Below are 57,671 nucleotides of genomic sequence, written 5' to 3' on the forward strand. Positions count from 1 at the left end.
CCAACCGGTTCAACGCGTCATAGCGGTAATCGGTCCCACCATCGGCGACCAACTCGTCGAACGCGTTGAACTCCACCAACGTCGACACACCACCGGCCGTGCGCGACGCCAACGTCCCCCGCGGCGTGTAGGAGTAGTCGGTCCCCGCCTTCGACAACAACCGGTTCCGCTCGTCGAACACCGCCGAAACCGGACCATCACGGGTCAGGTTCCCCGCCGCGTCCCACTCATAGGTGTGCACCGCATCGCCGTCGTCCCACGACACCAACCGACCCGCACGGTCATAGCCGTAAACGTTCTCCGCCGCACCAGCAAGGCCCTCGGTGTGCTTGACGACCAAATGGTCCTCGTCGTCCCACTCGTAAGTGATCGACGTGGTCTCCACGCCGTCAGGCCCCAGCACGGTGTCGGACGCAATGCGACCCAGCTCGTCGTATCCATACGTCCGCGTCGCGGCGCCGACGCCGTATCCGACGCCGGTAACGCGCCCGGCCTCGTCGTAGTCGTAGCCCAGCGTCGCGCCCGTGGCTGCGTCGAGGGCGGTGGCGAGCCTGCCCGCCGCGTCGTAGGAGAACGAACTCGTACCGGCCGACGTGGTGACACTGGTTGGCAGACCGTCGGCGTCGTAGGTGAAGCTCGACTCCCCCGACGGTCCCGAAGCCGTGACGAGGTTGCCGCGGTCGTCGTAGGTGAAGGTGTTCTCGCCGTTCCGCGCCGACGCCGACACCATCCGCCCCGCCGGGTCGTAGGTGAACACCCGGTCCTGCGTCACCACGCTCGCCCCGCTGCCGACCTGCTTGACGAGGTTGCCCTGCGGGTCGTAGCTGTGGGAGATCGTCACCCCGCCGGGCTTACGCAGCTCCGCCAGCCGCCCCGCCGCGTCGTAGCTCGCCGTGTAGGTGCGGTCGGCCGCCTCCGGGGTCTGCTCGGTGGCCGGTTCGATCGTCGACTCGGCCATGTTCCACGCGTTGACGGTGAACACCGTGGTGTTGCCGTTGCCGTCGGTGGCGCGGGTGATGTTGCCCGCCCGGTCGTAGCCGTAGCTCGTGGTGATCGACTCGTTGTCCGACACCGGACGCGTGATCGACGTGACCTGGTTCAGCGCGTCGTAGGTGTAGGTGGTGGCGGAACCCAGCGCGTCCGTCACCCGAGTCGCGTTGCCCGCCCGGTCGTAGGCGAACTCCCGAGTGCGCTCCACCGTGCCGTCAGGGCCGAGATCCGACACCGCCAGCTGACGTCCCGCTCGGTCGTAGTCGATCTCGCTGCCTCGTCCGGTGGCGTCCGTGCTCGACAACAGACGACCTGCGCCGTCGTAGGCGCTCCTGATGGTGTTGCCCAAGCCATCGGTGACGGTCAGTTCGTTGCCGAGATCGTCGTAGGTGGTCTCGACGACACGACCGCCCGGGCTGGTGACGGTGGCGACGTTGTCCAGCTCGTCGTAGGTGTAACGAGTGGTGAGGATGCGCGTCGGTTCCGGAACCTTCTCCACCACGGTGCTCGTGATCTGCCTGCCGAGCTTGTCGTAGGTGGCGTGGGTTTGCGTGCCTCGCGGATCGCTCGTGGACAGAACCTCGCCCAGCGGGTCGTACGTCGCGATCCACGTGCCGCCGGCCTGACCGTGCAGCGCGGGCGGATCGGTGACCCGCCGTTGGTTACCGAGCTCGTCGTAACCGTAGGTGGTGGTCTGTCCGAGTGCGTCCGTACTCGCGACCACACGTCCTGCCGCGTCGTAGTCCAGCGCGGACGTGGCAGTGATCGGTTCGTCCCCGCCGGGAGGCAGGTACTCCGGTTGGCGGAGCTCGATCGGTCGTCCGGCGCGGTCGTAGCTGGTGTGCGTGACGTTGCCACGCGGGTCCTTCAGCTCCGTTTCCTCGCCGAAGGCGTTGTAGCCCACCGTGGTGACGGGGGTGGCGGTCACCGCGTGGTTGCCGTGCGACTCCGCCTCCACCGGCGGCGCGACCTGGGTAACCTGCCTGCCGAATGCGTCGTAGGTGAAGCGGGTGGTGAACGCCTCCGGGTCTGCTCCGGTCGCCGTCCCACGCGGATCGACCACCGACCGTACGAGACCGGCCTCGTCGCGGTGGGTCAGGGTGAGCAGCGACTCGGACCCGGTGTGCACGGTGCGACCGGTCTCCCGGCCGAGTTCGTCGTGAGTGAACTCCACGTCGCTGTGCACGGAGCCGTCCGCGTCGCGGCCGATGACGCGCGTGACGTTGTCGGCGTCGTCGTAGGTGGTCTCCTCCTCACGCAGCACGTCGTCGCCTTCGCGGTCGGTGCGTCGCACCGGCCGGTCGGCGTTGTCGTAGACGGTGGTGGAGGAGAACCGGCCCTCGCCGTGAGCGTGGGTGTCGACCTGTCCCGTACCGGTGTAGGTGTACGTGGAGAGTTCGACGTCGCGTGTCTCGCCCGTGCTCGGATCGGTGTAGTCGAGCAGTGTCTCCGAGGCGAGCAGGTCGTCGTCGTAGTACGTGTACGCGGTGGTGCGGCCCATCGCGTCGGTGACGCTGGCCAGCCGGCCCGCCGGGTCGTAGGCGCGGGACTCCAGAACCACGTCCCGCGCTGGCTGTCCGTCGCCGGTGAAGCCCTTCACCGTGCGAGTCGCCAACTGGTGACGAGCCTTGGTGTAGGTGGTGAGGAACTCGGTACCCACCGGGTCCACGGTCCGCACCACCGCACCGAAGTCGTCGTACTCCGTGGTGGTCACACCGCCCTCGGGGTCGGTGACGGTGTGCACGCGGCCGTGCTCGTCGTAGGTGTAGGTGGTGGTGCGGGCGGGATCGTGGCCGGCCACGTCGGACAGCGTCGTGGACGCCAGCGTGCCGTCCGGGTTGTAGACGTTCGTGGTGCGCTGCTGGTGTTCGGCTCCGGTCACGGCGTTGGTGGTGGCCGGGTCGGTCTGCTCCACGAGTCGTGAGGCGCCGTCGTAGCGGTAGGTGGTGGTCGCCGAGCCCTCCGGCAACGCGGCCGAGTTGACGGTCTCCGAGATCACCCTGCCGAGGCCGTCATGGGCGTACTCGGTGACCATGCCCGCAGGGTCGGTGAGGCGCGCGAGGTCACCGGCGCTGGTGTAGGCGTAGCGGGTGACGTTGCCCGCCGGGTCGGTGGTGGTTTCGAGCAACCACGCCGGCTGTGTTCCGCCGCCGACGGCGGGTTCGGATCCATCGGTGTAGGTGTGGGAGGTCGTGCGCTGCAGACCGCCCGTGGCACCTGGTTGCAGGACCGACGAGACGAGCCCGTTGCCGTGCAGGACGTAACGGGTGGCGTACCGGTCGTCCGAGTCCGACGTGGACCGGGCGTCCCGCGCGAACGTGACGCTGTCGTTTCGCGGGTCCAGCGGGTCGTCGGGGTTGACGAAGTACTCCCGGTAGTTGGTGTAGCAGGCTTCGCTGCTCTCGTCCCGGCACCGGGTCGTGGACAGCCGGTTGCCGCGCTCGTCGTTGACGTAGGTGACCGCGTGGCCGTTCTCGTCCACGATTCGGCGGACGAAGCCGCCCTTGTCGTACTCGTACAGCGTCGTGCCCGCGCCCTGGAGCGTCACCGACATGACACGACCGCCGCGCGTGGGGTCGTAGCTGTAGACCGTTTCCTGGCCGGCCGGATCGGTGGTCAGCACCTTGGTGGAGGCAGTGCTGGCCGAGTAATGCGCGGCGATGCTCGCCGAATCCAGCGGCCGCTGGTAGACAGCCACTTCGCCGATCGACCCGTCGAAGTAGGCCCAGTCGCGCTCCCCGATGTTGGGCCAGGGGAGGTTGGCTGTCCATCCGGTACCGACGAACGCGTGTGCCCGGTAGTTCAGGATCTCGCCGTCCTGGTGATCGACCAGGTTGCCGTCGAGGTAAAGCCACTGGCGTGTGCGGTCGGCCGAGAGCACGGCATGGTGCCATTCGCCGTCGTTGACCGACTCGGTGGAGACGATTCCCTTGACCGAGTTGTTCCAGAAGTGTCCGTAGAGTTTGCCGTCCGTGCCCACATAGAGGACCGGCATGGAGCCGCCGGACGTCGCCGCCCCGGGTCGGTGATCAGCGATCGAGAAGAGCACACCACCGTCGGCCGACGTCGTCTTGAACCACAACTCCACCGCGAGACGTTGCCGACCGTGGATTTCGTTGTCAGGCAGGCTCAGATAGCTCGAGATTCCGTCGAAGTCTGCGGCGTGCCCGCCGCGCATCACCGGGTCGGCGCCGAGCGACACGTTGTGATAGGTGCCGACCATCGTCGCCGCATCGGCTTCGGCATGCCGGGCTGTGTCGCCGTCTTCCAGTCCCCATCGGCTGTGTGGCCGACTGGCGCGCACAGCATCGACGTAGGTGGCGCGGTCAGCTTGTGCGGAGTGGTGAGCAGCGACCCGCTCGGGGTCCATCGCGTGGTGGTACACCGCCACCTGGGCGATCGACCCGTCGAAATGAGCCCAATCGCGGCTGCCGATCGCAGGCCAGGAGTGGTTCGGTGTCCAACCGGTGCCGACGAAGGTATGCGTCCGATGGTTCGAGATCGTTCCGGAGAGCGAACCGATCGGGCTCCCGTCGAGATAGAGCGTCTGGGTGTCAACGTTGCCGGTGAGCACCGCATGGTGCCACTCGCCGTCGTTGACGGTGTCCGTGCTCTCGATTCCAGCGACGCTTCCCTGCCAGAAGTGCCCGTGGAGCTTGCCGTCCGTGCCCACGTACAGCACCGGCATCGACCCACCCGACGACGGTTCACCGGGCTGGTGATCCGCGATGGAGAGCAACACCCCGCCGTTGTCCGAGGTCGTCTTGAACCACAACTCCACCGAGAGCCGACGAGCGCCATGAAGGGTGTCGTCGGGCAGCTGCACATAGCTGTCGGTCCCGTCGAATGTCCGTGAGAAGCTGTTCGGGAAGGGGCCAGCACCTCGCCCACCACTGCCTCGGTGGTAGGCGCCCCGTCGCATGTTCGAATTCGACCGTGCGTCACTGCCTTCGGTCTCGGACATCCGCCAGTAACTGGCGGGCGTTGAATCCCGCACTGCCGAGGCGTACCGGAAACCGTCGCCTTCGACGGTGGGCGTGCCGTAGGTCCGGGTGCCGCCATTGTCGTCGACGTAGGTGGTGACGCGGTCGGCGATCTCGTGGTACGTCAGTTCAGCCTCGACCGCGCCGGAAGGGCGGGTGGTCTTCGTGAGGCGATCGGAGGCGGTGTCGGCGGCGTAGTGCTCGGCCACCACGACGGGATCGAGCGGGTGTTGGTAGAACGCCGCTTCTGCGATGACTCCGTCGAAGTAACTCCACGGCCCTGATGGCTTGGCGGGCCAAGCGCGGTCGTCGACCGCCCCCACACCGAGGAAGTTGTGCGGGTCCATGTTGACGAGCTCGCCGGCCAGCGAACCGACCGCCGTGCCGTCGAGATAGAGGGTCTGGGTGTCGAAGGCACCCGTGAGCACGACGTGGTGCCACAGACCGTCGTTCACCGCACCGGCACTGACCATGCCTTCGGTCTGGTCGTTCCAGAAATGACCGTGCAGCTTGCCGTCGGTACCCACGTACAGAACCGGCATCGACCCCTTCGGGTCGACCTCGTCCGGCGTGTTGTGGCTCGTCGAGAACAGCACACCACCCGTGGTAGAGGTCGTCTTGAACCACAGCTCCACCGAGGCGTAGGCGGAGTTGCGCACCAGATCGTCCGGAAGCTGAACGTAGCTGGTGGATCCGTCGAACACCGCTGCTGTCGCCGAGGTACCGGCCAACGGCCCGGTCTCCTGGCCCAATCCGACTTCCCTGGCAGTGCCGTCGAGGCTTCCCCAGAACCCGGGAACCTCGCTGGCAAGGGTGGGGCCCTCGGTTTCGGTCAGGCGCCAGTAGGCGTGCGGGTTCGCGTCCTGGACCACTGTCGGATAGTGCGAACCGCTGCCGTAGTCGTAACGCGTGCAGGCGTCCGTGGGGTCGCACACGGACACGAGACGATCGCCGTCGTAGGTGTACGTCCACGTCGACGAGGAGTCCGGCTCGGTCCGCACCTCGACCACATGACCATCGGCCCAAGTGAAGTGCAGTGCGCGACCTGACGCGACGTCGGTGGCCCTTTCCAGGGTGCCATCTGTCCTGTAGGTCGTCTCCTGGACGTGCCCGGCCGCATCGGTGATCGAGACGATCCTGCCGTCCGCGTCGAAGGAGTACCTGTCCCCGTTCTTGAACCGGAGCAGCCAACCGTCCTCCTCGGACACGAGGCTGAGGCCCTGCCCCGGTGGCGCGGCGTAGCTTCCGTCCGAGTTCCGACCGAACCGTGCCTGCCTCCCGTCGGGGTAGGTGAGCAGCACGACGTCCGTGCCCTCCTCGGACCGCACCCGCGTGTCCCAACGGGTCGCCCATCCCGACCCGAACGCGAGCTCTTCCCTCGGATCCAGGCTGTTATAGGTTCGCGTCACCGACAGTTCCGGCCCGGGCACCGACAGGACGGCATCCGTGACCTGGGTCGAATAGTTGCCCACACCAGGATCGACACCGTTGGTCGAGGCGAGATGGCTGGTGATCGCGGGCTGCGGGACGCGCGTCGACAGGTAGGTCGGAAGCGTCCACGGGCTCGGCTCCTCGGTGTCGCTGATCTGACCGTGCCAGACGTAGGTCTCGCTCCACTCCAGTGTGCCTTCCGGCACCGTCCAACGCGGCGTGCTCTGCCAACCCGACTCCGTGCAGTCGGCACCGGAGTCGGTACAGATCTTGAAGTTGTACCGGAGGTCCTTACCGGGATGGTTGTCACGATCCCGACCCTTCACAGCCAAGGTCGGTGTGAGGGTGGTCGCGTTGAAGTTGCTCGGAGGTGACGCCGACTCGATCATCGGAGTCTGGTTGGGTACGGAGAAGACGACGCGCTTCGACATCGGCACGTCGTGCCAGGAGAAGCGTGTCTTTCCCCGAAGTCCCATGTCCCAGTGCACCGAGTACGTGCCCGGCGGTAGCGCCTTGACGCGCGCATCGACGGTGACAGACTGGCCCGGGGCCACGTTGCGGGGCATGGTGGTCCACCGCCCACTCGTTGTACGGCAGTTCGTTGCCCTCGGCGTCCCAGATGCGGTAACCGAGCTCGTAACCGTTCGTGGGTGTCCACGTGTCCTTGCCCGCGTTCTTCACAGTCACGCGCATGATGCCGTCGTCTGTGGTGCTCACCGGCGAGATCAGGTCTCCCACCTGGTACGTCGCCCAATACGGGGTGGAGGTCACCTCCAGGTAAGGCGCATTGGCGGAAGCGACGCTCGCGAACTTCTTCCACGCCTTCGAATCCGTGGTGGAAGCGCGGACGGCGAGACCATGGTTCGGCTTCCCGTGCGTCCACCCGTGCAGCAGATCGCGGCCCTTCTCACCGAGATCGATCGTGACCCACCGAGAGGAGCAGGCGGAACTGTGGCCATACGCGAAGGACTTCTCGGCGATCGAGGAACCGTACGAGGGCCCGGGATACGACTTCTTACCGCTGACCGACCAGGACTGTGTGACCGGATGAACCGTCACCTTGCGAGCGTCAAGTCACACGAGTACGACCAGGCCGAGTACATACGCAGTTTCGCGCCCAGCACGTAGTGCCCTGACAGCTGCGAGGAGATGGAGTCGAACTTGAGGTAGGCCGCCGCGACGTTTCCACCGCCGTTGTACGTCCCCACGCTCAGAAGCGGATCGCCCGAATAGTCGGCATCGAAGCCCGACATCACGTAGGTGGAACCGTTCGCGTTCTTCGACACAGTCGGATCCACCACGACCGGGAAAACCCGTTCGGGGTCCGCCAACCAATCCTCGTCGACTCGGACGCGCAGAATCGTCCCGTCCGCATCTTCCACGAGTTCGTAGGAGACGTCTCGTGATCGAGCGCCCTCGCCGATGTTCGGATCGACGTTCGCGTCCTCCATGAAGCCCGGCGGGATCACACCCTGCACGGTGCCGTCCGCGGCTCGCAACACCACGGCCCCGTCGTCGATTTCAGCGTTCAAGCCATCGAGGTGCAGAGGGAAGTCCCAGACCGTGGGGGCGTCCGGTGATTTGAGGACGATGGCTTCCTTCGCTCCTGCCGGAGTCGCCTCGACGTGGAGGTCCGCATCCGGTCGGATCTCGGCATACACGACCTCACTGCCCTCGACCTCGCCGCGGACCGGGTCGGCGTCCGCGACCCCGAATCCGAACGAATGCCCGTCGAGTTCCACGGTCGCGAGCGCATCGGCTCCCGCGGAGGCGGCGAAACGCTTCACGTCCGAGTCGGCACGGGTGCGCCAGCCGCTCTCGTCCGAGACAAGGGTGGTGTCGATTTTGGTCCAGCCGCCCGTAGTGCGGTAGAACTGCCTTCCCTCATAGGCGCGAAGCGTTCGGGTACCGTCGGCGTTCGCGAAGACCTGCAGGTCGGGCTTACTTTCCTCGACCAGCAGTCGGCTCGTGGCCGGATCGAAGCCTTCGGGATCTCCCGGCACATCGGCTTCGCGCACCTCCACAGTGGTTTCGCGAAGCGGCGCGGCGGTGAGGCCGTGTTCTGGGTCCCGTTGATCGGGGGCTACGCCGTCGGCAGGTTGTGATGCGTGCTCACCGACCTCGACGGTCGACCTTGTGGACTCGGCGGACACCGCGTGGCTGTGTCCCTCCGCCGATCCCCATTCCTGCTCGGGAAGTTGCCCCTCAGCCGCCCCGATCCCGTTACTCCACGGCAACGCGACGACCAGCCCGGCCGCGACCACGATGACCACGAACACGGTCAACAAGCGCAGCGCAGCGGACACCGATCGGCGAACCATGCGAAACCCCCTGACAGCAACGAGCGCAGGGGACCGCCAGGCTTGGTTTCCCGCCGACGTGATCACCCGGTGCCCGACAAACGAGCCAAAACGCTCGGAAAAGTAATCACGGCATCTACCGCACACAAGAGACGGTGATCACGATGCACTGAAGCGTCACGGCACCGATGCGCAGTCGAGATAGAACGCGACGGAGAGCAACACCGCGCGAAGGACAAGACTCCGGACGAGGGACAGAGAACCTCCGACCCAGACACACAAGCGACTCCACGTGATCATCGCCTTCGCGGGAGGAGCGCGAGGTGACGCAACGTTCTCAATCCCGCTTACTCACCCGCGCGATTCTTCGCTCGTGGTCGGTATCTGCGACCAGCGCGGGCACCGAGCACACGGATCCCCCTCCGGGTTGGCCGTCGGCACTGCCCACGCCCGCCAGCGGCGCTGTGCTTTCCCTGCAGCCAGGCCACGACCGAATTGGGGAGCGCCATGGTGGCCGACAATGCCGTTGGCACCGAGCCGGTCGACGACATCGTCCTGTCCCGGCAGGGCTTCGGCACGACCCTGTCCCTCGATTTCACCGTCACCACCGGCGTCGCGTGACACGTGGACGGTCCGCCGTGGCTGGTCGCCATGCTGAATGCTCACGTCCGCCGTGCTGCTGCTGGTCAGGCCGAACACCAGTGGGTCGTTCAGCACGTCCGACCTCCAAGCCCACCTCGATCCGGGGACTGCGTGAGCGGAGTCCGCACGGCTGTCCACGACCGCCTTCCCAGCTCGTGCTAGCGCGCGAGCCGAACACCGTTCGTTCGCAGGGGGGACGGTGTCCTGATCGAGAATCGCGCCCGGGTAGGGCAGCCGCCTCGGCGGCACGCCCCCGGGCCGGTGCTCGAAATGCCACCACTCGTTGTCGTAGGTGCGGTAGAGGTCGTAGCGGGCACCGTGTTCTTCCAGCCATCGCGCCCCCTGTTTCGGCCGGACGTCGAGCGCGACGCCCTTGACGTGACTGGATTCCCCTGGTGGGAGGACGAGCAGCCGCGCCGACGCGGCTGAGCCGGACCTGCGCACCTCCTCGTCGAACAGCCTCTGCTGAACGGACGGCTCGCGGTGCCCGGAGGTGAGGCCGAGGAGTCGACCGTGACGCCACAGCGCATCGGTGCGGGCGGAGTCGAACGCCGCCCTGGCGCCGGGAGTCAGGCCGGTCAGATCCTCCGCCGGGAACCGCAGACGCAGGGCCCAGGCGCACGCCAGCTCGCGGGCACGTCCTGGGCGGGACAGGAACGCCACCGGCAACAGCAGCACCGCGAGGGAAACGGTGACCATCGCGAACACCCGGTCTCGGCAGCGCCGCATCCGTGATTCGTTCATGACACCCACCGTCGGCGGCGGATGTTCGCGTGTTGCCCTCCGCGTGTCACAACTGTGCGACAAGGCGAGCCCCGGCCGCGGTCGTGACACGACCATGACACAGTCCGGACGCAGCCGGGACATCGCCTGATCATGCTGGCTCAGGTGGTGATGCAGAGCCCGCCGCGGCATCGACTGGGCGGAATCGTCCGATGTCCGAAGCGATCGTCGATCTCGACGCCATCGCGCACAACGCCGAATTGATCGCCCACCGCAGCGGTCCGGCCGCCGTCATGGCTGTGGTGAAGGCCGACGCGTTCGGACACGGCATGATCGAGGTCGCCCGGACGGTGCTCGCGCACGGGGCGAGCTGGCTCGGCGTCGCGACCGCGCAGGAGGCCCTCCGACTCAGCTGCCGGTATCACGGCGCCGGTGTTGAGCTGGTTGCACGGCGTGGGTACGGACTTCCGCAGCCCCATCCGCGCGGACGTCGATCTGTCGGTGTCGTCGGTCGCGCACGTGAACGCGATCGCCGCCTGCGCCGCCGATCTCGGCCGGACCGCGAGCGTCCATTTGAAACTCGACACCGGCCTGAGCAGGGGTGGCGCCCCGGAGCGGCAGTGGCCCGCGCTGGTGCGGGCCGCGAGGAACCTGGAACGGCACGGGCTGGTGCGGGTGCGCGGTGTCTGGTCCCACCTGATCAGCGCCGACGATCCCGACTCCGCCCACACGTCCGCGCAGCTCGCACGCTTCGATCACGCGGTGGCGTTCGCGCGCGAGGCCGGTCTCGACCCCGAGCTGCGCCATGTGGCGAACTCCGCGGCCGCGCTGAACTCGCCCCGATCGGCCTACGAGCTCGTCCGTCCCGGCATCGGGCTCTACGGCGTGGAGCCCGTGGCCGGGCGGAGGTTCGGACTGCGGGCGGCGTTGACGCTGCGCGGGCACATCCTGCTGGTCAAGGACGTGCCCGCGGGCACCGGCGTGTCCTACGGGCACGACTACGCCACGCCGCGCGACGGCCGTCTCGCCCTCGTTCCGCTCGGCTACGCGGACGGCGTGCCACGGTTGGCCGGCGGTCGGGCACAGGTGCGTATCGGAGGCCGGCGCCGTCCCATCGCCGGGCGGATCGCGATGGACCAGTTCGTCGTCGACCTCGGTGCGCTCGCCGCGCAGCCGGGTGACGACGTGGTGCTGCTCGCTCCGGAACAGCACGGAGGACCGACCGTGGACGAGTGGGCGCAGTGGGCGCGCACGCTGCCCCACGAGATCTTCACGGGCATCGGCGATCGGGTGCCGCGCCGCTACCTCGGCGGAGCAGCAGCCCACACCAGCACTGAGGGGAACACCGTTGTCTGACAGAGGGAAAGTTCGCGTCGCCGTCGTGTTCGGTGGCAGGAACAGCGAGCACGACGTGTCCTGCGCGTCCGCGGCGAGCATCCTGTCTCATCTCGACCGCACCCGCTACGAGGTGGTGCCTGTCAAGATCGAGACCGACGGGACCTGGATCGTGGGCGTCGACGCTCCCGAAGCACTCCGCACCGACGGTGCGCGTGCGCTCGCCGACTTCAGCGAGACGTTCGGCTCCGCGAAGGTGGCCGCCCTCCACGGCATCCCTCAGGCGTTCGACCGGCTCGCCGACGTCGACGTCGTCTTCCCCGCGCTTCACGGCAGGTACGGCGAGGACGGAAGTCTGCAATCACTGCTGGAGTTCTTCGGCCTGCCGTTCGTCGGCAACGGCATCCTGCCCAGTGCCATCGGGGTGACTCCACCCACCGCTAAAGCGGCGGGCTTCCTCCGGTGCTGCTCAAGCAGCGTCGGAGAGGGCCAGCCCGGCCCTGGTTGCGATGTTGATCGCCGCGTTGACGTCGGCGTTCGCTGCGTGCCCGCAGCGTCCGCAGACGAACTCGGCTTGACTAACGCGGTTCTCCTTGGCGACGTGCCCGCATTCGGCACACGTGCGGGAGGTGTTGCGGGCGTCTACCCGGATCACGTGGCGACCGGCGCTTTCAGCCTTGCCTGCCAGGATCCCGAGGAACTGCCCCCAACCCGCGTCGAGGATCGACCGATTCAGACCGGACTTAGCCGTCGCCCCGTTGGGCAGGAACACACCGGGCTGATCCGAATCTGCTTTCGGTTTCGCAGCGGCGGTCATGCCGCTGATGTTGAGGTCTTCGTGCGCGATCACGTCGTGGGCGCGTACGAGCGCGAGTGCGGTCTTGTGGTGGTGGTCCAACCGCTGGCGGCGGACCTTGGCGTGCAGCTTGCCGACCCTGCGCGCGGACTGTCTGTGCTTCTTGGTGCGCAGCGACTTCCGGACACGTTTCGGGAACGCGTCCAGCGCGCGCTGCGCTTCGGCGAGTTCGTCAGCAGCGCGTCGGGCGTGCCGGGGGTTGGCGAAGCGCTCGCCGTCGCTGGTGGTCGCGAAGTGTTCGACACCCATGTCGATGCCGACGGCCCGGCCGGTTGCGGGAAGCGGCTCAGCGGGCACGTCGTCGCAGGACAGGACGACGAACCACCGGTTCGCCTCGCGCTTGACGCTGACCGTCTTCACCCGACCCTGCACCGGACGATGCTGGTGCACGCGGACGTGGCCGACGCCTTGCAGGCGCACGCGGACCTGGGTGTCGTGCGGGGTGGAGTTCCACCGGCACCCGTCGCCGTCTTTCGGGAAGTCGACGGTGTCAAAGTGCCCTTTGCCCTTGAACCTTGGGTATCCGGGTTCGTCGCCGTTGCGGATGCGGCGGAAGAACGCCTCGAACGCCTTATTCAACCGGCGCAGAGTCGCCTGCTGCGACGAGAACGACCACCGGCCTTGTCCGTCAGGGTCTGCGGTTCGGATGTCTTTGAGCTGTGCGGACTGGTCGCCGTAGCGAACGCTGGTCTTCGACGGGTGCGCGTAGGCGTCGCGGCGTTCCTGCAACGCGGCGTTGTACAGGTCGCAGTGGTCGGCCAGCATCGCCCGCATCGCCTGCTGCTGCTTGCTGGTCGGGCGGAGAAGGAACTTGTACGAGCGACGCACGGCTACACCCGCTCCCACTGGGTATCTATGTACCGCCGCACGGTCTCGGCGCTGACCGAGCCGACCGAAGCGGCGAAGTACGACGACGACCACAACGTCGGAAGCCGCGACTTGAGGTGCGGGAACTCCTCACGCAGCACCCGTGAAGTAAACCCCTTGAACTGGTTCGCCACGTACGAGGCAGACGACTTCGGGTCGTGCTTGACGAACAAATGCACGTGGTCGGGCATGACCTCCAGGGCCACGACTGTCCAGCCGCGCTCGTTGGCTTTCTCCCGGATCAGCTCGTCCAGACGTTCCGCAACCCGGCCACCGAGGACCCGGCGGCGGTACTTCGGGCACCACACCACGTGCAGCCCGAGGTCGTACACGCCACCGGAGAACCGGCGGACTTTCCTGGTCGCAGACACAGCCTAATTATACACACGACGCAGGTATAACCATCGAAGGGAGGGTGCGAGGGACACTCGGTGCAGGTTGACAACGGAAGGCGCGAAACGTAGCGCCGATTCACCCCGCAGCTAAAGCAGCGGGTCCCCTCGCCGAAAGACTGATGGACAAGGAGTACACGAAGAAGCTGCTCGCCGGCGCGGGATTGGCGGTGGCGGACGGTGTCGTCCTGCGAACCGGGCGAACCCTCCTGTCGGAGAACGAGCGGACCCGCCTCGGGCTTCCGGTGTTCGTGAAGCCCGCGAGGTCCGGATCCAGTGTCGGTGTGTCGCGTGTGGACTCGTGGGAGTCGTTGCCCGCGGCGATCGCGTCGGCCCGTGCCGACGACTGCAAGGTGCTCGTCGAACAGACCCTGCACGGCCGGGAGATCGACGTGGGAGTGCTGGAGCTACCGGACGGACGGATCGAGGCGGGCCCGCCATTGGAGATTCGGCTGGCACCGCACCAGTCGGTGTTCGACTACCAGGCCAAGTACACCGACGGTGGTGCCGTTTTCGACATACCGGCCCGCCTGGATGCCGAAACCACCGCGACGCTGCGGGCCACGGCACTGCGGGTGTTCGAACTGTTGGGCTGCGCGGGCCTGCTGCGAGTCGACTTCTTCCTGTCGCCGGACGGAACCCCGGTGGTCAACGAGGTCAACACCTTCCCCGGGTTCACCGTGAACTCGCAGTTTCCGCAGATGTGGGCCGAAGCCGGTCTGGGCTACGCGGACCTGCTCGACATCCTCATCGAGACCGCACTCAGGCGCGAGGAGCGCCGTGACGCCCCAGCCCGCTGAGGCCGCTGCTCGACGGATTTCTGCCCGGTCAATGCCTTCTGGATTCTTCCACGAGATCCGGTCGAGCGGTGGCGTCGGCCGCGACGGGCGCCGGAAAGGCGAAACGACGATCACTATGCTCAGGCCCGCCATGTCGCGAATTCTGTTGATCGAGGACGATCCCGCAGTCCGGGAAGGTCTTGAACTGGCCCTGTCCCGGCAGGGGCACACCGTGGACGCGGTGGAGTCCGGTGAGCAGGGCTTGGACCGGCTCCGGACGATGCCTCCCGATGTCGTCGTGCTCGACCTCATGCTCCCCGGCATGGACGGGTTCGAGGTCTGCCGCCGAGCCGGTGCCACGACGGACGTGCCGATCATCATGCTCACCGCCCGGGGTGACGACATGGACGTCGTGGCCGGCTTGGAGGCCGGCGCCGACGACTACGTCGTGAAGCCCGTACAGCCGCGGGTGCTCGAAGCGCGCATCCGAGCGGTGCTCCGCCGCATCGGCCGGGAACAGTCCGACCTGGAACGTCACGGGGAGCTGGGCATCGACCGGGCCGGGTTGATGATCACCAAGCGCGGCGAGCCCCTCACGCTGACGCCGACGGAACTGCGTCTGCTGCTCGTCCTGTCGGCCACCCCCGGCCGCGTGCACAGCCGCAGACAGTTGCTGGAGTCGGTATGGGACTACGGATATCTCGGTGACTCGCGCATCGTGGACGCGTGCGTGCAGCGGTTGCGGGCCAAGCTCGAAGACGACGCGTCGTCGCCCGTCTACGTGCAGACGGTGCGTGGATTCGGCTACCGGTTCGGCCCGCTGTGATCCGTTGGCGCGGACGTCTCCGCCGCGCTCTCGGGCTGCGCGCGCGGTTGCTGCTCGCGTTCGTCCTCCTGTCCACACTGACGACGGCGGGCGTCGCCGGTGGGATCTACGTCCAGGCCCGCAACGACATCCTGCAGCGGACTCAGGATGCGAGCGTGCGGACCCTGACCGACCGACTGTCCGCGGTCTACCCGCTGGCCCGTGGCACTCCCCACCGCAGCCAACTCCAGTACATCGCCGACGTGGTCACGGATCAGGACAGCGCCACGGTCGCGATGTACAAGGATCTGACGTCGTCGAGCAGCGTGCCCCGAGAGGCGTTGCCCCGGGCTCTGCGGCAGGCGGTCGCCGAAGGGGACGTGGCCTGGCAACGCGTGGTACGGCACGGCGAACCCCTGCTGATCATCGGTACGCCGCTGCGGATCATCCACCCCGACGGAGCGGCCTGGCCCTCCGGTATCGAGGTCTACTCCATCCGCAGCTTGGCACCCGAGCAACGCAGCATCGACCAGCTCGCCGCCACCGCGTGGGCCATCGGCGGAGCCGCTGTGGCGCTGGCGATCGTGCTGGCGTTGCTGGCCGCCCGCAGCGTGCTGCGCCCGGCGCGGGAGCTCGGTCACGCGGCGCAGCGGCTGGGTGCCGGTGACCTGCGCACCAGGATCACGGTCCGGGGTTCCGACGAACTCTCCGACGTCGCGCGCACGTTCAACGACACCGCCGCGGAACTCGAACGGCACGTGGAACGGCTCCGGGCGCTGGAAGCCGACGCTCGCCGGTTCGCGGCCGACGTGTCTCACGAGCTCCGCACCCCACTGGCGGCCATGACGGCCGTCACGGACGTGCTCGACGAGGAAGCGGTCCACCTGCCCGCCCACACCGGTCAAGCCGCCCGGCTGGTCAGCCGGGAAACACACGCCCTGTCCCGGCTGGTCGACGATCTGCTCGAAATCAGCAGGTTCGACTCCGGCGCCGCCGTGCTCACTCTGGACGAGATCGACGTGTCCGCGCTGGTACAGGCGACGTTACGGGCCCGCGGCTGGACGGGACGGGTGGACACCGACCTTCCGCCCACGACGGCCCGGCTCGACCCTCGCCGCGTCGACGTCGTCGTCGCCAACCTCGTAGGCAACGCACTCCGCCACGGCGAGCCGCCTGTGTCGCTGCGACTGCGCGCCGACGCCGAGCTGATCACCGTCGAGGTCCGCGACCACGGGCCGGGCGTGAACCCTTCGGTGCTGCCCCACATCTTCGATCGCTTCTACAAGGCGGACGCGGCCAGGACCCGATCCGACGGCAGCGGTCTCGGACTCGCCATCGCGCGCGAGAACGCGCGGTTGCACCGCAGCGACACGCATCGCGGCGACCTCACGGCCACCAACGCCCCGGACGGCGGAGCCGTGTTCAGGCTGTTTCTGCCCCGGTGGACGGACCGGTCCGACGAGGAGGAATCGTGAGGCGTCCCCAGCACGACAGCTCGGCCGGAGCATTCACGGCGTTGCTCCTCACGCTGCTCCTCACCGCGTGCGGGGTGCAGCCGAGCGGCGTCATCCGAGGCGCGTCGCCGCCGAGCGGCGCTGCCGAACAGGACGACATGATCGTCCTGTTCCTGGTGCAGGACGGCAAGCTCGAACTCGTTCACCGTCCCAGCAGTCCCCTGCCGCCCGGAGAACTACTCGCACTCCTCGCTACAGGTCCGACCCGCGACGAAAGCGCGCGTGGCCTCAGCAGCGACGTTCCACCTGACGCCGCCCCGTTCACGGTGTTCACCGACCCAGGCGGAAGGACAGTGGTGGACACGGCTCTCCCGCCCGAGGTGCTGTCGACCACGGCCCTCGACCAGATCGTCTGCACACTCGCCGTACCGCGCGAACGCATCATTGTGCTCGGTCACGGCCGAGCGCGCGCCTGCCCCACGCACACGTGACGCCCCACAGCACGTTCGACGGGGCGAACGCTTCAGCTCAGCAGGTGTTCGCGGCCGAACATGACGGCGGCAGCACGGGCGGTCGGTGTGCCCGCGTCGAGATCCGCGCCCGCCTCGCGGAGCACGGCGACGACCTCGTCCTCGCCCTTGAACAGCGCGCCCGCGATCGGCGACTGGTCACGCGCGTTGCGGCGGTCCGGATCGGCTCCACGGTCCAGTAGCGCTCGCACCGTGGCCGCGTGCCCGTGGTAGGCGGCGAGCATCAGCAGGGTGTTGCCCGACGGATCGGTGACGTCGACGGGCAGCCCGTGGTCGAGGAACTCCAGCAACTGTGCCGTGTCGCCCTCTCGCGCCAGGTCCATGGCAATCGCCACGACCCGCTCCACCTGCTCCGGGGTCAGCCTCATTCTTGCCTCTCTCCTCAACGAGAAACACCGCCCCGCATGGCGAACCACACGGGGCGGTGTCTATACGACAGCGACACCGTCAACGTCGACGACGTCGACGGCCTCGATCAGAGCTGACCGGCCGCCAGCGCCTCGATCGCCTTGCGGACGCCCTCGCCGTAAGCGGGGTCGGCCTTGGTGCAGTTGGCGATGTGACGCTCGATGGTCGCCTCGGACGCACCGTTGATGGCCCGGGCGGTGTTCTCGAACAGCGCCTGCTGCTGCTCCGGCGTCATGTTGCGGAACAGGATGCCGGGCTGCTCGTAGTAGTTGTCGTCGTCCTCGCGGTAGTTGAACCGGTCGGCCACCGACCCCACGGCCAGGCTCGGCTCGCGGTAGGCGGGCTGCTCCTGCCAACGGCCGTAGGAGTTCGGCTCGATACCCGGGGTGGCACCCTGGTTGCCGTCGACGCGCATGGCGCCGTCGCGGTGGTAGGAGTTCACCGGGCACCGCGGCTGGTTCACCGGGATCTGGTGGTGGTTCACACCGAGGCGGTAACGCTGGGCGTCACCGTACGAGAAGAGGCGACCCTGCAGCATCTTGTCGGGCGAGAAGCCGATGCCCGGCACGATGTTGGCCGGGGTGAAGGCGGCCTGCTCGACCTCGGCGAAGTAGTTCTCCGGGTTGCGGTTCAGCTCCCACTCACCGACCTCGATCAGCGGGTAGTCCTTCTTGGACCACACCTTCGTCAGGTCGAACGGGTGGTAGCGGTAGGTCTCGGCCTCCGCCTCCGGCATGATCTGCACGTACAGCTTCCACTTCGGGAAGTCGCCGCGCTCGATGGCCTCGTAGAGGTCACGCTGGTGCGACTCGCGGTCCTTCCCGATCAGGGCCTCGGCCTCGGCGTCGGTGAGGTTCTTGATGCCCTGCTGGGTGCGGTGGTGGAACTTGACCCAGAACCGCTCGCCCTTGTCGTTGATGAAGCTGTAGGTGTGCGAGCCGAAGCCGTGCATGTGCCGGTACGACGCCGGGATGCCGCGGTCGGACATCACGATCGTCACCTGGTGCAGCGCCTCGGGCAGGTTGGTCCAGAAGTCCCAGTTGTTCTCGGGATCACGCAGGTTGGTGCGCGGGTCGCGCTTCACCGCGTGGTTGAGGTCCGGGAACTTCAGCGGGTCGCGGAAGAAGAAGACCGGGGTGTTGTTGCCGACGAGGTCCCAGTTGCCCTCCTCGGTGTAGAACTTCACGGCGAAACCGCGGATGTCGCGCTCGGCGTCGGCGGCACCGCGCTCACCGGCCACCGTGGAGAAGCGGACGAACAGGTCCGTCTTCTTGCCGACCTCCGAGAAGATCTTCGCGCAGGTGTACTGGGTGATGTCGTTGGTGACCGTGAACGTCCCGTACGCACCGGAGCCCTTCGCGTGCATCCGACGCTCGGGGATGACCTCACGGTCGAAGTGGGCGAGCTTCTCCAGGAACCACACGTCCTGCAGCAGCATCGGACCGCGAGGACCCGCGGTGAGCGAGTTCTGGTTGTCGGCGACCGGCGCACCGGCCGCCGTCGTCAGCGGTTTCTGGTTGTTCTCGGGCAAGACGCGCTCCTCGTCGGATACTTCGTCGATACGGGTTTTCAATCGTCCTGTGCCTGGCAGGAGGGGCAGGTCCCCCAGAAGGTGACCTCTGCCTCGTCGACCGCGAATCCCTCGGGATCCTCGACGTGGAGGCAGGGCGCCTCGCCCACCGCACAGTTGACGTCTGTGATGGAGCCGCAGTGGCGGCACACCAGGTGGTGATGGTTGTCGCCCACCCGCGTCTCGAAACGGGCAGGAGACCCTGCCGGCTCGATCCGGCGGACGAGACCGGCGTCGGTCAGTGCCCGCAGGACGTCGTAGACCGCCTGCGTCGACACCGATCCGAGCTCGCGGCGGACGGCCGTCGCGATGGTGTCCGTGTCCGAGTGGGGGTTGGCCGCGACCATCGTCAGCACGGCAACCCGCGGGCGGGTCACCCGCAGTGCTGCCCCACGCAAAAGCGCGGGGGCGTCGATGATTGCCACGGCGGGAAGCCAAGCAGCTTTTCTGGAACAAGTCAACTTTGGCCCCGGCGTGCCGCACGCGCGAGAGAGGACGATCACCCGAGCGGCCCGGACGGGTCTCCACGGTGGACTCGACGAGCACACCGCCACGCCCCGACGTCCGCTCCCGTCAGGTTCGCAGCCTCGCCCCCGATGAGGTTCACACCGGTCGTTCGGTGAGCCGCCGCGTCACGCCGTCGGAGGCTTCGGCGCGGCTTCCGCGGCGCGGCCGTCGTCGGTGAGCACGCTGATCATCCCGTTCGGTTCGAGATAGGCGACGCGCACACCGGCGATGTCCTCGATGCCGTGCAACCGCAGTTGACTACGCACCTCGTCGGCCGTCATGAATTCCCGCCTGAGCACACGCCGGTTCAACCGCCCGTTCTCGATCAACAACCGCGGCCGAGCCTTGAGCAGCGACGCGAGGCGCGGGAAACGGTACGTCGCGGCGTCCACGGCGACGCTGCACGACAGGATGGTCGTGGCGAGCACCGCCGCGTCGGCGAGACTCTCGGAGTCACCGGCCAGGCCCCCGCCGACGGACTGCGCGATGAGCACGACGATCAACACGTCGGTGAGGCCGAGACCGCCCGCCTCCCGCTGCCCGGCGACCCGCAGCAGCACGAGCAGGAGCAGGTAGACGAACACTCCGCGGAGCACGAGTTCGAGCGCCGGGGTGTCCAGGGTGAACATGCCGGTCCAGTCAGCCATGTCCTCGACTACCCCGTACGAGGCATGGGCGACCAGAGCCCTGGCGTATAGGGCGTTATACATCGAGCTCGTCGTGGCGAGCCGTCGCTCGGCGATCGGTTCGCCGGTCCGTGCCCACTCGGCGTCCTCGGCCGAGTAGTCTCCGCTCACCTGGAACGATCACCGAGCGAGGAGCCCGGATGAGCACCGTGGGCAATGGTTCGTCAGCCGGTTCGCCCCCCGGCCCGACACCGGCGGCGGACGCGCGTCAACGTCGACGCGAACAATGGGGCTGGTACTTCTACGACTGGGCGAACTCGACGTTCTACACGTCGGTGATCACCGTCTTCGGCGCGCTCTACATGAGCTCGGTGGCCGCCCTGGACGCGAAGTCGCACCCGGAACGCAACGGCCCCACCCCATGCGTGGACGAGAACGGGGTCGACAACAACCTCGTCAACTGCGACATCAGCCTGCTCGGGCTCACCTTCCCCGCCGGCTCGCTCTGGGGTTACCTCCTCGCGGCGTCCACGGTGATCCAGGTACTCATCCTGCCGATCACGGGCGCGATCGCCGACCGCAGCCAGAACAAGAAGCGCATGCTGGGCTTCTTCTCGTTCCTCGGCGCCACAGCCTCGGCGCTGTTGTTCTTCATGTCCGAGGACCGGTGGGAACTCGGCGTCGCCCTCTACATGCTGGGCAACATCGGGTACGGCGCGTCGATCGTCACCTACTACTCGTTCCTGCCCGACATCGCCACGCCCGACGAACGGGACGACGTCTCCTCACGGGGGTGGGCGTTCGGCTACCTCGGCGGCGGCGTCGCGCTGGCCATCCAACTCGCCTTCTACCTCAGTCACGAAGCGCTGGGCATCAGCGAGTCGCTGGCCGTCCGCATCTGCTACCTCACCTCGGGACTGTGGTGGGCGGCGTTCACGATCATCCCGCTGCGCCGCCTCACCGAACGACAAGCGCCCCACGGGCCGGAACACGGCGCGTCGGTGCTCAAGGCCGGATTCGTGGAGCTACGCGACACCCTGCGCGCAGCGAAGGCGTTCCCCCTGACGTTGGCGTTCCTCGGCGCCTACCTCGTCTTCACCGACGGAATCTCCACAGTGGTCTCCGTGTCCGCCCAGTACGGCTCGGAGGAACTCAAGTTCGGCAACGAGGTGCTGATCGCCACCATCCTCGTGATCCAGTTCGTCGCCTACGTCGGAGGCATGCTGCACGGGCTCGTGGCCCGCCGCTGGGGCGCGAAGAAGACCATCCTGGCGAGCCTGGTCGTGTGGATGGTCGTCATCGCCAGCGCGTACTTCATCGAGGCGGGGCAACAGTTCCAGTTCTACGCCGTCGCGGCGGGCATCGGCCTGGTCCTGGGCGGCACGAACGCGCTCTCACGCTCGCTGTACAGCCAGATGATCCCGGCGGGCAAGGAGGCCCAGTACTACTCGCTCTACGAGATCGGTGAGCGCGGCACGTCGTGGCTCGGTCCGCTGCTGTTCGCCGGGGTCGGCCAGGCCACCGGCTCGTTCCGGTACGCGATCATCGCGCTGCTCGTGTTCTTCGTCGTCGGGTTCGTGCTGGTCGCCCTGATCCCCGTGCGGAAGGCGATCGCACAGGCGGGCAACCCCGAGCCGACGGTGTTGTAGTCGTCGACGCGAGTGTCCGCGAGCGCCACGCGGCGTACGGATAGGGTGCTTCGTCGTGACCGTTCTGCATGACGACGACAGCGATCCCACCGACGCGCTCTCCCCCGTCCCGGCTGCCGCGTGGCGTCGGGACCTGCCGGTGACGGGCAAGGTCAAGTTCTGCTACGGCCCGATGGACTGCGGCAAGTCGACCTTGGCATTGCAGATCGACCACAACCTCGCCCGGCAGGGGCGGCAGGGGCTGCTGCTGGTGCGCCACGACCGGTCCGGCACGGCGCAGATCAGCAGTCGCATCGGCATCACCCGCAGTGCGATCGAGGTCGAGACCGACACCGACGTGCGCGCGCTGGTCCGCCAGGCCTGGGAGCGCGGCAAGCACGTCGACTACCTGATCGTCGACGAGGCGCAGTTCCTGTCCTCCGAGCAGGTCGAGCAACTGACCGATCTCGCCGACGAGGCGTGCATCGACGTGTACTGCTTCGGGATCGCGACCGACTTCCGCAGCGAGCTGTTCGCCGGTGCGCGGCGGCTGTTCGAGCTGGCGGACGAACTTCAACCCGTTCAGGTGGAAGTGCTCTGCTGGTGCGGCCGTCCGGGACGGTTCAACGCCCGGGTGCGCGACGGCGTCGTGCTGCGGACCGGCGACACGGTCTTCGTCGCGGACACCTCGACGAGTACACCCGGACCGGGGACGACCGGTGAGGTGAACTCGGACACGACACGCTCGTCGACGGAGACGGCTACCGTCCGTTACCAGGTACTTTGTCGACGGCACTTCCGTCTCGGAGAGGTGGGGCCGGACGCGTCCGGACCGGGGCAACTCCAGTTGGCCTGACCGGCCTATCCGTCCTCGCCCGAATGGAGGATGTGGCAGGAGGGATGTCGCTGTCGCGTCACAACATCGCGTCCGGCGTCTCCCTCTGAAGAAAGCAGTTTTGACACGGGTGATGTAGTTCATCGCGCGTAACGACGGGGTTGTTGGGAATTCAACCGATGGCCTCTGTCGTTGCACAGGGTGAGCGAAACCCTGGCTCTCCTTCGGGAGCCGACCGAAAGGACCCATCATGGCCGACCGTGTTCTTCGTGGAAGCCGGTTGGGTGCGGTCAGTTACGAGACCGACCGCAATCACGACCTGGCCCCACGACGTACCGTGCGCTACAGGTGCCCGAAGGACCACGAGTTCGAGGTACCGTTCTCCGACGACGCGGAGGTTCCCTCCGTGTGGGAGTGCAGGCTGCACGGCAGCGAGTCCGAGATCGTCAACGGCGGTGCGCCCGAGCCCAAGGAGTCGAAGCCGCCCCGGACGCACTGGGACATGCTCTTGGAACGGCGGTCGATTCCGGAGCTGGAGGAGCTGCTCAACGAGCGGCTCGCCGAGCTCAAGAACCGCCGGGGTCGCACGGCGTAGCCCGCACACCCGCCCGTTTCGACACGACGAAGGCCACTCTCCTCCGCGGGGGAGAGTGGCCTTCGTCGTGTCGAGGGAGCGCGCGGGTCAGGCCCGGGCGCGCTCGCGCCAGGCCCGAACCTGGTCGGCGCGCCGCTTCAACCCCCACTGCGCGACCTTGACCAGGGCCTCACCGATGATCGATCCGCTCATCTTCGACTGCCCCACCTCGCGTTCGGTGAACGTGATGGGCACTTCGAGAATGCGGAAACCCTCGTCGGCGGTCCGCCACGTGAGATCGATCTGGAAGCAGTAGCCCTGCGAGGCGATGCCGCCCAGCGGCAGCCGTTCCAGCACGCGGCGGCGATAGGCCCGGAACCCCGCCGTGATGTCCGAGACCGGAACCCCCAGCGCGAGGCGCGAGTACAGGTTGGCCGCCCGCGAGAGCAGTTGCCGGTGGGGCGGCCAGTTCACGAGCGCCCCACCCGGTACGTAGCGCGAGCCGATGACGAGGTCGGCGTCGGACAGGGCGTCCAGCAGCCGGGGCAGGTCCTCGGGGGCGTGTGAGCCGTCGGCGTCCATCTCGACGACGGTGGCGTAGCCCCGTTCGAGCGCCCAGCGGAAGCCCGCGATGTACGCGGCGCCGAGACCGGCCTTCTCCGTGCGGTGGAGGACGTGCACGCGGTCGTCCTCGTTGGCGAGCTTGTCGGCGACCTCACCGGTGCCGTCCGGGCTCCCGTCGTCCACCACCAACACGTGCACCTGCGGCAGCACCGTGTGGAGCCGACCCACCAGTGGCGGAAGGTTCTCCCGCTCGTTGTAGGTCGGGATGATCACCAGCACCGGGTCGATCTCATCCGTGTGCTGCGTGCCCTCCGCCATGCTGCTCCCCTTCTGTCGCATCTGCGCGCGATGTGGTCCGTTTCGAGTGCGACCGGAGCACGAACCCCACGACCACTGCGGCGAGCGCGGCCCCGACCAGCGTGTACTCGGTCCACGCACCGAGTCGATCCGACAGCGTAGTCTGCTGGCGCAGGGGCACGTCGGCGACCATTGAGGTGGCCGTGTAAAGGCTGGTCGAGCGCGACACGCTGCCGTCCGGGGCGACGATCGCGCTGATACCGCTGGTGGCAGCCACCACGACCGCCCGACCGTGCTCGACCGCGCGGACCCGCGACATGGCGAGTTGCTGCTGGCTCATCTCGCCGGGCCCGAACCACGCGTTGTTGGTGGGGGTGACCAGCAGCTCGGCCCCGGCCAGCACGTTCTCCCTCGCCACGTAGTCGTAGGCGACCTCGTAGCAGATCACCGTTCCGACCCGGGTGCCCGCGACGTCGAGGGCGACGCCCTCGTCCCCCCAGCGCATGTCGCGGGTGTCCTCGACGAACGGGGTGAACCAGCGGGCGATGTCGCGCAGCGGGACGTACTCGGCGAACGGCACGAGCTCCCGCTTGGTGTACTGCCCGGTGATGCCCGTCCCGGGCTCCCAGACGAGGGTGGCGTTCGCCGTGAGGGTGCTGCCGTCGTCGCGGTGCAGTGCACCCACCAGCATGGGCACGCCGAACGCGTCGGCCAGGGCGTCGAGCTGCGGGTCGCCGCCGCGCACGTCCGTCGCCGTCTCCGGCCACACCACGACGTCCGGGCGGGCGACCGCCCCGGTGCGGACGTCCTCCAGCAGGCGGGCGCTCTCGGCGAAGTGGTTCGTGCGGATGGTGTCGCGGTGCCCCAGCAGCCCGATTCCGACGTCGGGGGCGTTGCCCTGCACCACCGCGACCGTCCGCGTGCCCGTCTCCGGCTCCGTCGTGATCGTGGGCCAGACGGCCGCGCCCGCCACCACGGGGAGCACGACGGCCAGGGTCGGCGCGAGCAACCGGCGGCTCGGTCTCGGCCCGCCCTCGATCACCCGCACCACGAGCTGTGCCAAGCCGAACCCGGTGACGAGCACGGCGAAACCCAGCAACGGGGCACCGCCGAGCGACGCCAGCGAGAGATAGACGCCCTCGGCCTGGCTGAACCCGACGCGTCCCCAGGGAAAGCCGTTGAACGGCCAACGCAGCAGCACGGCCTCCTGCAGCAGGAACACCAGGGCCTGCCACACGGGCGCGCCAGGGAGTGTCGACACGACCGGGAACAGCGCGCAGGCCGCCGCCGCGAACACGGCCAGCACCGCGGTCAACGCCAGCCACGGCGCCGGTCCGAACTCCTCACCGAGGAAGTCCTGGATCCAGACGAGGTGCACCAGGTTGAAGGCGACCCCGAACACCAGGCCGTAACCCGCCGCACCCCACGTCCGACGGCCGTGCAGGACGACACCGAGCACGGCGAACGCCACCGGCGCGAGCCACCACCACGAGCGTGGTGCGAAGGCGAGGTGGAACAACAGGCCCGCGCCCGCGGCGAGCACGAGCCGCACCGCGACCGGCCAGGCGCGGCTCAGCAGGGCGGGACGCGGTGGCCGGTCGGCGTCCGTGTCATCGCCCACCGGGGAAGCCGGGGCTGTCACGCGCACAGCCTAGGCCCGGTCGAGGGCGGTCGAGCCGTCCGTCGCACCCGCCTCGTGGACGACCTCGCCCGCCCGCACGGTGCGCAGGCACGTCGGCAGCGTCGCGCCGGGCTCCAGCGGGGGCAGGCCCGGCACGCGCGAGCGCGGGTCGGTGGACCAGCGCTGCACCCGGCTGTCGGGGGTGGCGACGACCAGCTCGTCGGCCTCCCAGACGGCGTAGTGAGCGGGCGCGCCGGGCACGAGACTTCCCGTGACACCGTCGTTCACCCCGCTCGCCCGGTGACCGCCCCGGGTGTGAGCGTTGAAGGCCGCGCGTGCGGAGATTCCGGAGCCGGGCGTGCGGTGGTGCACGGCGGCGCGCACGCCGCTCCACGGGTCGAGCGGGGTCACGGGGGCATCGGACCCCAGCGCGAGCGAGACGCCCTCGGCGGCGAGCGTGGAGAACGGGTTGAGTCCCGCCGCGCGCTCGGCCCCGAGCCGGGTCGCGTACATCCCGTCCTTCCCGCCCCACAGCGCGTCGAACGCGGGCTGGACGGACGCGGTGACGTTCCAGCGCGCGAGCGCGCTCGCCTGCTCGCGGGTGATCATCTCGACGTGGTCGAGGCGGTGCCCCGCACTCGCGAGGGCACGCTGCCCCACGGCCTGCTCGGCCAGCGTGAACGCCTCGACGACCTCGGCGACGGCGGCGTCACCGATGACGTGGAACCCGGCCTGCAACCCGGCTTCGGTGCAGGCGATCACGTGGTCGGCGATCGTGCGGGCGTCGAGGTAGCGGGCCCCCGAGGTGTCGGGGCGGTCGGCATAGGGCGCGCTCAGCGCGGCGGTGTGGGAGCCGAGGGCGCCGTCGACGAACAGGTCACCCGCGAGCCCCCGGAGGCCGAGCTCCCGCGCGAGGTCGAGAGCCGCGTCGTCGGCGAGGGAGCCCCAGTAGGGCACGACCTCGATCTGTCCCGGCTCCGCGGCGATGCGGAGCAGGCTGCGCAGGTCGTCCTCGCCGCAGATGTCGGGGCCCGCACACTCGTGGACGCTGACGATCCCGGCCGCGGCGGCGGCGCGGAGGAAGGCGCGTTGGGCGCGCTCACGCTGCTCGGCCGTGATCGCGGCGTAGGCCGCCCTGCGGACGGCGTGGTGCGCGGCGCGCGTCAGCGGGCCGTCGGGCGAGTAGCCCTCCGCGGTCGCCGCCTCCGGCACGAGGTCGAGCAGCGCGCTCGACGCCAGTGCCGAGTGGACGTCGACCCGGCTCAGATAGACGGGCACGCCGCGGGCGACGTCGTCCAGCTCGGCACGACTCGGCAGTCGCGGGCTCGTCCAGGTCGTCTCGTCCCAGCCGTGGGCGAGCAGCACCTCACCGGGGGTGACGGCGGCGCGCACGGCCGCCAGGAGCTCGCCCGCGTCCCGCACTCCGGTCAGGTCGAGTCCGGTCAGATGCAGGCCGGTGTTGGTGGCGTGCACGTGCGCGTCGACGAAGGCGGGTGCGACGAACGCGCCGTCGAGGTCGACCACCTCCGCGTCGGGGTGCAGCGCACGGCCGGGGCCGTCCTGCCCGACCCAGACGACGGTGCCGTCGGTGACGGCCATGGCGGTGGCATCGGGCGTGCTCGGCGTGTGGACGCGTCCGCCCACCAGAAGCGTCGTGTTGCTGCTACTCACCCCCGTGAGTCTGCCACCCTCGCCTTTGCGGGAGATTTTACGTTCGCAGGCTTCTATGACAGGATATTTTCCACGAGTTGTCGAGACCGAGGAGCAGAAGTGACTGCTACCCAGGAATCTGCTGACGCGTCGATCGGACTCGCGGAACAGCCCTACACCTACCGTCGCGTGGAGTTGGTGGAACCCGACTGGCGACGTTTCCCGGGCTGGCGCGACGTCACGGAGGCCGAGTGGCGGGACGCGCAGTGGCAGCGTGTCCACTGCGTGCGCAACGTCAAGCAGCTCCGTGCCGTCATGGGTGACCTGCTGGAGGAACGGTTCTACGAGGACCTCGTCGCCGACCAGCAGGAGATGGCGACGATGTCGATGCTGCTGCCGCCGCAGATGCTCAACACGATGGCGCCGCACGCGGGCACCGACCCCGCCAAGGTCACCGAGGCGTTCTACGCCGACCCCATCCGCCGGTACATGATGCCGGTGCGGGGCGACCGGGACCCCGACTGGCCGAGCCACCCGCACTCGCAGCGCGACTCGCTGCACGAGGCGGAGATGTGGGTGGTGGAGGGTCTCACCCACCGCTACCCCACCAAGGTGCTGGCCGAGCTGCTGTCGACGTGTCCGCAGTACTGCGGCCACTGCACGCGCATGGACCTCGTCGGGAACTCGACCCCCCTGATCGACAAGCACAAGCTGTCGCTCAAGCCGGTCGACCGGCAGGACGCGATGATCGACTACCTGAAGCGCACCCCGGGTGTGCGCGACGTGGTGGTCTCCGGTGGTGACGTGGCCAACGTGCCGTGGCACCAGTTGGAGGCGTTCCTGATGCGCCTGCTCGACATCGAGACCGTGCGCGACATCCGACTGGCCACCAAGGCACTCGCCGGGCTGCCGCAGCACTGGCTGCAGCCGAAGGTCGTCGAAGGTCTCGCGCGGGTCGCCGGAACGGCCCGGCGTCGTGGTGTGAACCTCGCGATCCACACCCACGTCAACCACGCGCAGTCGGTCACGCCGCTGGTGGCCGAGGCCGCGCGGGCTGCCCTGGAGGTCGGCGTCCGGGACGTCCGCAACCAGGGCGTGCTCATGCGGGGCGTCAACGCGACCCCGGCGGACCTGCTCGACCTGTGCTTCGCGCTGCAGGGCGAGGCGAACATCCTGCCGTACTACTTCTACATGTGCGACATGATCCCCAACGCCGAGCACTGGCGGCTGGCGGTGTGGGAGGCGCAGGAGCTCCAGCACGCGATCATGGGCTACCTGCCCGGCTACGCCACACCGCGAATCGTGTGCGACGTGCCCTACGTCGGCAAGCGGTGGGTGCACCAGATCGCGGAGTACGACCGCGAGCGCGGCATCTCGTACTGGACGAAGAACTACCGCACCGGTATCGAACACGACGATCCGGAGGCGTTGCAGCGTCGCTACCCGTACTACGACCCGGTGTCGACGCTGCCGGAGTCCGGTCGCCAGTGGTGGCGGGAGAACGGCTGACGACCGTCCTTCCACAAGGAAGGTTGCGGTGACCGGGGACAGCGCTAGCATGCGGCATGCCTCTTTGGCGGAGATCATCTTCTCGCCCGCTGCCCCGGTTGCCGTGGACCACGGCTCCCCGCGCGGCGCTGTCGAGTCCACTCACCCTCGTGGCGGCGACCGTGACCGCGTTGCTGTCCTGCTTCCTCGGGATGGGTGCCGTGCTCCACGCGTCGGCCTCGGGCGGTTCGACGCTCGACTACCAGGCGACGACGGTGTGCCCCGACGCCTACGGTCCGGCGATCACCAAACCGAGGATCGCGCCCGAGGAGGTCGGGCCCGTCACCGAGATCGTGGAACGCCACGCCGCCGCCCACGGCTTCGGCGCGCCCACCGTGAGTCTGTTCAGCGGCCTCGTGCCGGGTGCGGACTTCGGCACCGGTGACAGCTACACCGTCCGGCTCGCCTATCGCGACGGTGGTACGGACCACCTCTCCCTGGTACGCGGTGATGACGCACCGGGACTGTGGGTGGGTCGGGACCTGGCCGATTTCGCCGGGATCGACCCGGGCAGCAAGGTCGTCAACGCCGACTGGCCCGCCGTCACGGGGGTCTACGCCGACCTCCACGACCCCGCACCCCGCTGGTGGTGCTCGGTCCAGGACCTCGCCGTGCAGAACCGGCTGGTCGACCACATCCCGACCGGCGCGGTGGTCTTCGCCACCGACCGCTCCGGCTTCGACGAGGCCACCCGGGACCACGACACGCTCGAACGGCTCACCATCACGTTCTCGACGCCCCCGCCACACACGCTGGCCGAGGCCGAGGACAACCGGCGGCGTGGCGAGGCGATGCTGGCCGACGTCCGCGAGGACCTGCGAGCGCAGGGGCTCGGCGACGCGTTGCTGTCACTGCCCTTCTCCCGCTCCACCGATCTCGCCGAACGAGCACAGACGACGGTCGCGTGGTCGGTGCTGCCGTTGACGGCGCTCGGCATGGGAGTCGGTCTCGCGGGAGCGGCCACGGTCGGACTCCAGTGGTACCACCGGCGACACGCCTTGGTCCGTTTGCAGTCCGCGCGCGGCCACGGGCCCGTCGCCGTGGGACTGCTGGCGGTGGCCGAACTCGGGATTCCGGTCACGCTGGGCGGTGTGCTCGGTGCGGTCCTGGCGCGGCTGACCCTGCCGCTGTACGCGCCGCCGGGGGCCTTCAGCGCGGACGCGGAACTCACCGGCGCCGTCGTGGCCGCCGGCATCCTCGTGCTCGCGCTGGTGCTGCTGGTGACCGTGGTGGCCGTGCGCGCACACCGGGAGTTCGGACTCGGTGTCACCGCGCCCCGGCGGTCACGGCGCGGCCTGGCCTACGTGCCGTGGGAGATCTTCACGGCGGCGGTGGCAGTGCTGGGCTGGTCGCGGCTGCCGCGCTACGGCGACGTCGTCTCCACCGGCCCCGTGCCCGAGACCGACCCGCTCGCCCTCATCTTCCCCGTGGCGGTGGTGCTGACGGTCGGACTCGTGGCCGCCCGGCTCGCCTGGTGGGGACTCGCGTCCTCCCACCGCCTGCGGTGGTGGTCGCGGCCCGCGATCCAGTGGGCGGTTCGGCGACTCGCCCACGCCCGCGTGCCGGTGGTCGGTGTGCTCGTCGTCGCGGTGCTCGCGGTCGGCACCCTGGCCGTCGGCTCCTCCATCGCCGCCGGTCAACAGCAGGCTCTGGCGGTGAAGTCGGGGGTGTTCGTCGGGGCGGAGTCGCGCACCGACGTGGAGAACGCGGTGGGTCGCGGCGACCTCGCCCTGCCGGAGTCCGTCGCGCGGTCGAGCACGCTCTTCGGCACCTTCGACACCGGTCACGTGGGCACCGTCCTCGTGATCGACCCGGCGACGTTCGCCGACGCCGCCTACGTCGAGCATCTCCCCCGCGAGGACCTCGACCGCATGCTCGCCGCCCTCTCCGCCCCCGCGAAGGGCACAGTGCCCGCGATCCGGGTCGGCGGTGCACCCGAGTCCGCGAGTACCGCGCTGGGACGGCTCAGCGCCGTCGGCGCCGTCGACGTGGCCCCGGTGCTGGGTGCTCGGCCCGGCTATCTCGTCTCCCGCACGGCACTCGACGCGGCTCGGATCGACCAGGTGCCGCAGTGGGCCGTGCTGTCGACCTGGTCCGTCGAGGATGTCGGGGCCGCCCTGCGTTCCGCGGGCATCGTCCACATGAACTCGGTGGACCGCGACACCGCGCTCGACGCCCTGCCGTTCTACGTCGTCGAGTGGACGTTCTCGTTCGTGAGCCTGCTCGGACTGGTTCTCGGGATCGCCGCCATTCTGTCGCTGATGATCGCGGTCGAGGTGCGACGACGGCAGAACACCCTCGCCGGAGCGCTGGCGATGCGCATGGGCTTGCGCAGTCGCGCGCTCTGGCTCAGCCATGCCACCGAACTCGGTGTGGTGGCGTTCGCGGCCGTCGCCGTCGGGTTGACCTGCGGTCTGAGTGTGGCGGCGGGGTCGATCCGACGGTTCGATCCCGCGCGCTGGCTACCACCGGCGTCCGGCCTACCCGACCTCGTCCCGTTCGTCGCGACGATCGCCGCGTGCGGGGCGGTGGTGACGGCCGTGGGGTGCTGGATCGCGGTGCGTTCGGTGCGCACCGCCCGAGTCGCGGAGCTGCTGCGTGACTGAGTCGCCGATCTACGAGCTGGAGGCGGTGGACGTGGAGTACGCCGTGCCCTCCACCAGCGAGCGGGTGACCGGGCTCCACGACGTCACCCTGACGATCCCGTCCTCCGGGTTGACCGTCCTCGCCGGACCGTCGGGCTCGGGCAAGTCCACGCTGCTGCGCGTGTTGTCGTTGTTCCAGCCGCCCACCCGCGGGACGGTGAAGTTCCGAGGCGCGGTGGTCTCCTCGTCCGCCCGACGACGGAGAGCCTTGCGTCGCGAGGCGATCGGCCTGGTCTTCCAGACGCCGCTGGACAACCTGGTGCCGCATCTGTCGGTGTCGGACAACCTGCATGCCGCCGCCCAGTCGACGCGACACCGCTGCGACCCCGACGCCCTGCTCGACCGGTTGGGCCTCGGGGGCACCGGCGCGTCGCGGGTGGCGGCGCTCTCCGGCGGACAGCAGCAGCGGCTGGCGTTCGCGTGCACCCTCGCCCGGCGCACCCCGGTGGTGCTGGCCGACGAACCGACCTCCCAGCTCGACGACGGCTCCGCGGGCCACGTCCTCGACGCCATCGAGGTGCTGAGAGCCGAGGGCGTGGCCGTGGTCGTCGCCTCGCACGACGAACGACTGATCGAACGGGGTTCCCGCGTGATACGCATCCGCTCCGGTCGGGTCGTGGCCGAGCACAGTGGACGAGAGGAACGACGATGACGATCGAACGAGTCCAACCCGAGGCCCCGCCGTCCCCGGAACGCTCCCCCGCTCTGGTGGCGCGCGGACTCCGCCGTCGCTTCGGTCGAGGCACCACGGAGACCGAGATCCTGCGCGGTGTCGACCTTCACGCCGAGGCGGGCGAGATCGTCACCATCACGGGACGCTCGGGGTCGGGCAAGACCACTCTGCTCGCGGTGCTGTCGGGATTCGACACCCCGGACGAGGGCAGCGTGACCTTCCACGGGGTCCCGGCGGAGGCGGTGCCGTGGTCGGTGTGCGCGGTGCTGCCGCAGGCGCTCGGGCTCGCCGAGGAACTCACGTGCGCCGAGAACGTCGCGTTGCCCTTGCGGCTGGGGCCCCGCCCCACCCGCGCGGTGGACGTCGTGGTCTCGACCGTGCTCGCCGAACTCGGCCTCGCCGCGCTGGCCGACCGCTACCCCGCCGAGCTGTCGTTCGGCCAGCAGCAGCGCGTGGCGCTCGCCCGCGCCGTCGCCCCGCGTCCCACCGTGTTGCTGGTGGACGAGCCGACGGCGCATCTGGACGCCGACTCCACCGAGGCCGTGCTGGCCGTGCTGCGGCGCGTGGCCGACGAGGGAACGGCGGTCGTGGCGGTGACGCACGATCCGGCCGTGCGCGAGGTCGCCGATCGCCGCCTGGAACTCGACGGCGGCGTCCTGCTGCCGGTGTGAGGACGGGCCGGAGCGACGGACGTCCTACGGCAGCGGTTCGGCGGGACATCGGGTGCCCGGCTCCGGCAGCGTGCCGTCGAGCAGGTAATCCGTGACGACGGACCGCATGCACTGACCTCGGAACGCCGCGCCGTGGCCGAGCCCGTCGTAGCTCACCAGGCGGGCGTCACCGAGCTGCTCGGCCACGCGCCGCGCGTTCTCGTGCGGTGTCCGGTCGTCGTAGCGGGCGGCGGTCACCAGGATCGGCGGCGCACCCTCGACCGCGAGGTCGTGCTGGGGATTGCTCGTCTCGAACGGCGGATTGAGACACACCGACGGCGGGCCGTGCCGACCCGTCTTCACGTCCGGTGCGACCTCGGCCGCCCGTTCGGCGATGCGACGCAGCTCGGCATACGAACGCACGTCGTGCCGGTGGTCGGCGCAGTACAGGTAGGCGGGCAGCGCCGACGGATCGAGCTGCCGCGACGCCGCGGAAACCGACGGGACGAACCACGAGCCGTCGGCGCCGGTGAGCGCCTCGATACGCTCCCCGACCTCGACGACGGCGGCGTCGGCGAGTGGTGTGAGGAGGTACCGGGCCAGACCGCGTCGGTCGAGAACCGCACCGGTGTCGGGGTCGGTCAGCTCGCCCGCGTCGGCCTGAGCGACGAGCGACGCGACGAGTGCCCGCACGTCCTCGCCGTGCACCGCACAGGCCGTGCTCCCGGCACACCAGTCGACGAACACGTCGAACGCCTCCTGTGCGGCCCGCGCCCCGACGACCTCGGCCTGCTCGGTGTCGGCACCGTGGTCGACCACCGCGTCGAGCACCATCGCCCGGAGCCGGTGAGGGAACTGCTCGGCGTACATCTGTCCGAGCACGGTGCCGTAGGAGTGCGCGTAGACCGTCAGCCGGTCCTCTCCCAAGGTCTCCCGCAGGGCGTCGAGATCGTGAGCTGCCGCGACGCTGTCCAGGTGGTCGATCACCGGCCCGGTGCGTTCCCGACAGCTTCGGCCCAGCTCCGCCTGCGCCGCCAGCACACTTTCGAACTCGGCCTGGTTCCGCGGTGCCGGGCTGTCGAGCGCGGCGAACAGCGACTCATCGCAACGCACCGGGCTGCTCGCGCCCACCCCTCGCGGGTCGAAGCTCACGATGTCGAAGTGTTGCCGCACCTCGTCCGGAAACGTCCGCTCGAACACGGTGTCGTCGGTGAGGGTGGCCACGCCCGAACTGCCCGGTCCGCCCGGGACGTGGACCAGCGTGCCCACCCGCCACTCGGGGTGGGCGGTCGTCCGGCGCGCCACCGCGATCTCGATCGCGTCGCCGTCCGGCTCCGCCCAGTCGACCGGCACCGAGACCCTCACGCACTCCACAGCCGCGTTGTCGTCGCACGCCGCCCAGGTCTGCGAGTCCACCGGCGGTGTACAGCCGACGAGCAGGCCGAGACCGAGCAGGACAGCGACACGGCTCCTCGACGTCGCCACGCAGGGACCTCCCTTCGGGGACGGCACTCGCGCGTCCGGGAGACCACGATGCCACGCGCGGTCACGGCACCTGCGCCGAGTGCGACCCCGCGCCGCGCCGTCAGAAGTGGTCGAGCAGGCGACCGAACCGCTCCACCGTGACCAGCCGGTCGGCACCGAAGTCGAGTTCCGCGTGCTCCAACGCCCACGTGTTGTCGTTGGGCACGTACACCGCGCCCAGCCCCGCGGCCAACGCGGGCAGGACGTCCGAACTCGGCGAGTTGCCCACCATCCAGGTCGTGGCGGGGTCCAGCGCGTGCCGTCGGACGAGCGAGACGTAGGTCGTGGTGTCCTTCTCCGGCACCACGTGCACCGCCTCGAAGTGCTTGCGTAGTCCGGAGTGGTCGAGCTTGCGCCACTGGTCCGCGGCGTCACCCTTCGTCACCAGCACGAGCGGGTAGCGTCGGCCGAGCGCCTCCAAGGTCTCGGCGACCTCGGGAATCAGTTCGATGCGGCACTCCAGGACGGCCGCCGCGAGCCGCCGCAGGTGGTCCTGCTCCTCCGGCGTCGGGGCACGCCCCGTGAGTTGCTCCAGACAGTCCCCGAGGCTGCGCAGGAACACCGTCGCCCCGTAGCCGTGCCGGGCCGAGTTGACGCGCTCGATGTCCCCGAGCATCCGGCGGATCGCCGTCGCGTCGAGGCCGGGCCGCTGCTGCCACCCACAGAAGTCGTCGATCGCCCTCTCGAACACGACGTTGCATTCCCACAGCGTGTCGTCGGCGTCGAATAAGAGCGTGGAGCAGGGCAGGGACACCTGGGCCTCCGGAGGGTGACGAGCACGACGCGGGCATGCTCGCACACGGCGGCCGGAGAACGGGAGCGCTTTTCGCGTAGGATGCTCCACCGTGCGCAGGTCTCGGTGGGTGCTCGGCGCGTTGGCGCTCGCTGCCGTCGCTGTTCTGGTCGCCGTCGTCGTGCTCACCGGTCCGGGCTCGGACACCGACGACCGCCCAGGCCCACCCGGAACCGGTCCCCTCACCGTCGTGTCGCTCGGCGACAGCACGATCTCCGGGGAAGGCGCGGGTGACTACACGCGCGACACCGACGGCAAGGGCGGCAACTGGTGCCACCGGTCCCCTCACGCCCTGGTGCACCAGATCGAGCTGACCGGCGTGGTCGAGTCGGTGAACCTGGCCTGTTCCGGTGCACCGTCGGGACACGTCGGGCTCGGCGACGTCAAGCAGTACACCGAACCGTCCCAGGCCGAGCAGCTCCGTGACCTGCTCGACGACCATCGGGTGGCCGCGGTGGTCGTGGCCGTCGGCGCCAACGACGAACCCCACTTCTCCCGACTGATCTCCCAGTGCTTCACGTCGTGGTTCCTGCAGCAGGACTCCCCGTGCAGTGCCCAGATCAAGCAGGACTGGCAGCAGCGGCTCGACGCGATGGTGCCGAAGGTCGTGGCCGCGCTGGAGGACGTCAAGCAGGTGTTGAAGGAGGCGGGCTACGAACGATCGGACTACGAGATCGTCCTGCAGTCCTACGCCTCCCCGATCGGCCCCGAAATCCCCGAGGACTGGCGGAATCTCAACGGGTGCCCGTTCCGCACCGACGACCTGACGTGGGTCGCCGAGACCGGTGCGATCGAGCTGTCCGAGGCATTGCGGGGGGCGGCACGGCAGGCCGACGTCCGCTTCCTCGATCTCTCCCGCGCCGGGGCCGGTCACGAGGCGTGCAGCGGAGGCGACGACGCCTCGCAGGAATGGTTCACCCGCTTCACGGTGCGCTGGGACGACCTCAAGGACGTGGATCGCGCCAATCACGCCATCCAGGAGTCGTTCCACCCGAACGCAGCCGGGCACAAGCAGGTGGCGGGCTGTCTCAGCGAGTTCCTCGCCACCAACGACCGGGAGGCCGCGTGCCTGGAAGGGGCGGACGGGCGACTCCACGCCGCGCCCTCGCCCCGGTCACTCGAAGGTCATTGACGGCCCGCTCACAGGTCCAAGGCGGCTCGCAACGCGCCGTCGATCTGCTCCTGGACCTCACCGTCGATCTCGGCCACGCACTCCCGCAGCCAGGGCCGGTACAGCCGCGTCACGTTCACCGTGGAAACCCAGTAGTGGCCGTCGACCGCCACCGCGAGGATGTCGTCGGGGTCCCGATCGAGCAGCTCCGTGCCGATGAGCCAGGGTCGTTCGGACTCGTTGACGCCGTCGGACGACAGCAACAACATCCGGCGAGCGCGAGCCTGTTCGGAGGGCGGGTGATAGGTCCAGACCTCACCCCTGCGCACGCAGGTCCTCCACCGCGGCCACCAGCTCGGTCTCGTCGCGCAGCGCCTCCTGCTCGGCTGCCTGGCGATACCCGACCGGGTCGCTCACGCGGAAACCCGTCCGCACGACCTCACGACGTGCCGCCTTGGACAGCCAGGCGGACAACGAGACACCGTGGGCCTTCGCCGCCTGCTCGGCGAAGGCCAGCACACCGTCGTCGAGCGACACCGTCACCTTCCGCGTTGCCATGCCGACATGGTAGCGCGCGCCACCCGGTCGGGGGAGGCTCACAACGTGGGCGAACGCCCCTCGAACGGTGTGGACAACACGACCGTGGTGCGGGTGGACACCTTCGCCGACTCCCGGATGCGCCGCAGCAGGTCCTCCAGGGCCAGCGGCGACGCCACCCGCACCAGCAACACGTACGACTCGTCCCCGGCCACCGAGTAGCAGGACTCGATCTCCGGGATGTGTTCGAGCCGCTGCGGGTAGTCGTCGGGCGCGGCCGGATCGTTCGGCGTGAGCGAGATCAGCGCGGTCAACGGCAGCCCGATCTGCTCGCCGTCGAGCCGGGCGGTGTAGCCGCGGATGACGCCGCGTTGCTCCAACCTCCGGACGCGCTGGTGCACCGCCGACACCGACAACCCGACCCGCTCGGCGAGGTCGGTGAAGCTGCGGCGGCCGTCGGCCGCCAGCTCCCGCACGATCGCCCGATCGAGCGGCTCCAGTCCTGCGGCGGTCATGCCGGCAGCACGACCAGCTCGTGCGGACGCCGGTTGAGCGGCTCGACGCCGTCGGCGGTCACGACGACGATGTCCTCGATCCGCGCGCCCCACTCCCCGGCCCGGTAGACGCCGGGTTCGACGCTGAACGCCATGCCCGGCTGCAACGGCAGGTCGTTGCCGCTCATGATGTAGGGCTCCTCGTGGACGTCGAGCCCGATGCCGTGCCCGGTGCGGTGGATGAACAGCTCGCCCAGCCCGGCCTCGGTCAACAGGTCGCGCGCCGCGGCGTCCACGTCGTGCGCCGTGGCGCCCGGCCGCACCGCCTGCACCGCGGCCTCCTGCGCCCGCTGCAGCACCGCGTACTCCTCGGCGATCTTCGACGGCGGCTCACCGATCGCGTACGTGCGGGTCGAGTCGGAGTTGTAGCCCTCGGGGATCGGGCCGCCGATGTCCACCACGACGACGTCACCTGGCTGGATGACTCGGTCCGACACGTCGTGGTGCGGGCTCGCGCCGTTGGGACCGGACCCGACGATCACGAAGTCGGCGTGCGTGTGCCCCTCGGCGACGATGGCCTCGGTGATGTCGGCACCGACCTCGGCTTCGGTGCGGCCCGGGCGCAACCACTCGCCCATGCGCGCGTGCACGCGGTCGATGGCCTCGGCGGCACGGCGGAGGGCGGCGAGCTCGGCGGCGTCCTTGCACATGCGCAGGGTGCGCAGCACCGGCCCGGCGAGCGTCTGTTCGGCTCCCTCCACGGCGTCGCGCAACCGGAGGACGTGCAGGGCGGCCATCGTGTCGCTCACGGCGACCCGTCCCGGCTTGCCGAGCCGGTCGCCGACGATCCGGTACGGGTCCTCCCCGTCGACCCAGGTCACGACGTCGATGCCGAGCTCGTCGGTCGGCACGTCGACGTAACCGGGCGCCTCCAACGCGGGCAGCACGAGCACGGGAGCGGTGTCGGTGGCGGGCACCAGCAACACGGACAACCGCTCGAAGGAGCCACCGGCCTGACCGATGAGGTAGCGCAGGTCGGAGCCCGGTCCGATCAGAAGAGCGTCCGTGGCGGCGTCCGCTGCGGCAGCACGGGCACGGTCGAGACGCGCGCGAAGCGTGGCGGCGTCGGGGGCAGGGTTGTGCAGTGAACGACGCGACATGGCGCTGAGCCTAGCGGCGAGTCGGTGCCCGCACACTCACCGGCACCGGCGTGCTGTGGCAGGCTGGTCGCGTGACCGCCCCGTTGGTGCTGCTCGACGCCGCGAGCCTCTACTTCCGATCGTTCTTCGCGCTGCCCGAGTCGATGACCGCGCCGGACGGCAGGCCCGTCAACGCGGTGCGCGGCTTCGCCGACACCGTGGCCCGGGTCCTCACCGACCGGCGTCCCGCTCGCCTGGTGGCGTGCCTGGACGCCGACTGGCGACCGGACTTCCGGGTCCGGGCACTGCCGAGCTACAAGGCCCACCGCGTCGCGGAGACGGCGGAGGAGGGCCCGGACACCGAGGTGGTGCCCGACACCCTCACGCCGCAGGTCCCGATCATCCTCGACCTGCTGGAGGCGGTCGGGATCGCGGTCGCCGAGGCCGAGGGCTACGAGGCGGACGACGTCATCGGCACCCTCGCGACGCGGGAGTCCGACCGTCCGGTCGAGGTGGTCACCGGTGACCGCGATCTGTTCCAGCTCGTGCGCCACGAGCCGAGTCCGGTGTCGGTGGTGTACGTGGGCAAGGGCTGGGCCAAGGCCGAGGTGCTGGGTCCGGAGGAGGTCGCGGCCCGCTACGCGCTGCCGGTGGAGAACGCGGGCGCCGCCTACGCGGACATGTCCATGCTCCGGGGCGATCCGTCCGACGGGCTGCCGGGTGTGCCGGGCATCGGGGAGAAGACGGCCGCGAAGCTCGTGTCGCGGTTCGGCTCCCTGGAAGGTCTGCTGGTCGCCGCCCGCGACGGGCACCGGGACGTGCCGCCCAAGACCCGGTTGCGGCTCGCGGAGTCGGCCGACTACCTCGCCGCTGCTCCGCTGGTGGTCCGCGTGGCGACCGACGCGCCCGTGGTCTCCTCGGGCGACGACCGCGTTCCCACCGAACCCGTCGACCCGCAGCGGGTGGCCGACCTCGCCGAACGCCACACCCTCGGCAGGTCGGTGGACCGGCTGTTGGCCGCGTTGCAGGGCTGACCGGACGAGGTCCGTCTACAGCGGAAGGCCGACCTCGTAGCGGCCCTCCTCGTCGAGGATCTCGATCGGGACGCGCTTGCTGTCGCCACCGATGACGGCGGTGCAGTCGAACGTCAACCCCGGCCGGACCTCGGGCCTCCGGGGACAGCGGACGCTCTCGACGTCCTTGATGCCGTAGCTGCCGGTCAGCACCGAGGCGACCGACCGCTGCACGGCGTTGCCGTCGAGCGCCTTCGGCACCGGCGCGGGCGGGGTGGGGGACTCCGGCGACGACTCCACCGCGTCCGACGTGGTCGCCGACGAGCTCGGCACGTTCTCCGACGTCACGGACTCGCCGGGGTCGGCGTCGTCACCACACGCGGTGAGCACGAGGGCCGCGCACACCGACACGGCGACGGACCACGTTCTCCCCGCACCGCGCACTCGCACGACCACTCCACCTCACGACGTCGACCTGCTCTGTCGTCAGAAGAACGTACCGCACCACGGCGTCGAGGGGGTCGCGACCAGCTCGTCGAGACGGTCCGCGGTCGCCGGGTCCGCGACGGTCACGAGCCCCGCGTTCACCAGGGTCGACGGGAGCCACCCGCCCGTGTAGATCATCGCCAGCGCGGCGACGTCCAACCGGACGTCCGGTGCCGCGTCCGTCCGTTCGGCCCCGTCCGGGCCGACGCGGTACCGCCCCGCGTTGTCGGGCAGGACCGTGTCCTCGACCTCCAGCACCAGCGGCTCACCACGCCAGGAGCGGGCCGCCAGCGCACGCTCGACGTCCACCAGGCGCAACCAGCCCTCGTCGAGGACCTCGGTCGTGCGGCACGCCCGCGGGTCGGTGAACAGCACGTCCACCGGCTCGTCCAGTCCTCGATGGTGGGCCTGGATCTCGTCCACCAGGTCCACGGAGAGCAGGTACCGCCAGAGCCCGGCGTACGACGACGCGTCCGCGTAGTGCAGATCGAGGACCCGCATCGTCCCGCCGTCCCCGGCGTTCCGGTCCACGGTGTAGACGGCGAAGCCGTCCGGGCCGTCGGCGCCGTGGTGCACGACGGCGGCCACCGCGCCGTCCTGCCGCCGCAGCATCGAGAAGAGCCCGGGCCACCACCGCGGTCCCCGAGTGATCATCGCCGGACGCAGCGGGAGCCGGTCGTACACCTCGGGCAGCCGTCGTTGCATCTCGTCGAGCGAGGTCACCAGCTCCACCTCGCCGCCCGACGGCACACCGGGACGCAGCCGCGCGCGGTGCCGCAAGACCGTGCAATTGCGGAAGCGCGTGCCGATGCCGTAACCGAACCGTCCGTAGATCGCGCCCTCCGAGGCGTACAGCAGCGCCGCGACCACGCCCCGGTCGGCGAAGTCGGTGAGCTGATGTCGCATCACCGACGTCAGCACGCCCCGCCGGGTGCGGTCGGCCCGAACCCCAACCCCGGTCACGGCCGCGAGCGGCACCCGCACTCCACCCGGTACGACGAGTTCGGCGTCGGTGGACCGGGCGGTGCCGATCAGCCGGTCGTCGAAGGCGCCCAGCACTCGGCCGGGCTGGTAGACGTCACGGACGCGCTCCCACTGCTCGTCGGTCGGGGGCTTGACATGCAGCGCTGCGTAGAACAGCGCGTTCGCCGCGCGAAACTCGTCCTCACGCAGCGCGCGTACCACAACGTCGTTCATGCAGCGATCCTGTCCAGTGTGCTCGGGCGCGTCCATCGGTTTTCGGCGGTGCCGTCAGCCCGCCGGCGTGGGCTGGTCGACGGTGTAGTGCCCTTCCTCGCTCGTGACGGTGATCTTCACGGTCTGCTGCTCGCCGTCGACCGTCAGCGTGCAGTTGTAGGTGTGCCCCTCCTCCACCGGCTGGTCACCGGGGCAGTCCACCTCGCTCGCCTCGACGCCGAAGCTCTCCTGCACCAACTGCTGGACCGACTTCTCGACACTCTGCTCGTCGAAGGTCGTGGTGTTGAGCAGACCCGGGACCCAGAAGAGCACGACGGCGGCGGCACCCAACACCACCACGGCCGCGCCGATGCCGACCCACAGGCCCTTGCCGGACTTGCCCGGCTGCTGACCGCCCTGCGGTCCGTACGGCATCGGCTGCTGGCCGTAGCCCTGGCCGTACCCACCGCCGTACTGACCCTGCTGGGGATACGCGCCCTGCTGACCGTAGGCGTTGGCCGGGTCGTAGGGATGCTGCGCAGGCTGCTGACCGTACTGCGGTTGCGAAGCCTGCGGGTTCTGCTGCGGGTTCTGCGGAGCGCCGTAGGCGGGCTGCTGCCCGTAGGCCGGTTGCTGTCCGTACCCGCCGGGCTGGGCCATTCCACCGGAGTTGGGATCGGCATGCGGTTGCTGCCCCCACTGCGCGGGGTTGTTCCCTCCGTACGGCGCGCTCATCGTGTTGCCCTTCCGCGTCTGCAAGCCATGGACGTCGCACTGTCGCGGCGGGTGATTCCCCCGACGGTCCCGCCGCGCCCGATCCAATCACACCCACCGCTCGCCGGACACGGCTGCCCGACGCTGGCCGCTACACCTCGCCCGCGGCGACCACACCGCGTCGGAGCAGCCGAGACGCCTTCCCGGCCGACCCGCCGACCGAGTGTTCCTTGCCCAGTACGTCCCGGATCTGTTCCAGCAGATCCACCACCTGACGCGACCAGCGCACGAAGTCCCCGGCGGAGAGCTCCTGCCCGTTGGCCTCGGCCGCGGTGAGGACCTTCTCCAGCGCCTCCCCGCGTGCCCATCGGTACACGGGCCAGGCGAATCCGGCGTCGGGTTCCCGGGTGCGGTCGAGCCGGTGGCGGCGCTCGTCCTCCACGAGGTCGGTCCAGACCCGGACGGTCTCCTGCCACGCCGTGGAGACCGGCCCCGACGGCAGCTTCGCCTCGCCCGGCGAGTCGCGCCTCGCCTCGTACACCAGTGTCGAGACCACGGCGGCCAGCTCGGCGGGCGCCAGCCCGTGCCACAGTCGCTGCCGGATGCACTCGGCAGCCAACAGGTCGGACTCGCTGTAGAGCCGCGCGAGCAACTGGCCGTGCTCGGTGACGGTGTCCCCGTCGGAGTCGAGGTAGCCGCGTTCGGAGAGCAGCCGCCTGATCCGGTCGAAGGCCCGGGCCAGCGAGTGGGTCGTGGCCGCCACCTTGCGCTTGAGCTGCTCGGTCTCGTGCTCCAACCGCTGGTGCCGCTCGACCCAGCGCAGGTTCGCTTCCCGGTCGGCCAGCCCGTGGACGGGATGGGAACGCAGTTCCCGGCGCAGTTGGGCCAGCTCGGCGTCGGAGTGCACGTCCGAACGCCACTTCTGCCGCCGGGGCGGACGGATGTTCAGGTTGCGCAGCGACGAGGCGATGTCGCGGCGCGACTTGGGCGAGCGCAGCTCCACGTGCTTCGGCAGCTTGAGCCTGCCCAACGGCTCCACCGGGGCGGGGAAGTCCGACAGCGACAGCGCGCCCGCCCACCGGTCCTCGGTGACGACCACGGGCCTCGGTTCGTCGAACTGGTCCACGCCGGGGTCGATCACGACAGCCAGTCCGGCGCGGCGGCCCTGTGGCACGGCGATGACGTCGCCCTTGCGGAGCTTCTCCAACGACCGCGCCGTCTGTGCTCGCCGATGGCTCGTGTTCTGCCGGGCGAGCGTCTTCTCCCGATCGGAGACCCGCTTGCGAAGGGCGAGGTACGAGCGCAGCTCGTCGAAGTCGGCGGTCACCGCGTCGGCGTAGCCGCGCAACGCCTCGGTGTTGCGGTCGATGCGCCGCGACAACCCCACCACCGACCGGTCGGCCTGGAACTGGGCGAACGACTGTTCCAGCAGGTCACGGGCCTGGGCGGAGCCGAACCGGCCGACGAGGTTGACGGCCATGTTGTAGCCGGGACGGAACGACGAGCGCAGCGGGTACGTGCGCGTGGAGGCCAGCCCGGCCACCTGCCGAGGGTCGACGCCCGGCTGCCACACGACCACGGCGTGGCCCTCGACGTCGATGCCGCGACGGCCCGCCCGGCCGGTGAGCTGCGTGTACTCGCCGGGGGTGAGATCGACGTGGGCCTCGCCGTTGTACTTGACGAGCCGTTCGAGGACGACCGTGCGCGCGGGCATGTTGATGCCGAGCGCGAGCGTCTCGGTCGCGAAGACGACCTTCACCAGCCCCCGGACGAACAGTTCCTCGACGGTCTCCTTGAACGCGGGCAACAGCCCCGCGTGGTGGGCCGCCACGCCCTGCTCCAACGCCTCGCGCCACTCCCAGTAGCCGAGCACGGCGAGGTCGTTCTGCGGCAGGTCGGCCGTCCGTCGGTCGACGATCCGGCGGACCTGCTCGACCTCCTCGGGGGTGTTCAACCGCAGGCCGGTTCGCACGCACTGCGCCACCGCGGCGTCGCATCCGGCGCGGGAGAAGATGAAGACGATGGCCGGCAGCAGCCCGGCGGCGTCGAGGCGGTCGACGATCTCGGTACGCGACGGCGGCCGGTAGCGCGGTCCTCGGTACTGCCCGCCGCGCCGACCACGGCCGCGGAAGGCGGCGGGCGCGTGCATGCGAGCCGTGTCCTCGACCCGACGCAGCAACTGGGGATTCAGTTTCGCCTCACCGGTGTCGACGGCCTCACCGGCGAAGAGGTCGAACAGCCGCCCTCCCACGAGCATGTGCTGCCACAACGGCACGGGGCGGTGTTCGTCGACGACGACGGTCGTGTCGCCTCGGACCTCGACCAGCCATTCGCCGAACTCCTCGGCGTTGCTCACCGTGGCCGACAGACCGACCACGCGCACGTAGGACGGCAGGTGGAGGATCACCTCCTCCCACACCGCCCCTCGGAAGCGGTCGGCGAGGTAGTGCACCTCGTCCATCACGACGTAGCCGAGGTCGTCGAGTGCGGAGGACTCCGCGTACAGCATGTTGCGCAGCACCTCGGTGGTCATCACCACGATCTGCGCGCCGCCGTTGACGGAGGTGTCCCCGGTGAGCAGGCCGACGGTGTCGGAGCCGTAGCGCTCGACGAGGTCGCCGTACTTCTGGTTCGACAGCGCCTTGATAGGCGTGGTGTAGAAGCACTTGCGGCCCTCGGCGAGCGCGAGGTGCACCGCGAACTCGCCGACGATCGTCTTTCCCGCGCCGGTCGGTGCGCACACGAGCACGCCGTGCCCGTCCTCGAGGGCCTCGCAGCCCCGCACCTGGAAGTCATCGAAGGTGAAGCCCACGTCGGCGGAGAACCGCGCGAGCTGGGGATACTTGCCGCGTCGCCGAGCCGCGGCGTACGCCTCGGCGGGGCTCGGAGTCGAAGTGGAGGAGTCCACGGCGCCAGGGTTTCACACCCGACCGGGTGTGTGCACGGGGCGGGGTCGGTCACGGTGTGACACCGACTGTGTCGGTGCTCACGACTACGCTGCGCCGCATGGACGTCTGGACGCCCGACCGCCTACGACGGCTCTGCCTGTCATTCCCCGCCGCCGTCGAGCGCTTCCCCTTCTCCCCCGAGATCAGCGTGTTCTCCGTGGCCGGAAAGATGTTCGCAGTGTCGCGACTGGACGAACAGCCGCTCGCGGTCAGTCTCAAGTGCGCGCCGGAGGAGGCGCTCCACCTCCGCGACACCTACCCCGCCGTCGCTCCGGGCTACCACCTGAACAAGCGGCACTGGATCACGGTGACCCTCGACGGCTCACTGCCCGACGGCCTGACAGTCGACCTCGTGCACGAGTCGTACGACCTGGTGGTGGCGGGCCTGCCCAAGCATCGGCAGCCCCGGCTCGACGACCCGTCAGCGCAGTAGTTCGTCCAACGCGGCGTAACCCTCGACGACCCCAATCTCCATCCCACTCGACAGCATCGCGTCGCGGGCCTCGTACGTCTCGTAGAGCGACAGGCTCGTGACACGCGTGAGACCGTCGATCGCCTCGAACGTGTTGATCTCCAGGGAGACGTCGTCGGGCATCCCCAGGTACGTGAACGTCTGCACGAGTCGGGACGGCGTCCGTACCTCGTGGAAGGACCCGTAGAACTCGGCGACCTGCTCGGCGCCCCGCCACATCGTGTAGTGGTAGCTGCCACCGGTGCGGGCGTCCCACGTGTGGATCCGCATGTCGAGGTCCTTCGGCCCGAGCCACCGGGCAGCGAGGTCGTGGTCGGTCCAGGCGCGGAACACCAGGTCGGGAGTGGCGGCGAAATCGCGCACGATACGGACGGCCGGTCGATCCGCGAGGCCCTCGATCGTGGTCTCGCGCGTCTTGGTGGTCATCATGCCTCCTGGGTGTCGGGTCCGGTGTCGCGTTCGGCCGACACCCCGTCGAGGCGACGGTGTCGCTCGGCGTGCGCCGGGAGCGCTCGATGGTCGGCAGGCTGGACGTCCGGGCACCGCTGGGCCTGGGTTGCGATCGGTCCGGCCACCCGCGGGACGTTCTCCGAGGGCGCTCACCATGCGTCGCCTACGACGAGTCGTGCCCACGAGCCGACGAGACGCCGCCCTCTCGACCACTCGTCGGGTACCACGTCGGAGTGACGTCACACCTCGGTCACGGAGGTGGCTTCGCCGCTGGTTCGCGACCGCTCAGACCAGGACCGACAGCGCGCCGGGCACGCATGTCAGCGTCAGGGGCAGGGCTCCCATCGGGTCGCCGTCGGCGAACACGGGCCAGTCCGCCGGGCCCTCCACGCGCACGCGGGAGGCGCGCACCGTGTGGACGGCGGGGTGGTCGACGTGCTTGCCCGTACGCAGTCGCGGCAGGATTCTCGCGAGGCGCAGTCGGCTCACCGGGCCGACCACGGTGACGTCGAACAGTCCGTCGTCGCAGCGCGCGCCAGGACAGATCGGGATGCCGCCGCCGTAGAAGGCGGTGTTGCCCACCGCCACGAGGGTCGCCTCCACCGTCAGCCGCCCGGCGTCGGTGTCGACCACGACCGGCGAGGGCCGAAGTGACACGAGTTCCCGCACGAGCGCCACGTCGTAGCGGCGCGGCCCCTGCGGCCGGCGCATGCTGTTGGCCCGCGCGTTGACGGCCGCGTCGAAGCCCGTGCAGAGCACGGTGCCGAACCAGCGCGCCGTCGCGCCCGCGCCGTCCACGCGGCCGAGGTCGATCCGACGCCGCCGATCGTGTCGCACGGCCGACGCCAACGCGTCGAGAGCGACCGCCGGGTGCTGCGGGATGTTCAGCGCGCGCGCGAAGTCGTTGCCGGTGCCCGAAGGCACCACACCGATCGCGACCGACGAGTCCGCGCAGCACTGCACGGCCTGGTGCACAGCGCCGTCACCGCCGAGCACGATCACCGCGTCGAGGCCCGAGTCCCGGCACGCGGCGATCCGTGTCCGGAACTCCTCGGCCGAGTTCGCCGCGATCAGCGCGAGGTGGTCGACCTCGCCACGCAACCGTTCCGCGACCGTCCCCGCCATCCGAGCCGCCGCGCCCTGCCCCGAGCCGGGGTGCACGGCCAACGCCACGCGCCGCCCCATGGCTCAGGTGACGTCCTCGGTGCGCGACGCGGCCCCACCGCTCGGCGGGTCGTCGTCGATCCGACTCGGGGTGTAGTGGAACGGTGCCGGTTCGTCGTCCGCCAGTTGCTCGGTCTCCTTCTCCCGGCGGCGCTTGCGCCGGTCGTGGAGGCGGGTCACCTGGAAGGAGAACTCCAGCAGCAACGTCAGAGCACCCGCGAGGGCGAGCATGGAGAACGGGTCGGCCGGAGTGACGAACGCCGCGAAAACGAACGCCACGAAAATCAGCCCGCGCCGCCACTTGCTGAGCTGGGCGTACGACACCACGCCGACTCGGTTCAGCATGATGACCAGCAGCGGCACTTCGAAGCTGACCCCGAAGATCAGCAGCAGGGACAGCACGAACGAGACGTACTTGTCACCGGTGAACCAGGTGTCGAACGCGCCGCCACCGAAGTTCACGAGGATCTCCAGCGCGAACGGGACCATGGCGTAGGCGAGCACCGCGCCCGCCGCGAACAGCACGCTCGCGAAGCCGACGAACGTCAGCGCGTACTTGCGCTCCTTGCTGTACAGGCCGGGCGCGACGAATGCCCAGAACTGGTAGAGCCACACCGGGGCGAACAGCACGGCACCGGCCGTGAGACCGACCTTCAACTGGATCATGAAAGCCTCGAACGGCACGGTCTGCAGCAGTCGGCACGGCGGTTCCTTCGGGAACCGGTGCTCGGGCGGGATCGCACAGTACGGCCCTGTGACGATGTCCCCGAGCGAAGGGATGGGTCCGACCCGGTTGGAAAACCAGAGGAAACCCACCACACCGCCCGCGACCAGCGCGAGCAGCGCGAAACCGAGCCGACGACGGAACTCGTAGATGTGCTCGATGAGCGTCATCGTGCCGTCGGGATTGTGCCGACGACTGCGCTTACGCCGCTTGGCGCGGCTGTCCGAGGAATCCGCCACGAACCGTGTCCGTTCCCATCCCGTGTTGACGAATCAGCCCTGACCGGGCAGGTGGAGCGTCAGCCCGCGTTGCGCTGCGCCTGTTCGGCCTGCTGCCGCTTCAGTTCGTCGAGCTGGCGCTGCAACTGCTCGACCTGCGCGGCGGTGGCCGCGGCGGGGTCGGCGGCGGGCGTGGTGCCGGACGTGGGAGACGCCGGAGACGTCGACTGCGGCAGCTGGCGGGTGTCGGGCTCGGTGGCGGACGCGGTCTGCTCACCGGTGGACGGCGTGTCGGTCGACCCCGAGGCGCGCATGTCCTTGGTCTCGGCCTTGAAGATCTTCATGGACTTGCCGATCGACCTGGCCGCGTCGGGCAGACGCTTCGCGCCGAACAGCAGAACCACGACAAGAACCAGAATGATCAAATGCCACGGCTGCAACGCATTCATCGCCTGGCCTCCTTACTCGTTCGGATCGATCGTACTGTGCTGCGGCGGTGTCGCGTCATCACCGACGACGCTCGCGGATCGCGACTCGAACCGCAGCGGACCGAGCGCGGAGCAACCCGACCCGATCACCAGCGCGAGCCGACACCATGCTGGCCGTCGCACGGTACGCACGCAAGAGCCGGAAGACGCGAAAGATCACGAACCCGAGCACCACGAGCGCGACCAGGACGACAGCGGCACTCACGACATACGACACGATTCCACCCTAACCAGCCGACGTCGCAGCGAGGTGACGTGCTCGGGCCAACGCCTCGTCCGCCCGCGCTCGCACGGCCTGCGCGGCCCAGTCCGGTTGCTCCACGGTCACCTCGCCGCCGTGCCGGAGCACCAGTCGGACCAGCCACGACTCGTCGGCGTAGCGCAGCCGCACCCGCAACCGACCGCCGTCAAGCTCCTCCAGCTCCTCGCACTGGTAGTACTCGGCCACCCACCGCGCACCGGGCGCGAGCACCAGCACCGCCTCCGGAAAGCCGGACTGCTGGGGGAACACCCCGTCGGACAGATCCTTCGGGGTCGCGCTCTCCGGCGGCGCCGACGGCTCGTCACGCTCGACCAGCTCGTCGATCCGGTCGAGCCGGAACAGCCTCACCGACTCGGCGCGACGACACCACGCCTCCAAGTAGCTGACGCCCTGCACGATCAGCAACCGCATCGGGTCGACGACGCGCTCGGTGACCACGTCCTTGGACGCGCTGTAGTACCGCAGCCACAGCGCGCGCCGGTTCTGCAACGCCTGCCGCACCACCTCGCGCGTCCGCGCGGTCGCCGCCGCCTCGCGGGTGCTCTGGCCGACCACCACGCCGGACGGCCGAGCGTCACCCGACGCGGATTCGATCTTCGCGATCGCCCGGTGGACCGCGTCGGCGTCCACCACACCCGGTGTCTCGGCGAGCGCGCGCAACGCGATCAACAGCGCGCTGGCCTCCGCTCCCGTGAGCCGAAGCGGGCGACGCATCCCCGCGTCGTAGGTCACCGACACGGTGTCGCCGTCGAAGGACAGGTCGATCAGGTCGCCGGGGCCGTAACCGGGCAGCCCGCACATCCACAGCAGTTGCAGATCCTTGCGCAACTGCTTCGGCGTGACGTCGAAGTCGCGCGCCGCCTCGTCGATCCGGATGCCGGGCCGGGCCAGCAGGTACGGCACGAGCGCGAGCAACCTGGGCAGCCGATCACCCGATCCGCTCACCGCGACTCCCCCTGCATCACTCGTTCCCAGCGGTCGACGACCGCCTTGGCCAACACGTCCGGTTCGAGCACCAGTGCGTCGGGGCCGTACCCGGCGATCCAGTCGGCGGCGCTCTCCTGGTTCCAGAGATCGATGTCCACCACGTCGCCGTCGATGTCGGCCACCGTGCGGCGACCGACGAGCGTGGCATGCCGCCGGATTCCCGCAGCGCGGCCCTCGGCCAGCCACAGTCGTGCCCGCATCACGGGCTGAGGCTCCCGGTCGGCACCATCCACACCCGCGACGAACTCCAGGAGATTCACGTCCTCGGGCCGGGTGACCGCTCCCGCGCGCCCGAGCGGGCGCACGGGCCCGGTGATCCGCGACAGTCGGAAACACCGCGGCGCGTCGCGGTCCCGGTCGTGCCCGACCAGGTACCAGCGCGCTCGCCACGACACCACACCCCAGGGTTCGACGGTGCGTTCCCTGCGCTCCGGCGACGACGAGCGCCGGTAGTCGAACCGGACCACCCGCCCCTGCTGCACAGCCGACAACAGCGGCCCGAACGCCGGATCCGCGTGGACCCGCGGCTCCACGGGGGTGGCCGCGTTCTCGTCGACCTCGACTCCGGCTGCCCGCAGCTTGACCAGCGCGCTCTGCGCCTGCCCCGTCAGGTCCGGGGAGTCCCACAACCGCACGGCGAGCCCGACCGCAGCGGCCTCGTCGGGAGCCAACTCGACGTCGCCGAGCTCGTAGTCGCGGCGCGCGATGCGATAGCCCTCCACCGGGTCGAACGCCGAGGCGCGCCCGGTCTCCAGCGGGATGCCGAGTTCCCGGAGTTCCGCCTTGTCGCGCTCGAACATGCGCGCGAACGCCTCGTCACTGGTGGCGTCGACGTAGCCGGGCACGATGCTGCGGATCCGCTCGGCCGTGAGGTACTGCCGAGTGGACAGGAGGGCAAGCACCAGGTTCACCAGGCGCTCGGCGCGGGCGGTGGACACACCGTCACCCTATCGCCCGCCCGAGTCCCGGTCTGCGCAGGCCGGGCGCTTCGCCGAGCCCGGCCCTCCGGACGGTCAGAGCGAGCTGATCAGCCGCTCCACCCGCTCGTCCACCGACCGGAACGGGTCCTTGCAGAGGACCGTTCGCTGCGCCTGGTCGTTCAGCTTCAGGTGCACCCAGTCGACCGTGAAGTCGCGGCCCGCCTGCTGCGCCGCGGCGATGAAGTCGCCACGCAGCTTCGCCCGCGTCGTCTGCGGCGGGGTGTCCTTGGCGAGTTCGATCTCGCCGTCGTCGGTGATGCGCCGAACCAGGCCCTTGCGCTGCAGCAGGTCGAACACGCCGCGACCACGCCGGATGTCGTGGTAGGCGAGGTCGAGCTGGGCGATCCGGGGATCGGACAGCGTCAGGTCGTGCTTGCTGCGGTAGCGCTCCACGAGCCGGTGTTTGATCGCCCAGTCGATCTCGGTGTCGATGCCCGAGAAGTCCTGCTGCTCCACCGCGTCGAGCGCCCTGCCCCACAGGTCGATCACCTGCTCGGTGGTCGGCGATGCACCGTGCGTCTCCACGTGCTGGACGGCCCTGGCGTAGTACTCGCGCTGGATCTCCAGCGCTGAAGCCTCCCTGCCACCGGCCAGCCGCACCTGCCGCCGTCCCGTCAGGTCGTGGCTGATCTCGCGGATCGCCCTGATCGGGTTGTCGAGCGTGAAGTCCCGGAACTGCACGCCCTCCTCGATCATCTGCAACACGAGGTCGACCGACCCGACCTTCAGCAAGGTCGTCGGCTCGGCCATGTTGGAGTCGCCGACGATGACGTGCAGGCGGCGGTAGCGTTCGGCGTCAGCGTGCGGCTCGTCGCGGGTGTTGATGATCGGCCGGGAGCGGGTGGTCGCGCTCGACACCCCCTCCCAGATGTGCTCGGCGCGCTGCGACAGGCAGTACACCGCGCCGCGAGGCGTCTGCAGCACCTTCCCCGCCCCGCAGATGAGCTGGCGGGTCACGAGGAACGGCAGCAGCACGTCGGCCACCCGGGAGAACTCCCCGGCGCGGCCCACCAGGTAGTTCTCGTGGCATCCGTAGGAGTTGCCCGCCGAGTCGGTGTTGTTCTTGAAGAGGAAGATGTCCCCGCCGATGCCCTCGTCGGCCAGGCGACGTTCGGCGTCGACGAGCAGGTCCTCGAGGATGCGCTCACCCGCCTTGTCGTGCGTGACCAATTGCGTGAGGTCGTCGCACTCGGCGGTGGCGTACTCGGGGTGGGAGCCCACGTCCAGGTACAGGCGGGAGCCGTTGGACAGGAAGACGTTGGAGGACCGGCCCCACGACACGACCCTCCGGAACAGGTAGCGCGCCACTTCGTCGGGAGACAACCTGCGCTGCCCGTGGAAGGTGCAGGTCACCCCGAACTCGGTTTCGATCCCAAAGATCCGCCGCTGCATTCCTCAAGGGTAGGCGCTCTCGGCCACGGTACGGTGAACGAAAACCGTTCAGAACCGGGGTGGCCTAATCATCGACACCGTCATCACCCGCCTGGCGCGCAAGGCACGCCGAGTGACCACAGCAGACCACCGCGCCATGCGCTGCAGCGCCGCCCTCCCCCGAACGCCGCTGGACCCGACACTCACGGCACTCAGCCGTTCCGCGGACAAGGGGCGGCTGTGGTGGGTTCTCGCGGCCGGACTCGCGATCCGCAAGGGTCCCACCCGACGCGCGGCCCTACGCGGTCTGGTCGCCCTCACCGGCGCCAGCGCCGCCGCGAACCTGGTGGCCAAGCCGCTGCTGCCTCGACGACGGCCCGCCGCCGAGGTCGTCCCGGAGCTCCGTCGGCTGCACCACCGGCCCACGTCGTCGTCGTTCCCGTCGGGGCACGCGGCGTCGGCTGCCGCGTTCGTCACCGCGGCGGGCCTCGAATCACCCGTACTGGGGGTGGCGTTGGCTCCTCTGGGCGCGGCGGTCGCGTACTCCCGGGTGCACACCGGTGTGCACTGGCCGAGCGACATCGGGGCGGGCGCTGCCATCGGTGTGTTCGCCGCCCTGGCCACCCGCCACTGGTGGCCGCTGCACCCCGACACCCGGGCCCACACCGACCATCCCGCCGACGCGCCCGCCCTCCCCGACGGCGACGCCCTGCTGGCCGTGGTCAACCCGTCCTCCGGCAACCCTCCGGAAGATCCGACGGACGAGGTCCGCGCGATGTGGCCACGCGCCGTCATCGTGCACCCCGACCAGGACGTCGACCTCCGTACCCAGCTCGCCGACGAGATTCGCCGACGGCAGACCGACGTTCGTGCGCTGGCCGTGGCCGGCGGCGACGGCACGGTCGCGGCCGTGGCCTCCGTCGCCGCCGAGACGAGACTGCCCCTCGCCCTCATCCCCTCCGGGACGCTCAACCACTTCGCGCGCGACGTCGGCCTGAGTGAACCCGCCGACACGGACACCGCCGTCCGGGCGGGGAACGCGGTGGGCATCGACCTCGGCGAGATCGAGATCGAGAGCGACGAGGGCACCGCACGCCGTTGGTTCGTCAACACCGCGAGCCTCGGCGGCTACCCCGAGATGGTGCGGCTGCGCGAGACCATCGAGCGTCGTCACCCGAAGTGGCCCTCGGCCGTCCTCGCCATGGTGCGCACGCTCCGCCGCGCCCGCCCCCTACGAGTGCGACTCGACGGCGAACCGCTGTCCGTGTGGATGTTGTTCGTGGGAAACGGCACCTACGCGCCGAAGGGGGTCGTGCCGTCCCGCAGGCCCGCGCTGGACACCGGCCTGCTCGACGTCCGGTACCTGCGCGCCGACCGCCCCTACTCGCGGGTTCGGTTCCTGCTGGCCGCGATCACGAACACGCTGGACACCAGTCACGTCTACACCCAACGGGACCTGGCCTCGCTCGACGTCACGATCCTGGACGGCAATCGACGGGTGGCCACCGACGGGGAGGTCGGACCGCTCGGACACCGGTTCCGCTTCCGGTCCCGGCCGAGTGCGCTGTCGGTCTATCGCCCGGCACGCGAGTCCTGAGCCGGGAACGGTCTCACGGCGAGGCCCAGCGCGTCACGCGCAGTCCGTCGCCGACCGAGACCTTCCCCGCCCGGGTCACAGCGCACCGCACACCGAACACGACGCCGCCGTCCACTCGTCGGTAGTCGGCCAGCGTGCGCAACGGCTCGGGGCCGCGACGCTCGCCTGCGCCCTGATCGACCATGGTCACGGCACACCGGGCGGCGAGCTTCGCGAAGCCGATCTCGGCCTCACCGATCTCGACACGCCGCACCCGGTCCTCGACGTGCGGTTCGTCCCAGCCGTCGACCACGACGTTGGGCCGGAACCGGTTCATCGGCAGCGCGGGTTCACCCTTGGCCGCCAACCGGTCGTTGAGTTCGGCGAGGCTCGCGGTCGACGTCATCAGCACCGCCGTACTGTCGGCAAAACCCGCGGTGCCCTCCGTCTCGCCGCTGGTCAGGCGGTCGTGCTCCGGTGGCACCCTCACCAGCCGACACGGTCGGCCGAGCAACGTCGAGAACCAGTCCGCGACCGACTCGCCCTGGTCGACCCCGGTGTAGGGCTTGCCGTGAATGCTCACGGCGGAACGCTCCGGCGACTCCCCCGGGTCCACCCGGACCTCGACCGGTTCGAGCCCCGGAGCGCTCAGCGTGAGCCGAGCACCGTCCTCGGTGAGGTCGGGTCGCACGACGGCCAACCGCGGGTCCTTCCGCTGGCTGAGGAAGTCGCCGTCGGCGGCGTCCACGACCATGAACGTGCGGTCGGGCCCCAGGCCGGCACGCCCGAGCAGCCCTTCCGACACTTCGACACCGGCACAACCCTTGACCGGGTACTGGAACAGCGCCGCGACTCGTGCCACCGTCAGCTCGACTCGGTGTCGCCGGACTTCTCGCCGGCGTCGGTCTTCTCGGACGTCTCGTCCTGCGCCGGGGTCGGCAGCAGGGCGTCGAGCGCGGCCCCGGTGATGCGGCGGAACGTCCGACCCGGACGCTCGCGGTCGAGCACCGCGACTTCCAGCTTGTTCGCCGTGAGCTCGTTGTTGGCCGCTGCCGCGTTGGACGAGGACGACGCGGCGGGCGCACGCAGGGCCTCCACCGCGACACCCAGCGCGGCGGCCAGGTCCATCCCGTCGCGGTAGGTGTCCTTCAACTTCGCATTGATGGCGTCGGTCTGGCCACCCATCACCACGTACTTCGGCTCGTCCATCACGATGGAGCCGTCGTAGGTGAGCCGGTACAGCTCGTCCTCGTCCGAGTTCTCACCCACCTGCGCGACGCAGATCTCCACCTCGAAGGGCTTCAGTTGCTCGGTGAAGATCGTGCTCAGCGTCTGCGCGTACACGTTGGCCAACGCCCGCGCGTTGACGTCCCGGCGGTCGTACATGTAGCCCTGCAGATCGACGTGCCGGATGCCGCCCCGCCGCAGGCTCTCGAACTCGCTGTAGCGGCCCACCGCGGCGAACCCGATCCGGTCGTAGATCTCCGACACCTTGTGCAGCGTGGGCGACGGGTTTTCGGCCACGAACAGCACTCCGCCCCGGTACTTCAGCACGACCACGCTGCGTCCCCGGGAGATGCCCTTACGCGCGAGCTCCGAACGCTCGCGCATCAACTGCTCTGGTGAGGCGTACAGCGGCATCGTCACTGGCGTTGGCTCCGCTCTGCTCGATCGACTGGAGGTTTACCTGCATTCGGCGGCCTGGAGTCGCCGCCGTCGCGCCGTCAGCCGAGGCGGCCCGGTCGTTCGGACCGCTCCCGGACCACCGCCTGCGCGAGCGCGGCGGTCTCGGACTCCGGCAGCGCCACGGCACCGTGCTCGGCGGTGATCGTCACGACCGTGGGATAGATGTTGCGGACGAGGTCGGGGCCGCCGGTGGCGGTGTCGTCGTCGGCCGCGTCGTAGAGCGCCTCGATCGCCGCGCGCACCGCCGTCTCGGCGTCCGCCTCGGGGTCGTAGAGCTTCTTCAGCGACGACTTGGCGTACACCGAGCCGGAGCCGATGGCGTGGTACCCGGCGTTCTCCTCGTACCGCCCGCCCGTCACGTCGAACGACACGATGCGGCCCGCCCGCTTCGGGTCGGTGGCGTCGATGTCGTAGCCCACGAACAACGGCAGGACGGCCAGTCCGGCCATCGCCACGTCGAGGTGCCCCTTGACCATGGTCGCGAGCTTGTTGGTCTTACCGTCGAGCGACAGCGAGACGCCCTCGATCTTCTCGTAGTGCGCGAGCTCCACCGTGTAGAGGCGCACGAGTTCCAGTGCGATCCCCGCGGTGCCCGCGATCCCGACCGCGGAGTAGGTGTCGGTGACGTAGACCTTCTCCAGGTCCCTGCTGGCGATCGTGTTGCCCGCGGTGGCCCTCCGGTCGCCCGCGATCAGCACGCCCCCGTTGAACGTCGAGGCGACGATCGTGGTGCCGTGCGGCGGTTCGAACCGACTGTGCGGAGCGGGCGCCCCGTCGACCCGGGTGCGCGGCAACAGCTCCGGTGCCTGCACCTTGAGGAAGTCGACGAAGGACGACGTCGTGGACGACAGGTAGGCGGCGGGCAGCGAGAAGCCCGCGCTGCGCGGCGTGTGTTCCATGCGTGCTCGTGGTTCCCCTCGATGAGGATGAACAGGACAACAGTGCTCATCGACCACTCGTGATCGACAAGCCTAGAAGATGGTCACGCAGCCGCTACTGGCCGCCCTTCTGCACGTACGCACGCACGAAGTCCTCGGCGTTCTCCTCCAACACGTCGTCGATCTCGTCGAGGATCGTGTCGACGTCCTCGCCGAGCTTCTCCCGGTGTTCCTGGCCTGCGGGGGCGCCGGTCTCGACGTCGTCGTCGTTGTCGCCGCCGCCGTGCTTTTCGATGCGTTCCTGAGCCATGTTCGCCTCCCGGTCGGGCCGCTTGGTCCTAGCCTACCCAGAGTCGCCGACATCCGGGGCCTTCGTCACCGGCGTGGCCGATCACCAAAGGCGCCTTTCCGGCACCCCGGAATCGGTCAGCCGCCCGAGGTCAACGCCTCCACGAGTTCCTCGGCCGTGCCTGCCTCGTCGAGCAATTTCCCCACGTGGGCCTTGGTGCCACGCAGCGGTTCCAGCGTCGGGATACGCACGAGGGACTCCCGCCCCACGTCGAAGATCACCGAGTCCCACGACGCCGCCGCGATGGACGCCGCGTACTTCTCCAATGTCCGACCCCGGAAGTAGGCGCGCGTGTCGGAGGGCGGGGTGGTCATCGCCGCCTGCACCTCCTCCTCGGTGACGAGCCGCTTCATCGACCCGCGCGTCACGAGGCGGTTGTAGAGGCCCTTGTCCAGTCGCACGTCCGAGTACTGCAGGTCCACCATGTGCAGCCTCGGCGCCGCCCAGCCGAGCGAGTCGCGCTCCCGGTAGGCCTCCAACAGCCGCAGCTTGGCGGGCCAGTCGAGGCGGTCGGCGCAGCTTTGGGGGTCGCGGGCGAGGTCGTCGAGGATCTCCCCCCACAGCCGCAGCACTTCCTTGGACTGTTCGTCCGCGCCGACCCGCTCCAGGTGTTCGGCCGCCAACTCGTGGTAGGCGAACTGCAGGTCGAGGCCGGTGTACTTGCGCCCGTTGGCCAGCTCCACGGTGGTCTTCAGGGTGGGGTCGTGACTGATCTCGTGCACGGCCCGCACGGGCTCGTCGAGCTTGAGGTCGTCGAAGCGCATCCCGTGCTCGATCATGTCGATCACGAGCGCGGTGGAGCCCAGCTTGAGGTACGTGGCGTACTCGGCCAGGTTCGCGTCGCCGATGATCACGTGGAGCCTGCGGTACTTGTCCGCGTCCGCGTGCGGCTCGTCGCGCGTGTTGATGATGCCGCGCTTCAGGGTCGTTTCGAGTCCGACCTCGACCTCGATGTAGTCGGCACGCTGCGAGAGCTGGAAACCGGGTTGTTCGCCCTGCTGGCCGATACCCACCCGACCGGACCCCGCGAACACCTGCCGGGAGGCGAAGAACGGGATCAACCCGGCGATCACCGCCGTGAACGGGGTCGACCTCGCCATGAGGTAGTTCTCGTGGGTGCCGTAACTGGCGCCCTTGCCGTCGACGTTGTTCTTGTAGAGCTGCAGTCGGGGCTGCCCGGGCACCGTCGCGGCGCGTCGAGCCGCCTCCTCCATGACCCGTTCGCCCGCCTTGTCCCAGATGACGGCG

The 57,671-nt window shown here is 69.6% G+C and carries 51 protein-coding genes and 3 pseudogenes (1 of these 54 running past the window's edge); 17 read left to right on the forward strand and 37 right to left on the reverse strand.

All coding sequences use genetic code 11. The annotated features are described in order from the left end of the window. From JAV51_RS02310 to vanY-N, 4 genes and pseudogenes are all read right to left on the reverse strand, one after another. On the reverse strand, positions 1 to 6,730 hold a 6,730-nt coding region (locus JAV51_RS02310), incomplete at its 3' end, for a LamG-like jellyroll fold domain-containing protein (protein ID WP_307845731.1). Continuing rightward, positions 6,711 to 7,463, reverse strand: a complete 753-nt coding sequence (locus tag JAV51_RS02315; RefSeq protein WP_197318932.1) for a DNRLRE domain-containing protein — start codon at positions 7,461 to 7,463, stop codon at positions 6,711 to 6,713. The genes JAV51_RS02310 and JAV51_RS02315, both read right to left, overlap by 20 nt. Beyond that, the gene (locus tag JAV51_RS02320; RefSeq protein WP_197318933.1) at positions 7,460 to 8,710 is read right to left on the reverse strand and encodes a hypothetical protein; all 1,251 of its coding nucleotides are present in this window, start codon (positions 8,708 to 8,710) and stop codon (positions 7,460 to 7,462) included. The genes JAV51_RS02315 and JAV51_RS02320 overlap by 4 nt, the downstream gene beginning before the upstream one ends. Before the next feature lie 794 nt (positions 8,711 to 9,504). After that, positions 9,505 to 10,090, reverse strand: a pseudogene (vanY-N, locus tag JAV51_RS02325) (D,D-peptidase/D,D-carboxypeptidase VanY-N). Positions 10,091 to 10,281: 191 nt separating this feature from the next. Between vanY-N and alr the strand changes: the two are divergent. After that, positions 10,282 to 11,425, forward strand: a pseudogene (alr, locus tag JAV51_RS02330) (alanine racemase). A 25-nt stretch (positions 11,426 to 11,450) separates the two neighbouring features. Beyond that, positions 11,451 to 11,789: pseudogene (locus tag JAV51_RS20520) on the forward strand (D-alanine--D-alanine ligase); the annotation flags it as partial. Between the two features lie 84 nt (positions 11,790 to 11,873). On the opposite strand, the gene JAV51_RS02340 reads toward JAV51_RS20520, so the two are convergent. Both JAV51_RS02340 and tnpA read right to left on the reverse strand, forming a co-directional pair. After that, entirely contained in the window at positions 11,874 to 13,088 is a 1,215-nt protein-coding gene (locus tag JAV51_RS02340; protein ID WP_005438021.1) for an RNA-guided endonuclease TnpB family protein, read from the reverse strand. Positions 13,089 to 13,090: 2 nt separating this feature from the next. Next, positions 13,091 to 13,498, reverse strand: coding sequence for an IS200/IS605 family transposase (gene tnpA, locus JAV51_RS02345; protein ID WP_005438020.1), 408 nt, complete (start codon positions 13,496 to 13,498; stop codon positions 13,091 to 13,093). Between the two features lie 143 nt (positions 13,499 to 13,641). Here tnpA and JAV51_RS02350 point away from each other — a divergent pair, with 143 nt between their 5' ends. The 4 genes from JAV51_RS02350 to JAV51_RS02365 all read left to right on the forward strand — a co-directional run bounded on the left by JAV51_RS02350 (position 13,642) and on the right by JAV51_RS02365 (position 17,048). Further along, a complete protein-coding gene (locus JAV51_RS02350; RefSeq protein WP_197318934.1) occupies positions 13,642 to 14,319 on the forward strand; it encodes an ATP-grasp domain-containing protein in 678 nt (225 codons plus the stop codon). 130 nt (positions 14,320 to 14,449) lie between these two features. After that, entirely contained in the window at positions 14,450 to 15,124 is a 675-nt protein-coding gene (locus JAV51_RS02355; protein WP_197318935.1) for a response regulator transcription factor, read from the forward strand. Further along, positions 15,121 to 16,578: a HAMP domain-containing sensor histidine kinase gene (locus tag JAV51_RS02360; RefSeq protein WP_197318936.1), complete on the forward strand. Its 1,458-nt coding sequence runs from the start codon at positions 15,121 to 15,123 to the stop codon at positions 16,576 to 16,578. The genes JAV51_RS02355 and JAV51_RS02360 overlap by 4 nt, the downstream gene beginning before the upstream one ends. Continuing rightward, complete coding sequence (locus JAV51_RS02365) at positions 16,575 to 17,048, forward strand: hypothetical protein (RefSeq protein WP_197318937.1); 474 nt, start codon at positions 16,575 to 16,577, stop codon at positions 17,046 to 17,048. The genes JAV51_RS02360 and JAV51_RS02365 overlap by 4 nt, the downstream gene beginning before the upstream one ends. A gap of 32 nt (positions 17,049 to 17,080) precedes the next feature. On the opposite strand, the gene JAV51_RS02370 is transcribed toward JAV51_RS02365, so the two are convergent. From JAV51_RS02370 to JAV51_RS02385, 4 genes are all read right to left on the reverse strand, one after another. After that, positions 17,081 to 17,455: an ankyrin repeat domain-containing protein gene (locus tag JAV51_RS02370; protein WP_197318938.1), complete on the reverse strand. Its 375-nt coding sequence runs from the start codon at positions 17,453 to 17,455 to the stop codon at positions 17,081 to 17,083. A 107-nt stretch (positions 17,456 to 17,562) separates the two neighbouring features. Further along, entirely contained in the window at positions 17,563 to 19,026 is a 1,464-nt protein-coding gene (locus JAV51_RS02375; protein WP_197318939.1) for a catalase, read from the reverse strand. Between the two features lie 38 nt (positions 19,027 to 19,064). After that, positions 19,065 to 19,490 (reverse strand): Fur family transcriptional regulator, encoded by a 426-nt coding sequence (locus tag JAV51_RS02380; protein ID WP_197318940.1) that lies wholly within the window; start codon positions 19,488 to 19,490, stop codon positions 19,065 to 19,067. Positions 19,491 to 19,697: 207 nt separating this feature from the next. After that, positions 19,698 to 20,369 carry a YetF domain-containing protein gene (locus JAV51_RS02385; protein WP_307845714.1) on the reverse strand — a complete coding sequence of 224 codons (672 nt, stop codon included), beginning with the start codon at positions 20,367 to 20,369 and terminating at the stop codon, positions 19,698 to 19,700. A 29-nt stretch (positions 20,370 to 20,398) separates the two neighbouring features. Here JAV51_RS02385 and JAV51_RS02390 point away from each other — a divergent pair, with 29 nt between their 5' ends. The 3 genes from JAV51_RS02390 (at position 20,399) to JAV51_RS02400 (ending at position 23,256) form a co-directional block, all read left to right on the forward strand. Continuing rightward, positions 20,399 to 21,847 carry an MFS transporter gene (locus JAV51_RS02390; RefSeq protein WP_197318941.1) on the forward strand — a complete coding sequence of 483 codons (1,449 nt, stop codon included), beginning with the start codon at positions 20,399 to 20,401 and terminating at the stop codon, positions 21,845 to 21,847. 55 nt (positions 21,848 to 21,902) lie between these two features. Then, positions 21,903 to 22,682, forward strand: a complete 780-nt coding sequence (locus JAV51_RS02395; RefSeq protein ID WP_197318942.1) for a thymidine kinase — start codon at positions 21,903 to 21,905, stop codon at positions 22,680 to 22,682. Between the two features lie 229 nt (positions 22,683 to 22,911). Further along, a complete protein-coding gene (locus tag JAV51_RS02400) occupies positions 22,912 to 23,256 on the forward strand; it encodes an RNA polymerase-binding protein RbpA (RefSeq protein ID WP_197318943.1) in 345 nt (114 codons plus the stop codon). Between the two features lie 87 nt (positions 23,257 to 23,343). On the opposite strand, the gene JAV51_RS02405 is transcribed toward JAV51_RS02400, so the two are convergent. From JAV51_RS02405 to JAV51_RS02415, 3 genes are read right to left on the reverse strand one after another with little or no spacing between them, the layout of a single operon-like run. Beyond that, complete coding sequence (locus JAV51_RS02405) at positions 23,344 to 24,117, reverse strand: polyprenol monophosphomannose synthase (protein WP_197318944.1); 774 nt, start codon at positions 24,115 to 24,117, stop codon at positions 23,344 to 23,346. Then, positions 24,089 to 25,738 carry an apolipoprotein N-acyltransferase gene (gene lnt, locus JAV51_RS02410; protein ID WP_197318945.1) on the reverse strand — a complete coding sequence of 550 codons (1,650 nt, stop codon included), beginning with the start codon at positions 25,736 to 25,738 and terminating at the stop codon, positions 24,089 to 24,091. Before lnt ends, JAV51_RS02405 begins: the two co-directional genes overlap by 29 nt. A 9-nt stretch (positions 25,739 to 25,747) precedes the next feature. Beyond that, entirely contained in the window at positions 25,748 to 27,388 is a 1,641-nt protein-coding gene (locus JAV51_RS02415) for an amidohydrolase (RefSeq protein WP_197318946.1), read from the reverse strand. Between the two features lie 99 nt (positions 27,389 to 27,487). On the opposite strand from JAV51_RS02415, the gene JAV51_RS02420 reads away from it, so the two are divergent. The 4 genes from JAV51_RS02420 to JAV51_RS02435 are packed head-to-tail and all read left to right on the forward strand — an operon-like array spanning position 27,488 to position 32,904. After that, positions 27,488 to 28,876, forward strand: a complete 1,389-nt coding sequence (locus JAV51_RS02420) for a KamA family radical SAM protein (protein WP_197318947.1) — start codon at positions 27,488 to 27,490, stop codon at positions 28,874 to 28,876. A gap of 56 nt (positions 28,877 to 28,932) precedes the next feature. Further along, positions 28,933 to 31,521 (forward strand): ABC transporter permease, encoded by a 2,589-nt coding sequence (locus JAV51_RS02425; RefSeq protein WP_197318948.1) that lies wholly within the window; start codon positions 28,933 to 28,935, stop codon positions 31,519 to 31,521. Continuing rightward, positions 31,514 to 32,212 (forward strand): ABC transporter ATP-binding protein, encoded by a 699-nt coding sequence (locus JAV51_RS02430; RefSeq protein ID WP_197318949.1) that lies wholly within the window; start codon positions 31,514 to 31,516, stop codon positions 32,210 to 32,212. Before JAV51_RS02425 ends, JAV51_RS02430 begins: the two co-directional genes overlap by 8 nt. Next, positions 32,209 to 32,904 carry an ABC transporter ATP-binding protein gene (locus JAV51_RS02435; protein WP_197318950.1) on the forward strand — a complete coding sequence of 232 codons (696 nt, stop codon included), beginning with the start codon at positions 32,209 to 32,211 and terminating at the stop codon, positions 32,902 to 32,904. The genes JAV51_RS02430 and JAV51_RS02435 overlap by 4 nt, the downstream gene beginning before the upstream one ends. 24 nt (positions 32,905 to 32,928) lie before the next feature. Here JAV51_RS02435 and JAV51_RS02440 read toward each other — a convergent pair whose 3' ends face one another. Both JAV51_RS02440 and JAV51_RS02445 read right to left on the reverse strand, forming a co-directional pair. After that, positions 32,929 to 34,368 carry an alpha/beta hydrolase gene (locus JAV51_RS02440; protein WP_197318951.1) on the reverse strand — a complete coding sequence of 480 codons (1,440 nt, stop codon included), beginning with the start codon at positions 34,366 to 34,368 and terminating at the stop codon, positions 32,929 to 32,931. Positions 34,369 to 34,468: 100 nt separating this feature from the next. After that, on the reverse strand, positions 34,469 to 35,161 hold the full coding sequence (locus tag JAV51_RS02445) for an HAD family hydrolase (RefSeq protein WP_197318952.1): 693 nt from the start codon (positions 35,159 to 35,161) through the stop codon (positions 34,469 to 34,471). Between the two features lie 109 nt (positions 35,162 to 35,270). Here JAV51_RS02445 and JAV51_RS02450 point away from each other — a divergent pair, with 109 nt between their 5' ends. Then, on the forward strand, positions 35,271 to 36,332 hold the full coding sequence (locus JAV51_RS02450) for a GDSL-type esterase/lipase family protein (protein WP_197319323.1): 1,062 nt from the start codon (positions 35,271 to 35,273) through the stop codon (positions 36,330 to 36,332). An 8-nt stretch (positions 36,333 to 36,340) separates the two neighbouring features. On the opposite strand, the gene JAV51_RS02455 is transcribed toward JAV51_RS02450, so the two are convergent. Genes JAV51_RS02455 through JAV51_RS02470 form a run of 4 tightly spaced genes read right to left on the reverse strand, consistent with a single transcriptional unit; the run spans position 36,341 to position 38,502 of the window. Beyond that, positions 36,341 to 36,640: a hypothetical protein gene (locus JAV51_RS02455; RefSeq protein ID WP_197318953.1), complete on the reverse strand. Its 300-nt coding sequence runs from the start codon at positions 36,638 to 36,640 to the stop codon at positions 36,341 to 36,343. After that, positions 36,627 to 36,869: a hypothetical protein gene (locus JAV51_RS02460; RefSeq protein WP_197318954.1), complete on the reverse strand. Its 243-nt coding sequence runs from the start codon at positions 36,867 to 36,869 to the stop codon at positions 36,627 to 36,629. The genes JAV51_RS02455 and JAV51_RS02460 overlap by 14 nt, the downstream gene beginning before the upstream one ends. Before the next feature lie 38 nt (positions 36,870 to 36,907). Continuing rightward, the gene (locus JAV51_RS02465) at positions 36,908 to 37,363 is read right to left on the reverse strand and encodes an Lrp/AsnC family transcriptional regulator (RefSeq protein ID WP_197318955.1); all 456 of its coding nucleotides are present in this window, start codon (positions 37,361 to 37,363) and stop codon (positions 36,908 to 36,910) included. Further along, positions 37,360 to 38,502, reverse strand: a complete 1,143-nt coding sequence (locus JAV51_RS02470; RefSeq protein WP_197318956.1) for a Xaa-Pro peptidase family protein — start codon at positions 38,500 to 38,502, stop codon at positions 37,360 to 37,362. Before JAV51_RS02470 ends, JAV51_RS02465 begins: the two co-directional genes overlap by 4 nt. Positions 38,503 to 38,573: 71 nt before the next feature. On the opposite strand from JAV51_RS02470, the gene JAV51_RS02475 reads away from it, so the two are divergent. Further along, positions 38,574 to 39,515 carry a 5'-3' exonuclease gene (locus JAV51_RS02475; protein WP_197318957.1) on the forward strand — a complete coding sequence of 314 codons (942 nt, stop codon included), beginning with the start codon at positions 38,574 to 38,576 and terminating at the stop codon, positions 39,513 to 39,515. A 15-nt stretch (positions 39,516 to 39,530) separates the two neighbouring features. Here the strand turns inward: JAV51_RS02475 and JAV51_RS02480 are convergent, their stop codons facing one another. The 4 genes from JAV51_RS02480 to JAV51_RS02495 all read right to left on the reverse strand — a co-directional run bounded on the left by JAV51_RS02480 (position 39,531) and on the right by JAV51_RS02495 (position 44,778). Continuing rightward, complete coding sequence (locus JAV51_RS02480; RefSeq protein WP_197318958.1) at positions 39,531 to 39,944, reverse strand: DUF4333 domain-containing protein; 414 nt, start codon at positions 39,942 to 39,944, stop codon at positions 39,531 to 39,533. A gap of 36 nt (positions 39,945 to 39,980) precedes the next feature. Beyond that, positions 39,981 to 41,177 carry a GNAT family N-acetyltransferase gene (locus tag JAV51_RS02485; RefSeq protein WP_197318959.1) on the reverse strand — a complete coding sequence of 399 codons (1,197 nt, stop codon included), beginning with the start codon at positions 41,175 to 41,177 and terminating at the stop codon, positions 39,981 to 39,983. A 54-nt stretch (positions 41,178 to 41,231) separates the two neighbouring features. Further along, positions 41,232 to 41,891: a DUF4333 domain-containing protein gene (locus JAV51_RS02490; RefSeq protein WP_197318960.1), complete on the reverse strand. Its 660-nt coding sequence runs from the start codon at positions 41,889 to 41,891 to the stop codon at positions 41,232 to 41,234. A 130-nt stretch (positions 41,892 to 42,021) separates the two neighbouring features. Next, positions 42,022 to 44,778: an RNA helicase gene (locus tag JAV51_RS02495; RefSeq protein WP_197318961.1), complete on the reverse strand. Its 2,757-nt coding sequence runs from the start codon at positions 44,776 to 44,778 to the stop codon at positions 42,022 to 42,024. A gap of 98 nt (positions 44,779 to 44,876) precedes the next feature. Between JAV51_RS02495 and JAV51_RS02500 the strand changes: the two genes are divergently transcribed. Further along, on the forward strand, positions 44,877 to 45,251 hold the full coding sequence (locus tag JAV51_RS02500) for an MmcQ/YjbR family DNA-binding protein (protein ID WP_197318962.1): 375 nt from the start codon (positions 44,877 to 44,879) through the stop codon (positions 45,249 to 45,251). On the opposite strand, the gene JAV51_RS02505 is transcribed toward JAV51_RS02500, so the two are convergent. The 9 genes from JAV51_RS02505 to pafA all read right to left on the reverse strand — a co-directional run bounded on the left by JAV51_RS02505 (position 45,240) and on the right by pafA (position 51,955). Then, positions 45,240 to 45,716, reverse strand: a complete 477-nt coding sequence (locus tag JAV51_RS02505) for an SRPBCC family protein (RefSeq protein ID WP_197318963.1) — start codon at positions 45,714 to 45,716, stop codon at positions 45,240 to 45,242. The genes JAV51_RS02500 and JAV51_RS02505 overlap by 12 nt on opposite strands. After that, entirely contained in the window at positions 45,716 to 45,865 is a 150-nt protein-coding gene (locus tag JAV51_RS20165) for a hypothetical protein (RefSeq protein WP_231641175.1), read from the reverse strand. The genes JAV51_RS02505 and JAV51_RS20165 overlap by 1 nt, the downstream gene beginning before the upstream one ends. 160 nt (positions 45,866 to 46,025) lie before the next feature. Beyond that, entirely contained in the window at positions 46,026 to 46,925 is a 900-nt protein-coding gene (locus JAV51_RS02510) for a diacylglycerol kinase family protein (protein ID WP_197318964.1), read from the reverse strand. 3 nt (positions 46,926 to 46,928) lie between these two features. Further along, entirely contained in the window at positions 46,929 to 47,867 is a 939-nt protein-coding gene (gene tatC / locus JAV51_RS02515; RefSeq protein ID WP_197318965.1) for a twin-arginine translocase subunit TatC, read from the reverse strand. 59 nt (positions 47,868 to 47,926) lie between these two features. Next, complete coding sequence (tatA, locus tag JAV51_RS02520) at positions 47,927 to 48,295, reverse strand: Sec-independent protein translocase subunit TatA (RefSeq protein WP_197318966.1); 369 nt, start codon at positions 48,293 to 48,295, stop codon at positions 47,927 to 47,929. A 58-nt stretch (positions 48,296 to 48,353) separates the two neighbouring features. After that, positions 48,354 to 48,551, reverse strand: coding sequence for a bacteriophage holin (locus JAV51_RS02525; protein WP_197318967.1), 198 nt, complete (start codon positions 48,549 to 48,551; stop codon positions 48,354 to 48,356). Between the two features lie 9 nt (positions 48,552 to 48,560). Next, on the reverse strand, positions 48,561 to 49,541 hold the full coding sequence (locus JAV51_RS02530) for a YafY family protein (RefSeq protein WP_197318968.1): 981 nt from the start codon (positions 49,539 to 49,541) through the stop codon (positions 48,561 to 48,563). Next, complete coding sequence (locus JAV51_RS02535; protein ID WP_197318969.1) at positions 49,538 to 50,521, reverse strand: YafY family protein; 984 nt, start codon at positions 50,519 to 50,521, stop codon at positions 49,538 to 49,540. Before JAV51_RS02535 ends, JAV51_RS02530 begins: the two co-directional genes overlap by 4 nt. Positions 50,522 to 50,596: 75 nt before the next feature. Beyond that, a complete protein-coding gene (gene pafA, locus JAV51_RS02540; protein ID WP_197318970.1) occupies positions 50,597 to 51,955 on the reverse strand; it encodes a Pup--protein ligase in 1,359 nt (452 codons plus the stop codon). Positions 51,956 to 52,091: 136 nt separating this feature from the next. On the opposite strand from pafA, the gene JAV51_RS02545 reads away from it, so the two are divergent. Then, positions 52,092 to 53,531 carry a bifunctional phosphatase PAP2/diacylglycerol kinase family protein gene (locus tag JAV51_RS02545; RefSeq protein ID WP_197319324.1) on the forward strand — a complete coding sequence of 480 codons (1,440 nt, stop codon included), beginning with the start codon at positions 52,092 to 52,094 and terminating at the stop codon, positions 53,529 to 53,531. 13 nt (positions 53,532 to 53,544) lie between these two features. Here JAV51_RS02545 and JAV51_RS02550 read toward each other — a convergent pair whose 3' ends face one another. From JAV51_RS02550 to dop, 5 genes are all read right to left on the reverse strand, one after another. Continuing rightward, positions 53,545 to 54,372 carry an MOSC N-terminal beta barrel domain-containing protein gene (locus tag JAV51_RS02550; protein ID WP_197318971.1) on the reverse strand — a complete coding sequence of 276 codons (828 nt, stop codon included), beginning with the start codon at positions 54,370 to 54,372 and terminating at the stop codon, positions 53,545 to 53,547. A 2-nt stretch (positions 54,373 to 54,374) separates the two neighbouring features. Next, complete coding sequence (gene prcA / locus JAV51_RS02555) at positions 54,375 to 55,157, reverse strand: proteasome subunit alpha (RefSeq protein ID WP_197318972.1); 783 nt, start codon at positions 55,155 to 55,157, stop codon at positions 54,375 to 54,377. Positions 55,158 to 55,234: 77 nt separating this feature from the next. Further along, positions 55,235 to 56,095, reverse strand: a complete 861-nt coding sequence (gene prcB / locus JAV51_RS02560) for a proteasome subunit beta (protein WP_197318973.1) — start codon at positions 56,093 to 56,095, stop codon at positions 55,235 to 55,237. 94 nt (positions 56,096 to 56,189) lie between these two features. Continuing rightward, positions 56,190 to 56,384, reverse strand: a complete 195-nt coding sequence (locus JAV51_RS02565) for a ubiquitin-like protein Pup (protein ID WP_197318974.1) — start codon at positions 56,382 to 56,384, stop codon at positions 56,190 to 56,192. A 116-nt stretch (positions 56,385 to 56,500) separates the two neighbouring features. Next, positions 56,501 to 57,671, reverse strand: partial view of a depupylase/deamidase Dop gene (gene dop, locus JAV51_RS02570; protein WP_197318975.1) — the 3' portion only. Its footprint extends 332 nt past the window's final position; only the last 1,171 of its 1,503 coding nucleotides appear in the window; the start codon falls outside the window, past its right edge; its stop codon occupies positions 56,501 to 56,503.

It is taken from the genome of Saccharomonospora sp. NB11, from assembly GCF_015910535.1.
Classification (GTDB): domain Bacteria; phylum Actinomycetota; class Actinomycetes; order Mycobacteriales; family Pseudonocardiaceae; genus Saccharomonospora.

Bases quoted from the DNA above. Each gene is read 5' to 3' on its own strand.
- JAV51_RS02350 (WP_197318934.1), top strand. From the start codon at position 13,642: ATGGACAAGGAGTACACGAAGAAGCTGCTCGCCGGCGCGGGATTGGCG.
- JAV51_RS02355 (WP_197318935.1), top strand. From the start codon at position 14,450: ATGTCGCGAATTCTGTTGATCGAGGACGATCCCGCAGTCCGGGAAGGT.
- JAV51_RS02370 (WP_197318938.1), bottom strand. From the start codon at position 17,455: ATGAGGCTGACCCCGGAGCAGGTGGAGCGGGTCGTGGCGATTGCCATG.
- JAV51_RS02390 (WP_197318941.1), top strand. From the start codon at position 20,399: ATGAGCACCGTGGGCAATGGTTCGTCAGCCGGTTCGCCCCCCGGCCCG.
- JAV51_RS02400 (WP_197318943.1), top strand. From the start codon at position 22,912: ATGGCCGACCGTGTTCTTCGTGGAAGCCGGTTGGGTGCGGTCAGTTAC.
- JAV51_RS02405 (WP_197318944.1), bottom strand. From the start codon at position 24,117: ATGGCGGAGGGCACGCAGCACACGGATGAGATCGACCCGGTGCTGGTG.
- JAV51_RS02425 (WP_197318948.1), top strand. From the start codon at position 28,933: ATGCCTCTTTGGCGGAGATCATCTTCTCGCCCGCTGCCCCGGTTGCCG.
- JAV51_RS02435 (WP_197318950.1), top strand. From the start codon at position 32,209: ATGACGATCGAACGAGTCCAACCCGAGGCCCCGCCGTCCCCGGAACGC.
- JAV51_RS02460 (WP_197318954.1), bottom strand. From the start codon at position 36,869: ATGGCAACGCGGAAGGTGACGGTGTCGCTCGACGACGGTGTGCTGGCC.
- JAV51_RS02465 (WP_197318955.1), bottom strand. From the start codon at position 37,363: ATGACCGCCGCAGGACTGGAGCCGCTCGATCGGGCGATCGTGCGGGAG.
- JAV51_RS02470 (WP_197318956.1), bottom strand. From the start codon at position 38,502: ATGTCGCGTCGTTCACTGCACAACCCTGCCCCCGACGCCGCCACGCTT.
- JAV51_RS02485 (WP_197318959.1), bottom strand. From the start codon at position 41,177: ATGAACGACGTTGTGGTACGCGCGCTGCGTGAGGACGAGTTTCGCGCG.
- JAV51_RS02490 (WP_197318960.1), bottom strand. From the start codon at position 41,891: ATGAGCGCGCCGTACGGAGGGAACAACCCCGCGCAGTGGGGGCAGCAA.
- JAV51_RS02500 (WP_197318962.1), top strand. From the start codon at position 44,877: ATGGACGTCTGGACGCCCGACCGCCTACGACGGCTCTGCCTGTCATTC.
- JAV51_RS02505 (WP_197318963.1), bottom strand. From the start codon at position 45,716: ATGACCACCAAGACGCGCGAGACCACGATCGAGGGCCTCGCGGATCGA.
- JAV51_RS02510 (WP_197318964.1), bottom strand. From the start codon at position 46,925: ATGGGGCGGCGCGTGGCGTTGGCCGTGCACCCCGGCTCGGGGCAGGGC.
- tatA (WP_197318966.1), bottom strand. From the start codon at position 48,295: ATGAATGCGTTGCAGCCGTGGCATTTGATCATTCTGGTTCTTGTCGTG.
- pafA (WP_197318970.1), bottom strand. From the start codon at position 51,955: ATGCAGCGGCGGATCTTTGGGATCGAAACCGAGTTCGGGGTGACCTGC.
- JAV51_RS02545 (WP_197319324.1), top strand. From the start codon at position 52,092: ATGCGCTGCAGCGCCGCCCTCCCCCGAACGCCGCTGGACCCGACACTC.
- prcB (WP_197318973.1), bottom strand. From the start codon at position 56,095: ATGGAACACACGCCGCGCAGCGCGGGCTTCTCGCTGCCCGCCGCCTAC.
- JAV51_RS02565 (WP_197318974.1), bottom strand. From the start codon at position 56,384: ATGGCTCAGGAACGCATCGAAAAGCACGGCGGCGGCGACAACGACGAC.